The organism is Thiopseudomonas alkaliphila, from assembly GCF_001267175.1.
Classification (GTDB): Bacteria; Pseudomonadota; Gammaproteobacteria; order Pseudomonadales; family Pseudomonadaceae; genus Oblitimonas; species Oblitimonas alkaliphila.
On the sequence record NZ_CP012358.1, the window covers coordinates 2,158,834 to 2,216,504 of the forward strand.

52 protein-coding genes (2 of these 52 only partly in view) are annotated in these 57,671 nt (G+C 48.6%); 35 read left to right on the forward strand and 17 right to left on the reverse strand.

Features of this window, described 5'->3' with window-relative positions; genetic code table 11:
* The 8 genes from AKN87_RS10445 to folE form a co-directional block, all read left to right on the forward strand.
* Positions 1-248, forward strand: partial view of a riboflavin synthase gene (locus AKN87_RS10445; protein WP_053101062.1) — the final stretch only. Its footprint begins 412 nt before the window's first position; only the last 248 of its 660 coding nucleotides appear in the window; its start codon lies beyond the left edge, outside the window; its stop codon occupies positions 246-248.
* 61 nt (positions 249-309) lie between these two features.
* The gene (gene ribBA / locus AKN87_RS10450; RefSeq protein WP_053103376.1) at positions 310-1,413 is read left to right on the forward strand and encodes a bifunctional 3,4-dihydroxy-2-butanone-4-phosphate synthase/GTP cyclohydrolase II; all 1,104 of its coding nucleotides are present in this window, start codon (positions 310-312) and stop codon (positions 1,411-1,413) included.
* A gap of 56 nt (positions 1,414-1,469) precedes the next feature.
* Entirely contained in the window at positions 1,470-1,946 is a 477-nt protein-coding gene (gene ribH, locus AKN87_RS10455; RefSeq protein WP_053101064.1) for a 6,7-dimethyl-8-ribityllumazine synthase, read from the forward strand.
* The gene (nusB, locus tag AKN87_RS10460; protein ID WP_053101065.1) at positions 1,943-2,437 is read left to right on the forward strand and encodes a transcription antitermination factor NusB; all 495 of its coding nucleotides are present in this window, start codon (positions 1,943-1,945) and stop codon (positions 2,435-2,437) included. Before ribH ends, nusB begins: the two co-directional genes overlap by 4 nt.
* A gap of 12 nt (positions 2,438-2,449) precedes the next feature.
* Positions 2,450-3,391, forward strand: coding sequence for a thiamine-phosphate kinase (gene thiL / locus AKN87_RS10465; RefSeq protein WP_053103377.1), 942 nt, complete (start codon positions 2,450-2,452; stop codon positions 3,389-3,391).
* Between the two features lie 8 nt (positions 3,392-3,399).
* Entirely contained in the window at positions 3,400-3,879 is a 480-nt protein-coding gene (locus AKN87_RS10470) for a phosphatidylglycerophosphatase A family protein (protein ID WP_053103378.1), read from the forward strand.
* A gap of 31 nt (positions 3,880-3,910) precedes the next feature.
* On the forward strand, positions 3,911-4,732 hold the full coding sequence (locus AKN87_RS10475; protein ID WP_053103379.1) for a M48 family metallopeptidase: 822 nt from the start codon (positions 3,911-3,913) through the stop codon (positions 4,730-4,732).
* Positions 4,733-4,875: 143 nt separating this feature from the next.
* The gene (gene folE, locus AKN87_RS10480; protein WP_053101069.1) at positions 4,876-5,430 is read left to right on the forward strand and encodes a GTP cyclohydrolase I FolE; all 555 of its coding nucleotides are present in this window, start codon (positions 4,876-4,878) and stop codon (positions 5,428-5,430) included.
* Positions 5,431-5,532: 102 nt separating this feature from the next.
* Here the strand turns inward: folE and hrpB are convergent, their stop codons facing one another.
* Positions 5,533-8,049 (reverse strand): ATP-dependent helicase HrpB, encoded by a 2,517-nt coding sequence (gene hrpB, locus AKN87_RS10485; RefSeq protein ID WP_053103380.1) that lies wholly within the window; start codon positions 8,047-8,049, stop codon positions 5,533-5,535.
* 139 nt (positions 8,050-8,188) lie between these two features.
* Here hrpB and AKN87_RS10490 point away from each other — a divergent pair, with 139 nt between their 5' ends.
* The gene (locus AKN87_RS10490; protein WP_053103381.1) at positions 8,189-8,887 is read left to right on the forward strand and encodes a restriction endonuclease; all 699 of its coding nucleotides are present in this window, start codon (positions 8,189-8,191) and stop codon (positions 8,885-8,887) included.
* A gap of 46 nt (positions 8,888-8,933) precedes the next feature.
* Here the strand turns inward: AKN87_RS10490 and AKN87_RS10495 are convergent, their stop codons facing one another.
* From AKN87_RS10495 to dctP, 3 genes are read right to left on the reverse strand one after another with little or no spacing between them, the layout of a single operon-like run.
* Positions 8,934-10,199 (reverse strand): TRAP transporter large permease, encoded by a 1,266-nt coding sequence (locus AKN87_RS10495; protein WP_053103382.1) that lies wholly within the window; start codon positions 10,197-10,199, stop codon positions 8,934-8,936.
* Positions 10,196-10,711 (reverse strand): TRAP transporter small permease, encoded by a 516-nt coding sequence (locus AKN87_RS10500; RefSeq protein ID WP_053103383.1) that lies wholly within the window; start codon positions 10,709-10,711, stop codon positions 10,196-10,198. Before AKN87_RS10500 ends, AKN87_RS10495 begins: the two co-directional genes overlap by 4 nt.
* Positions 10,701-11,717: a TRAP transporter substrate-binding protein DctP gene (dctP, locus tag AKN87_RS10505; protein WP_053103384.1), complete on the reverse strand. Its 1,017-nt coding sequence runs from the start codon at positions 11,715-11,717 to the stop codon at positions 10,701-10,703. Before dctP ends, AKN87_RS10500 begins: the two co-directional genes overlap by 11 nt.
* A 395-nt stretch (positions 11,718-12,112) precedes the next feature.
* On the opposite strand from dctP, the gene AKN87_RS10510 reads away from it, so the two are divergent.
* From AKN87_RS10510 to AKN87_RS10540, 7 genes are all read left to right on the forward strand, one after another.
* Positions 12,113-13,039 (forward strand): ketoacyl-ACP synthase III, encoded by a 927-nt coding sequence (locus tag AKN87_RS10510; RefSeq protein ID WP_053103682.1) that lies wholly within the window; start codon positions 12,113-12,115, stop codon positions 13,037-13,039.
* Positions 13,040-13,271: 232 nt separating this feature from the next.
* Positions 13,272-13,994 carry a GntR family transcriptional regulator gene (locus AKN87_RS10515; RefSeq protein WP_053101075.1) on the forward strand — a complete coding sequence of 241 codons (723 nt, stop codon included), beginning with the start codon at positions 13,272-13,274 and terminating at the stop codon, positions 13,992-13,994.
* The gene (gene prpB / locus AKN87_RS10520; protein WP_053101076.1) at positions 13,991-14,881 is read left to right on the forward strand and encodes a methylisocitrate lyase; all 891 of its coding nucleotides are present in this window, start codon (positions 13,991-13,993) and stop codon (positions 14,879-14,881) included. Before AKN87_RS10515 ends, prpB begins: the two co-directional genes overlap by 4 nt.
* Positions 14,882-14,983: 102 nt before the next feature.
* Entirely contained in the window at positions 14,984-16,117 is a 1,134-nt protein-coding gene (gene prpC, locus AKN87_RS10525; protein WP_053103385.1) for a bifunctional 2-methylcitrate synthase/citrate synthase, read from the forward strand.
* A 69-nt stretch (positions 16,118-16,186) separates the two neighbouring features.
* Complete coding sequence (gene acnD / locus AKN87_RS10530) at positions 16,187-18,781, forward strand: Fe/S-dependent 2-methylisocitrate dehydratase AcnD (RefSeq protein WP_053103386.1); 2,595 nt, start codon at positions 16,187-16,189, stop codon at positions 18,779-18,781.
* Between the two features lie 127 nt (positions 18,782-18,908).
* A complete protein-coding gene (gene prpF, locus AKN87_RS10535; RefSeq protein ID WP_053103387.1) occupies positions 18,909-20,096 on the forward strand; it encodes a 2-methylaconitate cis-trans isomerase PrpF in 1,188 nt (395 codons plus the stop codon).
* A 137-nt stretch (positions 20,097-20,233) separates the two neighbouring features.
* The gene (locus AKN87_RS10540) at positions 20,234-21,037 is read left to right on the forward strand and encodes a class I SAM-dependent methyltransferase (RefSeq protein WP_053103388.1); all 804 of its coding nucleotides are present in this window, start codon (positions 20,234-20,236) and stop codon (positions 21,035-21,037) included.
* A 25-nt stretch (positions 21,038-21,062) separates the two neighbouring features.
* Here AKN87_RS10540 and AKN87_RS10545 read toward each other — a convergent pair whose 3' ends face one another.
* The 5 genes from AKN87_RS10545 to bktB form a co-directional block, all read right to left on the reverse strand.
* The gene (locus tag AKN87_RS10545) at positions 21,063-23,327 is read right to left on the reverse strand and encodes an ABC transporter permease (RefSeq protein ID WP_053103389.1); all 2,265 of its coding nucleotides are present in this window, start codon (positions 23,325-23,327) and stop codon (positions 21,063-21,065) included.
* On the reverse strand, positions 23,324-24,358 hold the full coding sequence (locus tag AKN87_RS10550) for an HlyD family secretion protein (protein ID WP_053103390.1): 1,035 nt from the start codon (positions 24,356-24,358) through the stop codon (positions 23,324-23,326). Before AKN87_RS10550 ends, AKN87_RS10545 begins: the two co-directional genes overlap by 4 nt.
* Complete coding sequence (locus AKN87_RS10555; RefSeq protein WP_080995554.1) at positions 24,355-25,803, reverse strand: TolC family protein; 1,449 nt, start codon at positions 25,801-25,803, stop codon at positions 24,355-24,357. The genes AKN87_RS10550 and AKN87_RS10555 overlap by 4 nt, the downstream gene beginning before the upstream one ends.
* A gap of 238 nt (positions 25,804-26,041) precedes the next feature.
* Positions 26,042-27,616: a fatty acyl-CoA synthetase gene (locus tag AKN87_RS10560; protein WP_053103392.1), complete on the reverse strand. Its 1,575-nt coding sequence runs from the start codon at positions 27,614-27,616 to the stop codon at positions 26,042-26,044.
* A 93-nt stretch (positions 27,617-27,709) separates the two neighbouring features.
* Complete coding sequence (gene bktB, locus AKN87_RS10565) at positions 27,710-28,912, reverse strand: beta-ketothiolase BktB (protein ID WP_053103393.1); 1,203 nt, start codon at positions 28,910-28,912, stop codon at positions 27,710-27,712.
* Positions 28,913-29,063: 151 nt separating this feature from the next.
* Here bktB and AKN87_RS10570 point away from each other — a divergent pair, with 151 nt between their 5' ends.
* Positions 29,064-30,080 carry an AraC family transcriptional regulator gene (locus tag AKN87_RS10570; protein WP_053103394.1) on the forward strand — a complete coding sequence of 339 codons (1,017 nt, stop codon included), beginning with the start codon at positions 29,064-29,066 and terminating at the stop codon, positions 30,078-30,080.
* On the opposite strand, the gene AKN87_RS10575 is transcribed toward AKN87_RS10570, so the two are convergent.
* Entirely contained in the window at positions 30,077-30,988 is a 912-nt protein-coding gene (locus AKN87_RS10575) for an acyl-CoA dehydrogenase middle domain-containing protein (protein ID WP_053103395.1), read from the reverse strand. The genes AKN87_RS10570 and AKN87_RS10575 overlap by 4 nt on opposite strands.
* Positions 30,989-31,316: 328 nt before the next feature.
* Between AKN87_RS10575 and AKN87_RS10580 the strand changes: the two genes are divergently transcribed.
* From AKN87_RS10580 to AKN87_RS10630, 11 genes are all read left to right on the forward strand, one after another.
* Entirely contained in the window at positions 31,317-32,066 is a 750-nt protein-coding gene (locus AKN87_RS10580; protein WP_080995555.1) for a tRNA-uridine aminocarboxypropyltransferase, read from the forward strand.
* 146 nt (positions 32,067-32,212) lie between these two features.
* Positions 32,213-32,863, forward strand: a complete 651-nt coding sequence (erdR, locus tag AKN87_RS10585; protein ID WP_053101088.1) for a response regulator transcription factor ErdR — start codon at positions 32,213-32,215, stop codon at positions 32,861-32,863.
* Between the two features lie 95 nt (positions 32,864-32,958).
* Positions 32,959-33,336, forward strand: coding sequence for a diacylglycerol kinase (locus AKN87_RS10590; RefSeq protein WP_053103396.1), 378 nt, complete (start codon positions 32,959-32,961; stop codon positions 33,334-33,336).
* Between the two features lie 167 nt (positions 33,337-33,503).
* Positions 33,504-34,778 carry a bifunctional O-acetylhomoserine aminocarboxypropyltransferase/cysteine synthase gene (locus tag AKN87_RS10595; protein WP_053103397.1) on the forward strand — a complete coding sequence of 425 codons (1,275 nt, stop codon included), beginning with the start codon at positions 33,504-33,506 and terminating at the stop codon, positions 34,776-34,778.
* 111 nt (positions 34,779-34,889) lie between these two features.
* Positions 34,890-35,720: a universal stress protein gene (locus tag AKN87_RS10600; RefSeq protein WP_053103398.1), complete on the forward strand. Its 831-nt coding sequence runs from the start codon at positions 34,890-34,892 to the stop codon at positions 35,718-35,720.
* A 28-nt stretch (positions 35,721-35,748) separates the two neighbouring features.
* Entirely contained in the window at positions 35,749-36,966 is a 1,218-nt protein-coding gene (locus AKN87_RS10605; RefSeq protein WP_053103399.1) for an RtcB family protein, read from the forward strand.
* 114 nt (positions 36,967-37,080) lie between these two features.
* The gene (locus tag AKN87_RS10610) at positions 37,081-38,631 is read left to right on the forward strand and encodes a 2-isopropylmalate synthase (RefSeq protein WP_053103400.1); all 1,551 of its coding nucleotides are present in this window, start codon (positions 37,081-37,083) and stop codon (positions 38,629-38,631) included.
* Complete coding sequence (locus AKN87_RS10615) at positions 38,628-39,458, forward strand: hypothetical protein (protein WP_053103401.1); 831 nt, start codon at positions 38,628-38,630, stop codon at positions 39,456-39,458. The genes AKN87_RS10610 and AKN87_RS10615 overlap by 4 nt, the downstream gene beginning before the upstream one ends.
* Before the next feature lie 10 nt (positions 39,459-39,468).
* On the forward strand, positions 39,469-39,918 hold the full coding sequence (rimI, locus tag AKN87_RS10620) for a ribosomal protein S18-alanine N-acetyltransferase (RefSeq protein WP_053101095.1): 450 nt from the start codon (positions 39,469-39,471) through the stop codon (positions 39,916-39,918).
* A gap of 96 nt (positions 39,919-40,014) precedes the next feature.
* Positions 40,015-40,653 carry a carbonate dehydratase gene (gene can, locus AKN87_RS10625; RefSeq protein ID WP_053101096.1) on the forward strand — a complete coding sequence of 213 codons (639 nt, stop codon included), beginning with the start codon at positions 40,015-40,017 and terminating at the stop codon, positions 40,651-40,653.
* Positions 40,654-40,753: 100 nt separating this feature from the next.
* Positions 40,754-41,068 (forward strand): hypothetical protein, encoded by a 315-nt coding sequence (locus AKN87_RS10630; RefSeq protein WP_053101097.1) that lies wholly within the window; start codon positions 40,754-40,756, stop codon positions 41,066-41,068.
* A 58-nt stretch (positions 41,069-41,126) separates the two neighbouring features.
* On the opposite strand, the gene AKN87_RS10635 is transcribed toward AKN87_RS10630, so the two are convergent.
* The 3 genes from AKN87_RS10635 to AKN87_RS10645 are packed head-to-tail and all read right to left on the reverse strand — an operon-like array spanning position 41,127 to position 44,656.
* Positions 41,127-42,455: a 2-oxo acid dehydrogenase subunit E2 gene (locus tag AKN87_RS10635; protein ID WP_053103402.1), complete on the reverse strand. Its 1,329-nt coding sequence runs from the start codon at positions 42,453-42,455 to the stop codon at positions 41,127-41,129.
* A 42-nt stretch (positions 42,456-42,497) separates the two neighbouring features.
* Positions 42,498-43,475 (reverse strand): alpha-ketoacid dehydrogenase subunit beta, encoded by a 978-nt coding sequence (locus tag AKN87_RS10640; RefSeq protein WP_053103403.1) that lies wholly within the window; start codon positions 43,473-43,475, stop codon positions 42,498-42,500.
* Entirely contained in the window at positions 43,475-44,656 is a 1,182-nt protein-coding gene (locus AKN87_RS10645; RefSeq protein WP_053103404.1) for a thiamine pyrophosphate-dependent dehydrogenase E1 component subunit alpha, read from the reverse strand. Before AKN87_RS10645 ends, AKN87_RS10640 begins: the two co-directional genes overlap by 1 nt.
* Positions 44,657-44,889: 233 nt before the next feature.
* Here AKN87_RS10645 and AKN87_RS10650 point away from each other — a divergent pair, with 233 nt between their 5' ends.
* Positions 44,890-45,426 (forward strand): YaeQ family protein, encoded by a 537-nt coding sequence (locus AKN87_RS10650; RefSeq protein ID WP_053103405.1) that lies wholly within the window; start codon positions 44,890-44,892, stop codon positions 45,424-45,426.
* 6 nt (positions 45,427-45,432) lie between these two features.
* Positions 45,433-47,148, forward strand: a complete 1,716-nt coding sequence (gene recJ, locus AKN87_RS10655; RefSeq protein WP_053103406.1) for a single-stranded-DNA-specific exonuclease RecJ — start codon at positions 45,433-45,435, stop codon at positions 47,146-47,148.
* Positions 47,149-47,173: 25 nt separating this feature from the next.
* On the opposite strand, the gene AKN87_RS10660 is transcribed toward recJ, so the two are convergent.
* The 3 genes from AKN87_RS10660 to polA all read right to left on the reverse strand — a co-directional run bounded on the left by AKN87_RS10660 (position 47,174) and on the right by polA (position 51,362).
* Complete coding sequence (locus AKN87_RS10660) at positions 47,174-47,785, reverse strand: DUF4136 domain-containing protein (RefSeq protein ID WP_053103407.1); 612 nt, start codon at positions 47,783-47,785, stop codon at positions 47,174-47,176.
* Positions 47,782-48,546, reverse strand: a complete 765-nt coding sequence (locus tag AKN87_RS10665; protein ID WP_053103408.1) for a methyltransferase domain-containing protein — start codon at positions 48,544-48,546, stop codon at positions 47,782-47,784. Before AKN87_RS10665 ends, AKN87_RS10660 begins: the two co-directional genes overlap by 4 nt.
* Before the next feature lie 89 nt (positions 48,547-48,635).
* Positions 48,636-51,362, reverse strand: coding sequence for a DNA polymerase I (gene polA, locus AKN87_RS10670; protein ID WP_053103409.1), 2,727 nt, complete (start codon positions 51,360-51,362; stop codon positions 48,636-48,638).
* Positions 51,363-51,507: 145 nt separating this feature from the next.
* Here polA and fabG point away from each other — a divergent pair, with 145 nt between their 5' ends.
* On the forward strand, positions 51,508-52,263 hold the full coding sequence (fabG, locus tag AKN87_RS10675) for a 3-oxoacyl-ACP reductase FabG (RefSeq protein WP_053103410.1): 756 nt from the start codon (positions 51,508-51,510) through the stop codon (positions 52,261-52,263).
* Between the two features lie 44 nt (positions 52,264-52,307).
* Here the strand turns inward: fabG and AKN87_RS10680 are convergent, their stop codons facing one another.
* The gene (locus AKN87_RS10680) at positions 52,308-53,114 is read right to left on the reverse strand and encodes a phosphatase PAP2 family protein (RefSeq protein WP_053101107.1); all 807 of its coding nucleotides are present in this window, start codon (positions 53,112-53,114) and stop codon (positions 52,308-52,310) included.
* A gap of 135 nt (positions 53,115-53,249) precedes the next feature.
* On the opposite strand from AKN87_RS10680, the gene hslO reads away from it, so the two are divergent.
* The 4 genes from hslO to hexR form a co-directional block, all read left to right on the forward strand.
* Positions 53,250-54,143: an Hsp33 family molecular chaperone HslO gene (hslO, locus tag AKN87_RS10685; RefSeq protein WP_053103411.1), complete on the forward strand. Its 894-nt coding sequence runs from the start codon at positions 53,250-53,252 to the stop codon at positions 54,141-54,143.
* A 105-nt stretch (positions 54,144-54,248) separates the two neighbouring features.
* Complete coding sequence (locus tag AKN87_RS10690) at positions 54,249-55,790, forward strand: phosphoenolpyruvate carboxykinase (protein WP_053103412.1); 1,542 nt, start codon at positions 54,249-54,251, stop codon at positions 55,788-55,790.
* 171 nt (positions 55,791-55,961) lie between these two features.
* Complete coding sequence (gene zwf / locus AKN87_RS10695) at positions 55,962-57,425, forward strand: glucose-6-phosphate dehydrogenase (protein WP_053101110.1); 1,464 nt, start codon at positions 55,962-55,964, stop codon at positions 57,423-57,425.
* Positions 57,426-57,514: 89 nt separating this feature from the next.
* Positions 57,515-57,671 carry the 5' end (the start) of a transcriptional regulator HexR gene (hexR, locus tag AKN87_RS10700; RefSeq protein WP_053101111.1) on the forward strand. The gene runs 695 nt beyond the window's last position, so 157 of the gene's 852 nt are visible here — the first part of the coding sequence; the start codon lies at positions 57,515-57,517; its stop codon lies off the right edge, out of view.

Below are 57,671 nucleotides of genomic sequence, written 5' to 3' on the forward strand. Positions count from 1 at the left end.
CGATTACTGTCGATGGTGTGAGCTTAACGGTGAATGCAGTCGATGGCGCTGAATTTGAGCTGACGATAGTGCCCCATACCTTGCAAGAAACCATTATGGGCGAATACCGCAGTGGCAGCTTGGTTAATCTAGAGATTGACCTGATTGCTCGCTACCTTGAGCGGTTATTATTGGGTGATAAAGCTGCAGAGCCTGCAGGCTCTAGTACTTTATCCCAAGCTTTTTTGGCTGAGCATGGATTTTTGTAGCGCACCTAGGCAGTTTAGGTTCACTAAGTGTTAATTTTATTTGAGTAATTGAGAGCATTTCATGGCGTTACATAAACCAGAAGAAATTATTGAAGATATTCGTCAAGGCAAAATGGTGATCTTGATGGATGACGAAGACCGTGAAAATGAAGGCGATATTATTATTGCCTCGGAATTTGTCACCGCAGAACACATTAACTTTATGATCAAGCATGCCCGCGGCTTAGTGTGTATGCCTATGACCCGCGAGCGCTGTGAAACCCTAGAGTTGCCGTTAATGGCGCAACGTAATGGTTCAGGTTTTGGTACTAACTTTACCGTCTCGATTGAAGCGGCTGAAGGCGTCTCGACGGGGATTTCTGCAGAAGACCGCGCCCGCACAGTACAAGCGGCAGTCGCTAAAGATGCAGTGGCAGCCGATATTGTTAGCCCTGGCCATATTTTTCCATTGATGGCGCACCCAGGTGGCGTGCTAGCGCGAGCAGGTCATACTGAAGCGGCTTGTGATTTAGCGCGCTTAGCAGGTTGTGAGCCGAGTGGGGTGATTTGCGAGATTATCAATGATGATGGCAGCATGGCACGCCGTCCTGAGTTAGAAGTGTTTGCCGAGCAGCATGGCTTAAAAATTGGCACCATTGCAGATTTAATTCATTATCGCTTGATTCATGAGCGCACGGTTTCGCGCGTTTCTGAACAGCCATTAGACAGTGAGTTGGGTCAGTTTAATATGGTGACCTACCGTGACTCGGTGGATGGTGATGTGCATTTAGCCATTACCTTAGGTGAGTTTGAAGCTGATGAACCCGTTTTGGTTCGTGTGCACAATATGGATCCATTACGCGATTTACTGTTGCTCAAACAAAGTGAGCGTTGGAGCTTACGTGCTGCCATGGCGGAAGTCGCCAAGGCAGGTAAAGGAGTTGTGCTGCTGTTAGGCAACGCCGTGACCGGTTCAGAACTACTGAATCAAATTGAATTACAACTCAATCCAGAAGAAACCCGTAAGCCCAAAGCCCCAGGTACTTACAGCATTGTAGGCGCCGGCTCGCAGATTTTGCGTGACCTAGGTGTACGTAAAATGCGCTTAATGAGTAAGCCGATGCGCTTTAATGCTATATCCGGTTTCGACTTAGAAGTTGTAGAATACATTTCCCCACAAGCCTAGCTTGGGTGGCGAGCGATTAATTGCTCGCCATCGCTCTTTATTTTTAGGACGGTTTCATGACAATTAAATCCATCGAAGGCACCTTTATCGCACCGGCTGGCAAGTACGCACTGGTAGTTGGTCGTTTCAATAGCTTTGTAGTTGAAAGCTTAGTGAGTGGTGCGATTGATGCCTTAGTACGTCACGGCGTACAAGAAGACGATATTACGATTATTCGTGCGCCGGGTGCTTTTGAGTTGCCTTTAGTGGCACAAAAAGTAGCGCAGCGTGATGAGTTTGACGCCATTATTGCTTTAGGTGCGGTGATTCGTGGTGGTACGCCACACTTTGAGTATGTGGCCGGCGAGTGCACCAAAGGTTTAGCACAGGTGTCCATGAGCTATGATGTGCCAGTATCTTTTGGTGTGTTAACCGTAGACTCGATTGAGCAAGCCATTGAGCGCTCAGGCACTAAAGCCGGTAACAAAGGTGCAGAAGCTGCACTGTCTGCCTTGGAAATGGTTAGCCTGCTGGCGCAGTTGGAGGCCAAGTGAGCTTAAATCATGACGATTGTGGTGATGAGTTACCACCGTTAGCAAAAGGTAAAATTGCCAAACGCCGCGTGGCTCGTACCTTAGCTATGCAAGCACTGTATCAGTGGAGCGTAGCTGAGCAATCGATGGCAGCGATTGAGGCACAATTTCGCGTAGATAATAATTTTGATGGGGTTGATGGGCCTTACTTTCACGATATTTTGCACGGCGTGGCTAGTCAAAAAGCGGACTTGACCGATAAGTTAGTGCCTTATCTTGATCGTGCGGTAGAGGAGCTAGACCCTGTTGAGTTAGCTATTTTGCGTTTAGCCGCTTGGGAGTTAAGCAACCGAGTGGATGTGCCTTACAAAGTGGTAATCAATGAAGCGGTTGAGTTAGCCAAAGTATTTGGGGCAACTGATGGACACAAGTTTGTAAATGGGGTGCTTGATAAATTAGCACCGCATTTACGCGGTCCTGAAGTGCGTGCTGAACGTTTAGGCAAACAGTAACTGAGCTATCAGATGGATGAATTTAAACTGATTCATCACTACTTCGCTACTGCGGGCTGTGCTCGCGGTGGCGAATCTATTGCCTTAGGGATAGGCGATGACTGCGCCTTGCTGCAGCCTAGCCCTAACCATCAATTAGCCGTTTCAACCGACAGTTTGGTTGAAACGGTACACTTTCCTGCGCAGGCCGATCCCGCGCTATTAGCACAGCGAGCTTTAGCGGTGAACCTGAGCGATTTGGCGGCAATGGGCGCTGAACCGCTAGGTTTTACTCTAGCCTTAACCTTACCCAGCGCTGATCAACAGTGGCTAACGGCTTTTGCTGAGGGACTTAATCAAGCCGCCTTACAGCATGCTATTAGTTTGATCGGTGGCGATACCACCCGCGGACCTTTAAGCCTCACTCTGACGGTGTTGGGGCAGGTACCGGTCGGGCAGGCGTTAGTACGTAGTGGCGCCCAAGTAGGGGATCTGCTGTGTGTCAGCGGCGTGTTAGGCGCGGCAAACTTAGCTTTGCCCTGGGTATTACAGCCCTCGACCGCTGAGTCGGCGCAGACTTCGCAGTTGTTAACTGCTTACTGGCAACCCCAGCCACAATTAGCATTGGGCCGAGCGCTGCGACAGCGGGCTACGGCTGCGCTAGATATTTCTGATGGCTTGCTAGCGGATGCAGGGCATCTGGCTAAAGCTTCTGGGGTCGGTCTAGTGATTGATGCCCATTTAGTGCCCTGTGTAATGGATCTTCCATTAGCGCAGGCATTACCGGCCGCCTTAACCGGTGGCGACGACTATCATTTGGTGTTCACCTTGCCGCCGCAGCACTTAACGATTATTCAAAGCGCCTTTCCCAATGTTCGAGCGATTGGTCAGGTGGTCGCCGGAGCAGGAGTGGAGTTGATCAATTTTGCGGCTGCAACGGATGTTAAGGTGCAGCCAGGGTACACACATTTTTAGGAGTTCCTATGTCCAGTGCCAACCCAAGAGTCTGGCGTAACCTATGGCATTTTCTAGCCTTTGGCTTCGGCTCAGGTTTAGCGCCTAAGGCTCAAGGTACTTGGGGTACAGTGGTAGGTTTACTCTTTGTGCCAGTGCTGTCTCAGCTGTCTTTGACTTGGTTAGCCATTTTTTTGCTGGCCGCAACGCTCTTTGGGTGTTGGCTGTGCGATAAGGTGGCTAAGGACTTAGGCGTGCATGACCACAATGGCATTGTTTGGGATGAGTTTGTTGGTATTTGGCTAACTTTTTTTGCTGTGCCCCTGACTTGGTATTGGCTAGTGCTGGGTTTTATATTATTTCGTGTGTTTGATATAGCCAAACCTTGGCCAGTGAGTTGGGCGGATCAAAAGGTTGGTGGCGGGGTCGGAATTATGCTGGACGATATTCTTGCTGGAATAATGGCAGCAGGCGTTCTACAGCTGGTGTTATTTATTGTGGCGGCGTAGCACGCCAAGTAATCTAAAGGGAGTGAGCCCAATGAAGTTAGGATTTAAAGCACTAGGATTAGTGTTAACGATGAGCCTAGTTGGCTGCCAAACCGTCAATACCACCAGTGGCGACAGTGTCGGTGTGCAGCGTAAACAGTATATGTTTAGCTTGTTGAGTACCGAGCAGATTAATCAAAGTTCAGCTTTGCAGTATCAAGAAATGATACAAACAGCAGCCAGTAAGGGCATGGTTGAGCGTAATACTGCTAATGCGCGGCGTTTAGAGGTGATTGGCCAGCGCTTAATTAAGCAGGCACCTTATTACCGCGCTGATGCAGCAAGCTGGCCGTGGGAAGTTAACCTGATTAAATCGCCTGAGCTAAATGCTAGCTGCATGCCTGGCGGTAAAATTATTTTCTTTAGCGGTATTATAGAAAAACTGCAGCTCACGGATGATGAAATCGCGGCAATTATGGGCCATGAAATTGCCCATGCTTTACGTGAGCATAGCCGTGAGGCGATGTCTAAAGCCTATGCCTTAGAAGTGGGTAAGTTAGGTTTAGTTACCTTGTTGGGTTTGGGCGAGCAGGGTATGCAGTTGACCAATGCCGCAGTGGAATATGGTTTAACTTTACCTAATAGCCGCAGCGCTGAAACCGAGGCTGATCTACTTGGGATTGAGTTGGCCGCGAGAGCCGGTTATAACCCGCAAGCGGCGGTGACGCTTTGGCAAAAAATGGCCCAGGCCAGTAGTGGTGCGCCTCCTGAGTTCTTAAGTACGCACCCTGCTTCCGCATCACGGATTAACACCTTGCAAGCTGTAGTACCTAAAGTGCTGCCGATTTATCAGCAGGCAAAAAACCGTTATTAATCTGGCTAGCTGGCGCTGAGACGGCCAGTTTGCCGCTTAATTAACAATTAGACGGCTAAATCTGGTACCTTAAGCGCCTTTTTAACGCACCACACTCTTTTAAATGACGAGTGCCATTAACTTAAACAGCCATTGGAGCAGTCATGTGCGACGCTATTGCTAACAACTACCGCGAGATTCTTCAGCAATTAGGAGAAGACCCTGAGCGTGAAGGATTACTAGATACCCCCCAACGTGCCGCGAAAGCGATGCAGTATCTATGCAACGGCTATGGTAAAACCTTAGACGAGGTAGTTAATGGTGCGCTGTTTGAGTCAGATAGCGATGAAATGGTAATTGTCCGTAACATTGAGCTGTACTCTTTATGCGAGCACCATATTCTGCCGTTTATTGGTAAGGCGCATGTGGCCTATATTCCTACCGGTAAAGTGATTGGCTTATCCAAGGTTGCACGGATTGTGGATATGTTTGCTCGGCGGTTACAGATTCAAGAAAACCTCACTCGACAAATTGCCGATGCGATTCAAGATGTTACCCAAGCGGCGGGTGTTGCTGTGGTGATTGAAGCGCAGCATATGTGCATGATGATGCGTGGGGTGGAAAAGCAAAACTCAGTGATGACTTCCTCAGCAATGTTAGGTGCGTTCCGTAATTCCGGTACCACCCGCCAAGAGTTTTTGCAGTTGATCCGTGACTAACCTCTTGGGTTAACCTGTGCGCTACTCACTGAAAGGTGTTAGGACGTCCTAGCACCTTTTTTATTGCCGCTGATTAATGGGCTGTCTTACGGCAACTGGCAACTAGTTGCGCGGTTTAGCCCGTGCCGTTGGCTCAGCGAGTAAAGGATTATCCGGCCAGTAATGCTTAGGGTAGCGACCTTTTAAATCTTTTTTTACCTCGTGGTAGGTGTTTTGCCAAAAGCTGGCTAAGTCCATCGTTACCTGTACCGGGCGTTGGGCCGGTGACAACAAGTGTAATTTAAGTGGCTGTAACCCTTTTGCTAATTTCGGCGTTTGCGCTAAACCAAATAACTCTTGTAAGCGTACGGCAAGTACTGGGGGGCGCTCGAGGTAATCAATCCGTTTATTAGAGCCAGAGGGTACTTGAATGTGAGAGGGACAGAGCTGATTGAGTTGCTGTTGTTGCTCCCAGGAAAGAAGCGAGTGCAGGGCATGGCCCAGCTCGATTTTGGCTAGTTGCGCTTGACGCTGAACACCTTGCACAAAAGGCAGCAGCCAATGTTCCAGTGAATTGATTAGCGCGGCTTGGCTTACATCGGGCCATTTTTCTTCGCTAGTTAGTTGCCCTTGTTGCTGTAAATCATGCAGCAACTGAACCCGCGCCAACCATTGTTGGTGTTCCGGTATCCAGGGTAAACAGCTGAGTTGTTGCTGGCGTATATAACTGATTAAGGTTTGTGCAATTAACGACTGATCAATGGCGGCATGGGCTTGCGTACTTAACGTCAGTGCTCCGACCTTAACCCGCTGTTGAGCAATAAAACCACCGGCATCAGCTTGCCATGCACATTCACTCACGGTGTCCACCAGTGAGGCTAGACAGCCAGCAAATAATGCCGCGGATAAAGGTAGGGCACGTTGAATAATATCGTGGCTGCGACCTTGCACCGAACCCAGCTCAGCAATAACTAGCCACTCTGACTGTTGCAACGAGTCGGGCTGATAAAATTGCGCGGCGCGGCCATTGGCTAGCTTGTAGCTTTGTTGGTTGGTGCGCTGGGCAATTCGCTCGGGAAAAGCCAGGGCTAGGGCTGCGGCCAAGGCCAGATCAGGGCTTGGCATCTCGCCCACCCTAAGCGGCTGCTTGGGTAATAACTGCTGATAGCGTTTAGCTTGTTGCTTAATGCGCTGGGCACGTCCTTGCTGAGAGCGTTCAATTTGGTAATCGCCTTGTAACGCCTCAATACGCAGGGATAAATCAGCGCCTTGTTCTGGCAAAATATCACGCTCGCCTAATAGGGCCGCTAATAAACAGGCGGTCTCTGTGGCGTTAAACGCTTGTCCGTAGAGTAATAAACAGGCAATTCGTGGCTCAACCGGAAGCTGCAGCATCGCCTGACCTTGTGCGGTTAAACGTCTTTGCTGATCAATCGCACCTAGTTGCTGTAATCCTATTAAGGCCTGCTGGTAGGCGCTGGGTTTAGGCGGATCGAGCCAAAATAACTCATCAGGCTCTGCCCCCCATTGTACTAACTGCAGTGCTAACGAGGATAAATCCGCTTGGCTGATAGCGGGTGTGGAAAAAGCAGGTAATTGTTGATGCTGCTGCTCTGACCATAATCGATAACAGCGCCCAGGTTCGATACGGCCGGCTCGGCCTGCACGCTGTGCGGCAGAGGCTTGGCTAATGCGCTGGGTGGTTAGGCGCTGGGTCTGAGTGGTTAAATCAAATAAGGGCACTCGCTCTAACCCGCTATCAATCACCTCGGTAATGCCTTCAATAGTAATACTAGACTCGGCAATATTAGTGGCTAAGACTATTTTTCGTAGCCCAGCAGGAGGTGGCTGGATTGCTCGTTGTTGCTGCTCAAGGGATAACTCGCCATACAGGGGAGTGATCAAGGTATCTGCCTGTTGCGCTTGGTTAAGGGCCTGCAACAGTTGTTGAATTGCCTGTTGTCCCGGTAAAAATACCAGCAGATTGCCGCTTGATTTCCTCCAGCAGTGTAGTGTGGTTTGTAGCAGACTCGGCAGCAAAGGCTCATTTAACTTGCGCGGCTCCCCCCAATGAATAGTGACTGGAAACTGGCGACCTTGGCTTTCAATAAAGGGCGCTTGGGGAAACTGTTGGCGTAAGCGCTGGCTGGGCAAAGTCGCCGACATAATTAACAGGCGCAGTGGAGTATCTCGCAGTAATTCACGGCCATTGAGCATTAAGGCAAGGGCCAGATCGCTGTCTAGGCTGCGCTCATGAAACTCATCAAAGATGACTAGTCCCACACCTTCTAGGCTAGGATCTTGTTGCAACATGCGTAGAAAAACGCCTTCGGTCACGACTTCAATTTGGCTGGCAGCACTTACTTTAGTTGCCATACGCATGCGGTATCCCACACGTTGACCAACGGCTTGTCCTAGTTGCGCGGCTAAGCGTTCAGCTGCATTGCGTACCGCTAAGCGTCTTGGCTCAAGGAGGATGATTTTTTGGTCGGCTAGCCAAGGTTGATCTAGCAGGTATAACGGCACCTGAGTCGTTTTACCTGCGCCGGGTGCTGCTTGCAAAATAACTTCGGTATGTTCACGCAGCGCTTGGAGTAGGGGTTGATAAACCGTATAAATCGGCAAGTCAGTAGCAAACACGAGGGAATTCCATTGAAAGGCAAGTGCGCACTGTAGCAGATTTTATTTGATCGCTGTTAGCCGCAGTCTGACTGGAAAAAAAGCCCTTTTACTGTATACTTATACACCTTTGTTACCCAGCTTAATTTAAGGTTGTTACGTGCGGAACCAGAAAAAAACGCCCTACGGTGTGCGCAAACGTCGCTCGTGGTGGTGGCTGCCCTATTCCTTGGGTCAGTGGCACTTTATTGTTGGCAGTACTTTATTAATCGGCGCACTGGGTTTGTATCAACATTATCTGGGTTACCTGATATTTATTGATGGCTGGCAACCGTTATATCCCTTGTACTTTGTTGATTTTCAGCAGCTCAAAGCCGAGTTGGGATTTAATTTAGCTTATTTAAGCCAGTTGTATGTTTTGCCACAGCTGGCATTAGGCTTATTGCTGGGGCCGTTTAAGCGCTTTAAGCGTACCCAGGTCGCCCGTAAAGTGGCGAGTGCTCGTTCGGCAAAAAAAGCCTTGCAGGGCTTAAGTTGGCAGGAATTTGAAGTACTCACCGCCGAAATTTTCCGCGAACAAGGCTACAGCGTTGAAAACACCGTGGAAGGAGCTGACGGTGGTGTGGATGTTATTGCGAAAAAGAAAGGCGAAATCTATGTGATCCAGTGTAAGCATTGGAATAGCCGAGTAGGGGTCGCTATTATTCGCGAAATGGCCGGTATTGTAGCTGCCAGTGGCGCGGCTAAAGGTTATGTTGTGGCCTCAGGTGGTTTTACCTTAGATGCGATTGATTTTGCCCGTAGCGCCGGCGTTGAGCTAATGGCTGCCGAAGATATTCTGCACGCCTTGGGGCGTTAACAGGCCTGCTACAAGTAATAGCTGTAGCAGGCTCTACATAGCATGGTTAAATAATCCCCACTGCAATAACAGGGAATAAATAGACCAAGACTAAGGCTAAAAACATCACAAAGAAGAAGGGAATGACCCCTTTAGAGACTTCGGCCAATGAGCCTTTGCCAACGGCTTGGATTACAAAAAGATTCATGCCAACCGGCGGAGTGATAAGAGCAAACTCAATCAAGATCGCAAATAAAATACCAAACCAGATGCGGTCAATCCCCATGGCATTCAGTGCAGGTAACAGGATTGGCATCATCAGCATCAGTAGCGAAACGGACTCTAAGAACAATCCCATGATCAACACAATGACACCGACGACCAATAAAAAGCCAGTGGGAGTGGAGAAGGTGTGGACAATGGCCGCAGTAATAACTTGGGGAATATCATAGAGTGCAACCGCGTGGCTAAAGAGTTTAGCGCCAACAATAATCAAAAATAAGGTTACCGTGGTGCGTAGGCTGTCCATACAGGCCAGTTTAAAGTCGCTCCAGGAAAGGCGCTTCATCAGCAGTACTATGGCTAAGGCCGCCACCGTACCAACACCTGCAGCTTCGGTGGGAGTGAAAGCACCCGAGTAAATGCCGCTGATAATCAGTAATGCCAGTGCCATTGAAGGCAGTGCACGTAGACTCAAGCGTAGGCGCTGCTGGCGCGAGGCTTTAGCTACGGGGACGGTATGCTGATCAAACAGTGCATGGATAAAGCAGTAAGCGACAAATAGAGCAGTCAGTAACAGTCCTGGAAGTAAACCGGCTAAGAAGAGATCTACGATCGAGTCTTCAGTAATTGAGCTGTAAATAATTAGCGGAATCGAAGGCGGGATTAAGATGCCTAAGGTACCGCCAGCGGCTAATAAGCCAAATACAAAGCGGCGCTGGTAACCGCGCGAGGTCATTTCATGGATCGCCACGTTGCCAATGGTGGCAGAGGTGGCCACAGATGAACCGCAAATAGCGGAAAACAGTGCGCAGGATAAAATGGTGGCAATTCCTAAGCCGCCTTTCCAGTGCCCAACCCAACTTTGCATGGCAGCAAATAAATCGCGGCCAATGCCACCTTTAAGCAAAATATTCGACATTAATAAAAATAAAGGTACCGATAACAAAATAAAGTTATCTACCCCGCTAATCAGCTGAATCGGCACTGCGGCTAAGGGAATGTCGATATACCACAGCATAGCCATGGCGACTGCGGTAAAACTAAAAGCAATCGGCACTCCGACTAACAGCAGCACCCACAACAAGGCAAGAATAATTAAACTACTGGTCATGGACGCGGCTCCGCGGTGATCGGCTGCTTAAGTAGTTGCAGCATGTGTAACAGGGCTTGTACTAACAATAAAGAAAAGCCAATAGGTAACGACAGTTCGACCAACCAACTGGGTAACACTAATAAGCTAGCGGATGCTCGCTGCTGGGCTAAGCTTTCTAGCAGTGATTCAACTGACAATAAAATAATAAGTACCGAGCAAGCACACATTACAAGTAAGCCTAACCATTCGCTGATTTGCTGGCCAAGCCGACCAAAGCGTTCAGCGACTAACTCAATGCGCAGCATAGCGCGGCTTTGCAGCACATAGGCCATGCCTAAATAGGTGGCCCAGACTTGCGCCAATAAGCTCAACTCTTCCACCCAGATTGACGGTGAACCCAGCAAATAACGAGAAATAACTTCATATAGGATTGCAAACGCAACCAGCACAAACAGCGCAGCACCTAGCTTGGCGGCGGCTTGACTGAGGATGGTAACCAGTGCTGGAGAAGAGGGTTGATTAGTTGGCATGCTGCGCCTCACGGATCTGTTGGTTAACTTGGTCGACGGCGGTTAACAGCTGTTGGCCGAGTTCCCCCGTGCGCTGTAAAAAAGCTTCGCGTACTGGCGCGGCAGCAATGCGCCAGCTGTCGCGCTCGGCATCGCTCAGTTCAATTACTCGGGTATTGGGTTGCGCGGCAACAAACTCTTCAGCTTCGCGTTCTAGGCGTGGAATATCATGCCGTAGTTGGTTTTCGGCATATTGCGCGGCTTGGCGTAAAATAGCTTGTTGCTGTTCGGTTAAAGTCTGCCAGCGCTGCTCATTAATTAGTGAAACAAACTCAACATCTGCATGGCGAGTGAGGGTAATAGATGGCATCAGCTGATACAGCTTGCGTGATTTGATGGCTAGAATCCCGCTCAATCCGGCATCGACTGTTCCCCGCTGATAAGCTAGATATTGTTCGGCACCCGACAGCAGTGTGGGCCCCGCACCGACTGCGCTAATAAACTCGCCCACAGTTTTACCAAACACACGCACCTTGCGCCCGGCTAAATCTTTAGGGGTGCGTACTTCATGGTGCGACATAATGACCGTGCTGCCATAGGGTTGCCACCACATCACGCGAGTTCCAGTCTGGCGCATTGCCTCATCTAAGGGCGCGCGTACTGGGCTGTTGGGGGCAATTGCGGCAAGCACTGCCTGTTGATTATCAAATAAAAACGGCAGATAAAATAGGTCTACCGCTGGTAGGGTGCCGGCAAACTGGGTGAGTGAAACAATACCCATATCCACTGCTCCCACGGCAATCGCCTTGGGCATTTCTTTATCGCTATACAGCTGCGAAGCCGGATAGATTTTAATTTTAAGTTGGCCTTGGCTTAAGCGCTGCACTTCATCGGCAAAGAGGTGCAGGTTTTCACCTAGGGCATGTTTGTCGGGTAGCTGTGAGGCAAGACGTAATTCAGTTACCGCCCAGCAGTTTAAAGCAACACTGCATAGCAGTAGCGCGGTTAATTGTCGTAGAAAAAACATAGCTCAATGGAGTGTTCACAAAGGTAGGAAGGGTAATTTTCCTACCTAAGCTAAGCAAATATCAAACTTCAGCCAATATCCGCAAGAACTCCAATGCTTTAGCCTTAACGCTAGGCTTAGCTTGTGTTTTTAATGGTTTTTTAGTCAATTGTTGCTCAGCTTGTTGCCTCTTTAAGGACCGATTTTACTTGATAGTGAGCGAACCTAGCCCTTGGCACAATGGTATTTATTGTGCCTTCTAGGTAGGCTGCAACGTCTGAATTTTTGTGCGGGCTACGCCAGTGCTCAAGTCATCGAGTACTCGCTAGCCTAATTTTTTGTTGTTAGGTGACTGATTAGTCTGCTTATGGTTGATGGTTCAGGCAGATGTGGTGACCAATCTCTGGAAAAATAACATGATCGGTATTAAAAGCATTGCAAGTTATATCCCACCGGGGCGCATTGATAATGTGGCACAGGCCGCTGAATTTGAGCGGGATGCAGCCTTTGTTGATGCCAAGTTAGGCACCCGCACGTTGTCAGTGAAAAGCGATGCTGAAGAGACTTCCGATTTATGTGTGCAGGCAGTACAGAACTTATTAGCGAAAAATCCAGCGCTTAAACCAGAAGTGATTGAGGCCTTGATTGTGGTTACCCAAAACGGTGATGCCGAAGGTTTACCGCATACCTCGGCTATTGCCCAAGACAAACTGGGTTTACCTAAGCAGATTGCATGCTTTGATGTGGGTCTTGGCTGTTCTGGTTATGTCTATGGTTTAGCCATTGCCCAAGGCTTTATGCAGGCAGCGGGGCTGCGTAATGCGGTATTGGTGACCGCTGATCCTTATTCAAAAATCATGGATCGCAGTGATCGCTTAACGACCTTATTGTTTGGCGATGCCGCTACCGCCACCTGGCTTGGTCAACAGCCACAGTGGGTATTAACAGCCAGCAGTTATGGCACTGATGGTGCTGGGGCTGAGTACTTGGTCACCAAAGACGGTCATTTTCATATGAATGGCCGCCAAGTTTTTAACTTTGCTAGCTTAAAAATTATCCCCCATATGCAAGAAGTCTTAGCTAAAGCAGGACTGGATTTTGCCGAGGTAGATGCCATTTGCTTACATCAAGGCAGCGCAGCGATTGTCGATGCGATTGCCAAGCGCCTAGGTGAGCATGGCGACAAAGTGCTCAAGGATATGTTTGGTGCAGGTAATACGGTGTCTTCCTCCATTCCGCTGTTACTTGAGCACTATGTGCTAGATAGTGACTATCAACAGGTACTCATGAGTGGATTTGGTGTGGGCTTATCCTGGGCGTCGGGGTTATTAAGTCGTGTCTAACGGCTAGCGCCGCAGTGCACTAAAGGCGGTGTTTAAAAGCGCTGACTGATCAGGCTAAGGTCTGGTTGGGCAGTGCTTTTTTTGTGGCAAAAATAGCTCTGGCCCCGTTTTCTAGACACTTAACAGCTAAGACCTTGGTTGAATAATTGTTAACACTTAAGCTTTTGTGTTGACAGTTATGGCGATTAAATCTAGCTTTACAGCTATTAATTTAGTTAAGTGTTGACAATATATGGGTGTAATTACTGACTTGATGGTCACTGAAGAAGCCGACTCAGCGACTTTATCGGAACAAGTGTTTCGTACTTTGCAGGCCGCCATTGTGGCCGGTGAGCTACGGCCGGGCTGTAAAATTTCCGAGCCAGAGTTAGCGCGGACCTATGGCATCAGTCGCGGGCCGTTACGTGAGGCTTTGCACCGTTTAGAGGGGCAGCGTTTATTAGTGCGAGTTCCCCATGTGGGGGCTCGGGTCGTATCGCTGACGCCCGATGAGCTAATTGAACTCTATGAAGTGCGGGAGTCGCTCGAGGGCATGGCCTGTCGTTTAGCCGCTGAGCGGATGAGCGAAGCAGAGATTGCTGAGTTACGCCAAGTATTGGCAACCCATGAGCAAGATGAATCGTTTCAAGCAGGTGTGGGCTATTACCAGCAAGAGGGCGACTTTGATTTTCATTACAAAATCATCCAAGGCAGTGGCAATAAAACCCTTGCTAAATTGCTATGCGATGAGTTGTATCAATTGGTGCGGATGTACCGTATTCGCTTTTCTACTACGCCCAATCGTCCCACTCAAGCCTTTACTGAGCATCACCGAATTCTAGAAGCCATTGCTAATCGTGATGGTGAGCTAGCAGAACTGCTGATGCGGCGGCATATCGCTGCATCACGTCGCAATATTGAGCGCCATTATGCCGGCGCCCAGGCATTAACTAACCCCAATCGAGGTGAGTCATGAGTCAGAAAACTCCAGGACAGCGTTTCCGTGATGCGGTTGCCGCTGAGCACCCGCTACAAGTAGTCGGTGCTATCAATGCTAACCATGCACTATTAGCCCAGCGTGCAGGCTTTAAAGCGATTTATTTATCCGGCGGCGGAGTCGCTGCAGGTTCTTTAGGCTTACCCGATTTAGGTATTAGCGGCTTAGATGACGTACTCACTGATGTGCGTCGTATTACCGATGTGTGTGATCTGCCGTTATTGGTCGATGTGGATACCGGTTTTGGGTCATCGGCGTTTAACGTGGCGCGTACCGTGAAATCGATGATTAAGTTTGGCGCAGCGGCGATGCATATTGAAGACCAAGTCGGTGCTAAGCGCTGTGGTCACCGCCCCAATAAAGAAATTGTCTCGCAACAAGAAATGGTTGACCGCATTAAAGCCGCGGTTGATGCCCGCACCGATGACAGCTTTGTCATTATGGCGCGTACTGATGCGCTTGCAGTGGAAGGCTTAAACTCAGCGCTAGATCGTGCAGCGGCGTGTATTGAAGCAGGGGCCGATATGGTATTTCCCGAAGCCATTACAGAGCTAGACATGTATAAGACCTTTGCCGATCGGATTAAGGCACCTATTTTAGCCAACATTACCGAGTTTGGTGCCACCCCGCTGTACACCACCGATGAGTTGGCGGCAGTGGATGTATCCTTGGTGCTATACCCCTTATCCGCGTTCCGTGCAATGAACAAAGCAGCGGAAAATGTCTACAACGCCATTCGTCAAGATGGCACTCAGAAAAATGTGATCGACACCATGCAAACGCGAATGGAGCTGTACGATCGCATTAACTATCACCAGTTTGAGCAGTATTTAGATAACTTATTTGCTCAGCAAAAAAATAAATAATGACCTAGCAAATACCGTTATAACTAGCGCTAAAGCAGTAACAAGCGTTCTAAAAATACAAAAATAACAACAGTTGTCATCGCTAATAAGAGGAATACAACAATGGCGGATGCAAAGAACAAAGTACTGAGTGGAGCAGGCTTACGTGGCCAAATCGCAGGACAAACCGCTTTATCTACCGTGGGTAAAGAGGGGGCTGGCTTAACTTATCGTGGCTATGATGTGCGTGAATTGGCCCGTTGCGGCAAATTTGAGGAAGTGGCGTATTTACTCCTGTACGGCGAGCTGCCAACGGCTGCTCAGTTACAGGCATATATTGAGCGGTTGCAGGCGTTAAGTGATATTCCCGATACCTTAAAAGAGGTATTAGAGCGAATTCCAGCTGATGTGCACCCGATGGATGTGATGCGGATTGGGGTGTCGATGCTAGGCACCTTAGAGCCAGAAGAATCCTTTGCTCAACAACATGATGTGACTGACCGTTTGCTCGCCACGTTACCCGCCATGCTGATTTATTGGTATCGCTTTAGCCATGAAGGGGTGCGCATTGATTGCGTCACCCAAGAGAAAGACTTAGGGGGCCACTTCTTAGCCCTATTGCATGGTAAATCACCGAGTGAGTTACATCGTGAAGTGATGAACGTGTCGTTGATTTTATACGCAGAGCACGAGTTTAACGCCTCAACTTTTACTGGTCGGGTGTGTGCTTCTACGTTATCGGATCTGTATTCCTGCGTTACCGGTGCCATTGGTTCGCTACGTGGCCCGCTGCATGGCGGTGCTAACGAGGCGGCGATGGATTTAATTGATCGCTTTAATTCGCCTGAAGAAGCGTTAGAAGAATTAAGGCAGATGGTCGAGCGTAAGGAATTGATCATGGGCTTTGGCCATGCGATTTATCGTGACTCAGATCCGCGTAATGAAGTGATTAAGGCGTATGCCAAGCAGCTAGCAGATGAAGTAGGGGACACGGTGATTTACCCGGTCTCTGAGGCAATTGAGAAGTTTATGTGGGATGAAAAACGCTTATTTCCTAATGCGGACTTCTTCCATGCATCGGCCTATCGCTTTATGGGGATTCCAACCAAGCTGTTTACCCCCATTTTTGTTTGCTCCCGCTTAACCGGTTGGGCCGCGCATATTTTTGAGCAGCGTGCCAATAACCGCATTATTCGCCCCAGTGCCGAATATATCGGTGAGGAACAGCGCGCTGTAACACCTATTAGCGAGCGTTAATGCTAAAACCAGTGCTGCTGTCAGCGGCACTGGATCAACCGCTCCGTTGACCTGATGGATTGATTTGAGATGAATACCCAATACCGTAAAAATTTGCCTGGCACCGCGCTGGATTATTATGACGCGCGTGAGGCGGTAAACGCCATTGAACCAGGCGCCTATGAAAAGTTGCCATACACCTCGCGGGTCTTGGCAGAAAACTTAGTGCACCGCTGCGAGCCAGAGCAGTTAACGGACTCGCTCAAGCAATTAATTCAACGTAAACGTGATCTGGACTTTCCTTGGTATCCAGCGCGGGTGGTCTGTCATGATATTTTAGGTCAAACCGCGCTGGTTGATTTAGCCGGTTTACGTGACGCTATTGCTGAGCAAGGCGGTGACCCCTCGCAAGTGAATCCGGTGGTTCCTACCCAGTTAATTGTTGACCACTCACTGGCAGTGGAATGCGGTGGCTATGATCCTGACGCCTTTGCTAAAAACCGAGCAATCGAAGATCGTCGTAACGAAGACCGTTTTCACTTTATTGAGTGGACTAAAACTGCCTTTAAAAATGTTGATGTGATTCCGGCTGGTAACGGCATCATGCACCAAATCAACCTAGAAAAAATGTCGCCAGTGATTCAGGTGCGTAACGGTGTAGCGTTCCCTGATACCTGTGTCGGTACGGATAGTCATACCCCGCACGTGGACGCACTTGGGGTAATTGCTATTGGTGTGGGCGGTTTAGAAGCAGAAACCGTCATGCTTGGTTTACCTTCGATGATGCGCTTACCGGATATTGTCGGGGTGGAGTTGGTAGGTGAGCGTCAGCCGGGGATTACCGCCACCGATATTGTATTGGCATTAACGGAGTTCTTGCGTAAAGAGCGGGTCGTTGGTGCTTATCTTGAGTTCTTTGGTGAGGGCGCGGATAAACTCAGTATTGGTGACCGTGCAACTATTTCCAACATGACGCCAGAATATGGCGCAACCGCGGCAATGTTCTACATTGACCAGCAAACCATTGACTACCTCAAGCTGACTGGGCGCGAGGCGCAGCAGGTTGAGTTAGTTGAAAGTTACGCCAAGTTAACCGGTTTGTGGGCAGACAGCCTAAAAACAGCCGAGTACGAGCGGGTACTGAAATTTGATATCTCGACCGTTGGCCGCAATATGGCAGGCCCATCAAACCCGCATGCACGTGTTTCCACCAGCGACTTAGCGGCTAAAGGCATTGCCGGTGAGTGGGTTGAGGAAGAAGGTTTAATGCCCGATGGCGCAGTGATTATTGCAGCGATTACCAGCTGTACTAATACCAGTAACCCGCGCAACGTAGTGGCGGCTGGACTGATTGCCCGTAAAGCCAACGAGCTAGGTTTAACCCGCAAGCCATGGGTAAAAACCTCCTTTGCGCCAGGCTCTAAAGTGGCTGAGCTGTACCTTAATGAAGCCAATTTACTTGGTGAGCTAGAGCAGTTAGGTTTTGGGATTGTCGGCTTTGCTTGTACTACCTGTAACGGGATGAGCGGTGCTTTAGACCCAGTGATTCAGCAAGAAATTATTGACCGCGATTTATACGCCACCGCAGTATTATCCGGCAACCGTAACTTTGATGGGCGTATTCATCCTTATGCCAAGCAAGCCTTCTTAGCATCACCACCGTTAGTGGTAGCCTACGCCATTGCCGGAACGATTCGCTTTGATATTGAAAAGGATGCCTTAGGGTATGACGCTGAAGGCAACCCAATTACCCTGAAAGATATCTGGCCATCGGACGCAGAAATTGATGCGATCGTAGCCGAGAGCGTAAAACCTGAGCAGTTCCGCGAAGTGTATATCCCGATGTTTGATTTGGGCGAAATTGAGCAAGCTCCGAGCCCGCTCTATGATTGGCGGCCGATGAGCACCTATATTCGTCGCCCACCTTATTGGGAAGGCGCCTTAGCTGGCGAACGCACCCTCAAAGGAATGCGGCCGTTAGCGTTGTTGGGGGATAACATTACCACTGACCACTTATCGCCCTCTAACGCTATTTTAGCCAGCAGCGCGGCGGGTGAGTATTTGGCAAAGATGGGTGTGCCAGAAGAAGACTTTAACTCCTACGCTACTCACCGTGGTGACCACTTAACCGCACAGCGCGCCACCTTTGCTAACCCGAAATTGTTTAATGAAATGGTGAAAGATGCAAATGGTGCAGTTAAACAAGGTTCGCTGGCGCGGATTGAGCCAGAAGGACAGGTTACGCGCATGTGGGAAGCGATTGAAACCTACATGGAGCGCAAACAACCGCTGATCATTGTGGCCGGTGCTGACTATGGTCAAGGTTCATCCCGTGACTGGGCAGCTAAAGGTGTGCGCCTAGCAGGTGTCGAAGTGATTGCTGCCGAAGGCTTTGAGCGTATTCACCGCACTAACTTAATTGGCATGGGTGTATTGCCGTTGCAGTTTGCAGCAGGTACTACGCGCAAAACTTTAGGCTTAGATGGCACTGAAACCTATGATGTGGAAGGCGAGCTACAGCCGGGTAATACCATGACCTTGGTGATTAATCGTCAAAATGGCGAGCAGTTGCGGGTACCGATGCTGAGCCGCTTAGATACCGCCGCCGAGGTTGAGGTTTATCAAGCAGGCGGAGTGTTACAGCGTTTTGCCCAGGAGTTCTTAGCATCCAACGTCGGTGCCTAACCAGTGCACCTATTAAGGTAATTTACAACCCGCTAAGCGACGCTGTTTAGCGGGTTGTTATTTTTAAGCCACAGTATTCGTCGGCAGCAGGTATTGATTGGCCAAGTAAATAGGCGGGAGAGCAGAGATGAGTCAGGTTCCACAAATTAAAATTCCAGCCACTTATATGCGTGGCGGTACCAGTAAAGGGGTATTTTTTAAAGTTGAGGACTTACCCGAGCGCGCTCAGCAGCCAGGAGCTGCCCGAGATGCATTATTATTGCGGGTCATTGGTAGTCCAGACCCTTATGGCAAACAAACTGATGGCATGGGCGGTGCGACCTCCAGCACCAGTAAAACCGTATTGCTCGCCAAGAGCACCCAGCCTGAGCACGATGTAGATTATTTATTTGGGCAGGTTTCGATTGATCAGCCCTTTGTCGATTGGAGTGGCAACTGCGGCAACCTCACAGCAGCGGTAGGTTCGTTTGCGATCAGTAATGGCTTAGTTGCAGCAGATAAAATTCCACACAATGGCATATGCACGGTGCGTATTTGGCAGGTGAATATTCAAAAGACTATTATCGCCCACGTGCCTATCACTAACGGTGAAGTGCAAGAAACCGGTGATTTTGAATTAGACGGGGTGACCTTTCCCGCCGCCGAAGTCCAGATTGAGTTTTTAGACCCCGCCGAGGGTGACGCGGATGATGCGGCGATGTTCCCGACAGGTAACTTAGTCGATCAGTTGGAGGTGCCAGGCTTAGGTCGTTTGTCAGTTACCCTAATTAACGCTGGGATTCCAACCATCTTCGTTAATGCGGCGGATATTGGTTACCACGGCACTGAGCTGCAATCAGCAATTAATAGCGACACCGAAGCTCTGGCTAAATTTGAACTGATTCGCGCCCATGGCGCACTAAAAATGGGTTTGATTAAGGATCTCGCCGAGGCGGAAACGCGTCAGCACACGCCAAAAGTGGCCTTTGTTGCTCCACCTGCTGCCTATACTGCTTCCAGTGGCAAGCAGATTAAGCAGCAAGATATCGATGTGTTGGTCCGCGCATTATCCATGGGGCAGTTGCACCATGCGATGATGGGTACGGCAGCCGTGGCAATCGGCACGGCTGCAGCCATTCCCGGTACGTTAGTTAATTTGGCAGCTGGAGGCGGTGAGCGCCAAGCCGTACGTTTTGGGCATCCTTCAGGTACCTTACGCGTAGGCGCTGAAGCAATTGAGGAACAAGGGCAATGGCAGGTGAAAAAAGCTATTATGAGCCGTAGTGCTCGGGTGTTAATGGAGGGCTGGGTGCGAGTGCCGGGCGATTCATTTTAACTAAACACACAATATTAAAGCGCTCGATTAGAGCGCTTTTTTGTTTGTCGCGGGCTTTATCGCTACACTGAGGCGCCTGATTAGGTGCATGGCACCAGATCAGACTTATTAATCGCTACTAATAATAGGTGCGCTGGTTGTTTAAAGATTTACTATTTGAAGAAGGGTTTACCAAGATTGACGCTGAACTCGATGTGATCTTTGTTCCCACCGATGAGCTAGTAGTAGAGGCCATGTTAAAAATGGCTGATGTGCAGCAGCACGATGTGCTGTATGACTTGGGCTGTGGTGATGGGCGCATTGCAGTGGCGGCAGCCATGGAGCGTGGTGCTAGAGCGGTAGGCATTGATATGGATCCGCGGCGCATCGCCGAAGCTAACCAACTGGCGGCCACCGTTGGCGTGGAAGATCGGGTTAGTTTTATTCAAGGTGATCTATTAACCGCAGATTTTAGTCAAGCCAGCGTGCTGACCCTGTATCTACTGCCTACGCTCAATCTACAACTTCGAGCGCGAATTTTACAAGAGCTCAAGCCCGGTACTCGCGTGATTGGCCATGCATTTAATATGGGTGATTGGCAGGCGGATGCGCGGCAAGCCATGGGTGGAGTGTATCTTTACAAATGGTATGTGCCAGCTCCCTTGGCCGGAACCTGGGAGTGGCTCAGTGCCAGTGGGCAATTGTATCGGGTACAACTAGCACAGCAGTTTCAAAAGCTTACAGGGCAAGCTTGGGTTGGCAGCGAGTTGGCGGGTTTAGCGCCTGCAGAGTTGTTAGAGGCTAAGCTGTTAGGTGATCGAGTGCGTTTGAGTATTTTGCCCGCTGGCGAAAGTCAGCCACTTGTTTTTGATTCGCTCTATCAGCAGGGTTATTTACTACCGGCAGTCAATAGCCCGCAAGTTTCTTTAGGCATACGCCTAACTGAGGCTGAAGAGTCCTAGTTAGGCGTGTAGCTGCTAGGGAATGTTAGCTGTATTGAGCGTGGCGTTTTAACCAAGTAAAACGCCACGCCGCTAAACTGCCGAGAATTAGCACTAAGGCCAGTAAGGTATTAAAAGCGGGGGCCATTTCGCTAAGGCTCGCGCCAGCTGAGTTAATTTGGGTAAAGCCTACTACCATCGTGGTTGAAGGAAAGGGCATTAAGCTCCAAATAATCCAGTCGGGAATCATATACTGCGGAAACGAAGCACCAGTGACTAAAAACAGCAAAATCGAAATTCCAGCATAGATTTGCATCACTCGGCTCATTCGATCAATCACGCTGCCCAGTAACATGCCTAGCGCTGCGGTAGCAGCAGCGAAAGGTGGGATAAAAATCAACAAAGTGCTGAGGTTACCGCCGCGCGGGTAGTCTTGCAGCCAGAAGGTATAGCCAAACATTAGCAGTGAGGTGAAGCAACCAATCAAGCTTAAGGCAAACCAGGTACCCAGAAACTCACTCAGCTGTAGGCCGCGAATTTGATGCTCGCGGCGAAAACCAATCAACATCGCGCTACCAAACAGTAAAGTTTGCTGAACAATCAAGGTGGCAATGGCTGGCACTACAAAACTACCGTAGCCTTCGGTGGTATCAAACATGGGCCATTGCTCAATATTCACTTCAGGCCGCGAAAACTGCGTACGTTCTAATCGTGTACTGGGGGTTGCCATAGCGGCTTCTAGCGAGGAGCTAACGGCATTACCTACTTCAGCGGCACGGACTAAGTAAGCAGCCGTTAAATAGATGCCTAGTCCTCCATGGCCGTGCAATGCTTTACGCATAAAGTTGTGATCTAAAATAATCACCCCATCCACTTGTCGGTTACGCAGCAAAGTTAAGGCTTGTTGAGGAGAGGCTGGACGCTGAGTAATGTTAATGCTACGAGTGGCTTGTAAGTTACGGATTAAACTGCGCGATAGGCTCGAGTCGTCTAGATCAACCACGGCAATGGGTAATTTAATCGAGACCTGTGACTTATAAGCAGCTGGATAATAAAAGCTATACAGCACCACCGCCAAAGCGATGGTAGAAAAAATGGGTTTGGTTTTAACGACGCTGCTGAGGGTGCTAAAAAACGCTTCGCGTCCCCCAGAAAACGCCAAGTCAGGCATTGGGCTGAGTTTTAGTTCTTTTTTATTGGCCTTAGCCAAGCCTTTAGCAATCAGCAGTCCACCGACAATATACAGGCTTAAAACAACGAGGTGCAGCCCACTAACCGCAGCATCACTGGCTAAGCTGACTTGTTCAATTTGTAACCGATAGTAATGGGTATAGGGCTGAATGTTAGCCCAAAACTGAGCCCAGCCACTGGCATTTAACACAGGTAAGGTGCCATCTGAGTAAGTGACGGCACCACTGGCATAGATCGTGGATAAAGAAAACGCACTGTGAATATCGCGTGTGATGGCCACTAAAGCTGCGCCAATGGCAGCAGTAGCCATGCATAGCCAGATAATGCCCAGTACTAATAGTCCGGCCGAGCCATTAATCGGCCAGCCCCGCCCGGCTACCATCCAGAGCCAAAACACTAGATGCCAAGCGGTAAAAATTAACACATAAGGCAGTAATTGACCGATTAGACTTAGTAAATTAGGACGTGCGGGGGCTTTTAAGTGACGAGCAATAGTGGCCACAATCGCACAGCTAAGTAACAGGTTAAGAATTGCTGGCAAGACTAAGGGTGTTAAAAAGCGCTCAAAACTTTGCTGGGCATTGCCCACAGTAGTCACCTGCACTTGTGGCAAACTCAATTCAATATTTTCCAGTCCACCCATGCCGCGGCGTACGCGGCCTTCTTGTTTGAGCGCCACCTCAATCGCTTGGCTTAGGGCTGACGAGGCTTGAGAGCCAATGGTACGCAATTGTGCGTTGTAGTGAATGACGATCGAACGTAGGTCAGGGTAGACCGTGGCTGATGAGGCTTGACTAGGAATTTCAACAATCGCATAGATTTTATTTTGCCGCACTAAAGTTAAGGCTTGTTGCATATCCTCAGGCATCGCGGCTAACTGAATTTTCGGGTTAGCCTTGATGTTGCTAATAATGCGTCGGCTAAGGGAGGAGTGATCGGCGTCGACAATGGCAATCGGCGTGTGCTGCACCACGCCGACTGATAAAAGATGGCTAACCATAATCAGCATGATGCAGGGTAGCAGCAGCACCACGATTAATTGATAAGGCGAGCGAGTAATACGCTGTAACTCATCGAGTAGGCTGGGGAACAGCCCGCGCGCAGGCGCTGCTAGATTCATGGTTGTGGCCAAGCAAACAAGACGCTCATGCCAGGACGCAGTCCTTCCACCTGCTGCGTGGCGGTTAAGCGTACCTCAAAACTGCGTACATCATAGCCGCTGGATTGGCGGGTGGCGCGCCAGGTGGCAAAGTTGGCTTGGGGATTAATAAAGCTCACCTTGAAGGTAACTGTTTGATGGTCAAGCGCCGGTACGCTACCGGTTAATTCATCGCCCATTTTCAATGAGTGAAATTGATTTTCGCGCAGATTCACCGTGACCCATAAATCATCTAAATCAATCAGGCTGTAAATCGGTAAGCCAGCTGGTACCAGTTCACCGACGTTGGCGAAGCGTTTGGCAATTTCACCGTTAATTGGTGCGGTGAGCTGAATTTCATCTTGCATCGAGCGGGTAACAAAGACCCCAGCTTCGGCAATCTTGACTTGAGAGTCGGCCACTTGCAGGTCTTCCTCGCGCTCCCCATTCAGTGCCCGCTGATACTGTGCTTTGGTCAGCGCTTCGTGTTGGCTGGCAGAGTCGCGGGCGGCGCGAGCTTCATCACGGCGTTGGGCCGCAATAACGCCTTCGGCATAGAGGTTTTCGGCACGGCGGGCAGAGACTTTGGCTAAATCAGCTTGAGCTTTAGCTGCACGCCATGAGGCTTCAAGGGCGGCTAAATCTTCTTCTCTTGCGCCTGTGTGCGAGCGTTGTTGAATGGCTTGGGCACTGGCTAAATGCGCCAAGGCTTCTTGCTCTTTAGCTTCTACTTCAGGGCTACTCATGCGCACTAACAGTTGCCCAGTTTGCACTGTTTGGCCTTCTTTCACCTCTAGCGCTAGCACTCGGCTGGTGACTTTGCTGGAAATATTAATACTGTCGGTATCGATCATGCCTTCCAATTGTGCCGGAATGGGGCGATTAGCAAGCCACAGCCCAATCACCAACAGCGTCAAAATAATTAGCAAAATGAGTACCGTTAGTAATGGACGGCGCTTAGCTGGCGCAGCAGTGGCTTGCGCATTGGAAGTTAGGGACTGAGAGTCGTTCACGGCATCACCTTAGCATCAGCACGAAGAATATAGTCATTGAAGCGCGCGCCTTGACCACTAGCGGTCAGTAGCGCAGAGAGGGCAGTATCATATTGAAAAGCGGCGACGGCTCGCTGTAGTTGCGCACGACTGAGGGCATTGCGTGCGTCAATGATCGCCGTCGCGGTGGCTTCACCTTCACGAAACGCCACCTGTTGTACCCGCAGATTCTCTTCGGCGGCATTTAGACTGCTTTGTAAGGTGAAAAACTCACTACGAGCGGTGTTCATTGAGTTATAGGCCCGAATCACCGCTGACCGAACCTCGCTTTGCGCCTGTTGTTTGGAGTGTTCGGCTGCAGCCAAACGTAAGTTAGCGGCGGTAACGGCACGGTTGCGGTTAGTACTGGCATTGAGCGTGTAGCTGAGGCCTACGCCTACTACCCAGTCGGGCTGTGTGAGTAGCTGATCATTGCGATCAAGGGCATAGGAACCCATGGCAAAGAGTTTGGGTAAGCGCTCAGACTTTGCTAAAGCCACCTGTTGTTCGGCAATTTTATAGCCAGCATCTGCCTGTTGCAGTAATGGCTGTTGCTGTAAGGCAACCTGCACATAGTGCTCAACGGATTCTAGGTTATGTAAGTTAACGAATAACGGTGTTTGTGTGGCAATCGGGGTGGGCTGCTCGAGCAGTGAAGACAGCTCATCACTCGCGGTAAGTAAGTCATGATAGGCCCGCTGATTGGCAATTAACGCAGTATCACGGGCAACGATCACTTCAAGCGTGCGGGAATGGGGGATCATGCCTTCACGTTCAAGAATCTGTGCCTCTTTTAAATGTTGTTCAAAGCCAGCTAGATGGGCTTGGGTGACATTAAAGTGCTGCTGCGCGAGGACCTGAGCAAAATAAGTCGTGACTAAATTAAACCGTTGCTTATCTTGTACGCCAAGTTCTTGAGCTTGCACGAGTTCTGCGGCAGACTTAGCCACTTTTTGCGCCGCTACAATTGCACCACCGGCATATAAGGGCTGAATCACATTAACCGTGGCACTAAACACATTGTCACGTTTACGAATTCTGGCGTCATGGGGCAGGCTATTAGCCAAATGCTCTACAGCCTTTTCTGCATCGGTACCGAGCGCGGTGTTGAGTTGCAGTAGATCACTTTTAACCCCATTTAACGGCACCTCTAAGGACTTTTGGTAGCGCAGCGCTTGGGATTCGAGCGTGACTACCGGCTGCCAAAGGTTGGCATTGGCTTCGGCCTCGGCTTGGGCGGCTTGGGTTGAGTAAGCGGCACTTTTTAGCGCGTTAGAGGCTTGACTGAGCTGCTGCTGGGCTTGCTCAAAGCTCATCGCCACGGGAGCTAAGGTTTGCGCATCAGCTGCTGGGCTATTGACCAGCAGTAAGCCGCCCGCCATTAGGCTTAGCCCCAAGGTGCGGATAGAAAAAGTAAATACAGTCATAACAAATTAGGCAGCGGCCTTTGCAGTCAAGTGTGCGAGTAATGAGTGCTCAGCCAGTGAGCAGCCTCGTTGGCAGCTGCTAGTTTAACGGTAATTGTAGGCTTAAACAGCATTAAAACCGGTGACTGGGCAGACAGATGTGGTTTAAGCGTGAGTACTGTCTAGCTGTTTATTGAGTGCAAAGACGCCAGCCATGGGCTGCTCACTCGATCCTGAGTGCTCAGCCCAAGCTGTTAGATTAGCTGTAGTGGTTGCGTAGCTCTCGTTTAAGCAGTTTGCCGGCACTATTTTTGGGCAGTTGTTCGACAAAGTGGATGTGTTTAGGCACCTTAAAGTGTGCTAGATATTGCTTGGCATGGCGTAGCAGTTCAGCAGCGTCAGCCTGCTGTTCTGACTTAACGACGACTACGGCGGTGACTGCTTCAATCCAGCGTTCATCGGGCACACCAATCACGGCCACTTCTGCCACCATGGGGTGGCTATAAAGTACTTCTTCCACATCACGGCTAGCAATCAATACCCCACCACTATTCACTACATCATTAATTCGATCAACGATATAGAGATAGCCCTGTTCATCTTGATATCCTAGATCGCCTGAATGGAACCAGCCTTGGCGAAAGGCCTTACTGGTGGCTTCTGGATTGTCCCAATAGCCTTGCATCAGTTGAGCTGATTGATGAACGATTTCACCTTGTTCATTGGCCGCGCAAGGCTCACCAGTTTGTGGATTTATCACCCGTGTACGTACGGAAAGTAAAGGATGTCCAGCAGAAGTGGGGCGCTCGGCGTGTTCTTCGGGGCGTAACACGCTGGCTAAAGGAGCAATTTCACTTTGCCCATAGCAGTTGTATAAACCAGCCTTTGGTAGCCGTTCACTTAATTCCTGAACAATTGCCGCAGGCATAATTGAGGCGCCGTAATACAGCTTGGTTAATTGTTGCAGTTGGCGCTCATCAAAGGCTGGGTGGCGCAGTAAGTTAATCCATACCGTAGGCGGGGCAAAAAACGCATTCAGCTGCTCTGCTTTAATCAGTGGCAGCAGTTTATCGGCTGACACCGCATCCATAATCCAGCTGCTACCACCTATTAGTAAGGTGGGCATGGTAAATACATGCATTTGCGCCGAGTGATACAAGGGCAGCGCAGCTAGGGCAAAATCATTAGCGACTATGTCTAAATGCTGCCAGCAACTGCGGTATTCGGTGAGTAATGAGCTATGAGTATGCATTGCCCCCTTAGGATCTGAGGTGGTGCCAGAGGTGTAGAGAATTTGTACTACATCGTGCTCATCAAGGATCAAATCCAGCGGGCTGCTATCAGTATCGGCTAGGGCCCAGTGTAATACTTGATGAGGTTTAGTGTTGGAGTGATCACGCAGCGTGCCTTGTATTTCTAAACTATCAGGCACTTGAATGGCTGCTACGTGCTGATGTAAGTCAAGATCCATAAATAGGGCGCGGGCACCGGACTGATTTAACAGGAAGGTTAGCTCGCGTTCGACTAAGGAGAAATTCAACGGCACATGGATTAGGCCGGCTTTAGTGCAGGCTAACCATAAAATTAAATAAGCATCGGAGTTTTTACCGTAGGCAGCTACCCGGTCACCTTTGGTGAGCCCTAGTGCTAGTAGTTGCCGAGCCACACGATTACTGGCTTGATCCAGTTGGCTAAAACTCCAGTGTCGGTCTTGGAAACTAATTGCAGTTTTTTGCCCATAGCGTTCGCTAATTCGTGTCAGTGCTGCGCCAATGGTGTTGCAGCGGGCTTGTTGTAGATCAGTGTTTAAAGTTGCACTTGAGCAAGCATTCATAGCGAATCCCTCATTGTTATTGTTGTGAGTGGAATACAACTGATTGCAGCAATAAAACTGCTCGGCAAGGAGTTGCCGAGCAGTGGTGTTACCTTAGGCTTGTGGACGCTCAATAATTAAAGCAATCCCTTGGCCACCACCAATGCACATAGTGACCATGCCGTAGCGGCCATTAATTCGCTCCAGCTCATACAGCACTTTGACGGTTAAGATAGCGCCAGTGGCGCCTACAGGGTGCCCCATAGCAATCGCACCGCCATTGGGGTTAGTTTTCTCATTGGCTAATCCAAGGTCTTTAGCTACTGCTAGAGCTTGGGCAGCAAAGGCTTCGTTAGATTCGATCAGGTCTAAGTCAGCAATGGTTAAGTTGGCTTTAGCCAGCGCTTCTTTAACCGCAGGAATTGGGCCTAATCCCATTACATTCGGCGCTACCCCAGCGAAGGCGTAGCTCACCACGCGGCCTAAAACCTTAAGCTGTTGCTCAGCTGCAGTTTTAGCGTTAGTCATAACCACTGCTGCAGCCCCATCGTTCAGTCCTGAAGCATTACCTGCAGTGACCACGCCACCTTTTTTAAATACTGGCTTCAGGCTGGCCAGCGACTCAAGGGTCGTATCACCACGCACATGCTCATCATGGTCAAGCGCAATGGTTTTACGGCCTTGTTCTACAGAAACCGGAACAATTTGCTCACTGAAAACCCCCTCGGCTTGGGCTTTGGCTGCACGTTGCTGACTCTGCACTGCGAAGGCGTCGAGCTGTTCACGGGTTAAACCGTATTGCTCGGCGATATTTTCTGCGGTGACACCCATGTGGCCGCTATCAAAGGGGTCACTAAGGGTACCTAAAGTGAGGTCTAATACGGGGGCATGGCCCATGCGTAAGCCATCGCGCACTTTAGGGAGTAGGTAGCCGCCTTGGCTCATGCTTTCGGCACCGCCGGCTAATACCATGTGGCTGTCGCCGAGTTTAATCAGCTGTGCAGCACTGATAATAGACTGCACCGAAGAGCCGCATAAACGGTTAACGTTAAACGCGGCACTAGAGTCTTTGAGGCCACAGTTTAAAGCCACATTGCGTGCTAAATAAGCATCAGCTGGACCGGTAGGAATAATGTGACCAAACACGGCGTGATCAATAGTGCTAGGGTCAACTTGTGCGCGCTCAATCGCTGCTTTGGCCGCAATAGTACCTAGCTCGGCGGGCGTTAAGCTGCTCAGGCTGCCAGAAAAACGGCCAATTGGGGTGCGCGCAGCACCGACAAAAACGACATCATCATTAGCAAAGGGTTGGCTCATGCAAAGAATCCTTGAAGTGGGGCTGCCCCACGTAAAGCACGGCAGCTAAGTCAATACTAGGGTTAGTTATACGGCTTAAGCAGGCTTGACCGGAATGACCTTTAGGGTCAGATTATTTGCCTTTAACGGCCATTACTGGTGAGTAAATCTAATGCAAAAGCGCTACATTACGCCTCATTATTTAGCGGTATGCCTGCAAACCGCACAGCAGAACGGATTAAATCGAGAGTGGATGTTAGCAGAGGCGCGGATCAATCTCAGTGCCGAGGCGCAAGAGCTGCCGAGTATTACCGCCCGCGAGCTGCATGATTTATTTTTTGCCTTGTGGCAAGGCACCCAAGATGAATTTATGGGGCTTGCACCAACCTCCTGTGGCTTGGGGACTTTTGCTTTAATGATGGAGTACGCCAGTCAAGCGCAAACCTTAGGGGCTTGGTTGAAAAAAAGTGCTTACTTTTATCAGGTAGTGCAGCCACAGTTAAGTACGCATCTGTTATTGCCAAATGTTGAACAAAATACGGTGAGCTTTTGTGTGACTTTGAAGCAAACCGATCAAGATCCTCAGCATCTCCTACAAGAATTTTTACTCTTACTTTGGCAGCGAGTAGCGTGCTGGCTGGTGGGAAAACATATTCCGGTATTGAGTACCCAGTTTGCCTATGCTGAACCGCCGCACGCCACTGCTTATCAGCAGATGTATTTAGGCGAGTTTGAGTTTAATAGTCAGCGTTCTGGCTTTAGTTTTCATGAGCAATGTTTACTTTGGCCGATTGTGCGTTCGGCATCAGAAATAGAATTATTTATTAGCCAAGTGCCTGAATTGATTTTTCAAAGCCCAACCACTGATACTCGGTTAGCCACGCAAGTCAGAACGCTGCTGCAAGATTATCCTTTAACCGCGCTACCTGAGTTGCCGGAGCTGGCGCAGCAATTGTGTTTGTCACCGCGCACCTTAAGGCGGCGGTTAGCCCAAGAGGGCATTACGCTGCGTGAACTGAAGCAGCAGTTACGTCAAAGTATGGCGTTGCACTTGCTCAGTGAGGAGCATTTAAGCATGGCAGATATCGCCGAGCGCTTAGGCTTTTCTGAACAAGCAGCTTTTTGTCGTGCCTTTAAGCGCTGGACCGGGGTAGCGCCTAGTCAGTGGCAGAGCAGTTATCCGGATTAATGGATTTTCAGTTTACTAAGCGCTTGCTCTAGGCGCACTGCTCGCGCCTTGCGGCCTAAACTCATCACTACTTTATCGCGTTTCCATTCAGCCAGTAACGGGCTTTGGTGCTTTAGCATAGCAGCGCTTAGCTCAAACTCTAAATCATCAAACTGCATAAAGGCTGACTCCAGCACAACATGCGCCATATGATCTTGGACGCCGAGGGCGAGTCCCTCTTTTAACGAAGCAATAATCCCTAGAAAACTAATGATTAGCGTATCGGGCCAATGTTCTATGATCGCTGCTTGGTAAAGCCAAGCTACGGTGGCCGCGAGCACATGGGCATCTTCTAGGGTACGAAAAACTTTACTGTAATCAGTCCAGCCGTCTCCGGGCAGCACTTGGCCTTGGGCTTGTGCAAACTTGACTTGGCCATGGGGTAAATCGGGCATAAAGGCGAGTGGCGGATTGGGTATAAACTCAAGGGCCGTAGGGGTTTGTTCAGCACATTGGATAAGTACAGCTTTAATTAGCGGACGCTCACTGGCGGCTGGTGTGCTGTTAGGTTGCTGAGCAATAACCAGTAACCATTGCGCCCACTCACCGGCAGTGACAAAGCGTTTATGGCCGCTTAAACCTTGGGGTTGCCACTGGGTTTGTAGTTGGCTGGGGCTATTGCCATTGGTTTCTGACAAGCAAAAAGCGCCTAACCCTAAAGGAGCCTTCGGAATCAACGCCCGTAGCGCAGCTTGATAACCGGCTAAAAAAGCATGGCTAAAGCTTGGACTAGTACGCCCTCCAATAATGGCTAAAGAAAATGGATCGGTGCTGGTTGTTGCTTGCTGTAACTCGCGATACCACGTGGGTAAATCAGCACTGGAGGAGGTATGAGCAATAGGAGATGATAAGAGCTGTGACCAAGCCATAGATGATCCTTGGAAATTACACTTAAAAATAAAGGGTTAAGTAAAGGCTAAGTTCGTCAATTAGCATTAAATGTTAGGCAGTTCACTATAAAGCTTTTGCCTGTTTATTGATGCTTATCAGCTGGAGTAGAGATAACGGCAGGGGCTGAGTGAACTGGCTAGAAAAGGCTGAATAGGCGCTGAAATGGGCAGCTAATGATTAGTTTTTGCGCTAATCCAACAGAAAATATCGGCTATTGTAGCAACAGCACAATGCTTAGCCTGAGATTGAACAGGGTGAGCATCAGAGCATGGTTTATCATGACTAATTTTTAGAGTGATTTAAGCCATGCCCCATGCAGTTGCCCAGCTTCGCGCGCAGCGTTTAGCACAAAGCCAACGCCCCTTTAAAGCGCGGGGCATTAAGTTAGTGCGTTGTGAACGCTGTCGAGTTGCCAGACAGTTTTGTATCTGTGCTTGGCAACCTCAAGCTAGCAGTGAAGTAGGGGTGTGCTTGTTGATGCATGATATTGAGCCACTTAAGCCGAGTAATACGGGCTGGCTTATTGCCGATGTGGTGCAGCATACTTTTGCCTTTACTTGGTCGCGTACTCAAGTTGAGCCCAAGTTATTGGCGTTACTGGCAGATCCAAAGTGGCAACCGTTGGTGGTATTTCCTGAGGAGTATGCAGCACCTGAACAGCAGGTGGTGCATCAACTAAGGCCCTTAGCTGCGGGCAAAAAACCGCTTTTTATTATTTTGGATGCGACCTGGATGCAGGCGCGTAAAATGTTTAGAAAATCGGCTTACTTAGCCGGCTTGCCAGTGCTTAGCTTACAGCCTGAGCAGTTATCGAACTATTTACTGCGGCGCTCAACCCGTGACGATCATTTATGTACTGCCGAAGTTGCCGTGTTGTGTTTGGAGTTGGCGCAAGAACTAACTGCTGCAGAACAGTTGCATCGTTGGCTAGAGCGTTTTACCGAGCATTACTTAGCAGCTAAAACACCGCCCCCAGCGGCGCAGTTAGGGCATTATCAGGCGGGCAGTAAAATCTTAGCTAAAGAAAGCGTAAAGCGTGATAAATGTTCGGTGTAGACTGTTGAGCAAGTTGTTATACTTAGGTACAAGTACTAGGTATGGTTAGCGTAGATTGCCGTTAGGTAATACTGGAAATGGAAGCTTAGTTTTCCGGCTAATCGGTGCATAATGCGCTCCACTCATGACAGATTAGGATAATTTAAATGGCTGCTTTTGACATACTCATTGCTGATGATCACCCCTTATTTCGTAGCGCCTTGCAACAAGCGTTAACCATTGGTTTAGGTGGTGATGTGCGTTTAGTTGAGGCGGCGAGCATCGCAGAACTTGAAGCCCGTTTAGCTGAAAAATCTGACTGGGATTTAGTGCTGCTTGATTTAAATATGCCAGGTGCCCATGGCTTTTCTGGTTTAGTGTTACTGCGTGGACAGTATCCGCAATTACCAGTGGTGATGGTTTCGGCGCAAGAAGAAGCGGCGATTATGGCCCGTGCCCGCGAGTTTGGTGCCAGTGGCTTTATTCCTAAATCCAGCCCGTTAGAAGAAATTCAACAGGCGGTTAAAACGGTTTTAGACGGTGATGTGTGGTGGCCGGCACAAACCGCAGCTAACCCGATGTTAACCGCAGAACAAAAAGCAGCGAGCGAAGGCTTAGCCAGCTTGACGCCGCAACAGTTTCGGGTGCTAACCATGGTGTGTGATGGTTTACTGAATAAGCAAATTGCTTACGAGTTGAATGTTTCAGAAGCCACCGTTAAAGCTCATGTCACCGCTATTTTCCGCAAACTCAATGTGCGCACCCGCACTCAAGCTGCTCTTCTGCTGCAGCAGATGGAGTCTATTCCAAACGCTTAAGTGACTTCGCGATTAATAATTGAATAGTTAAAGCCTCTTTGGGTGTGGTACTCGAAGAGGCTTTTTTTTACGGTAATTTTCACTGTGGAGCGATCATGGAGCACAACACATCACCCTTTAAAGGAAAAACAGGGATTAAGCGTATTTCGAACGCAGCCGGCTACTCATTAGCAGGGTTAACGGCGGCTTATCGAGGAGAAGCTGCATTTCGTCAATTAGTCTGGGCCAATCTTGTACTCATTCCATTGAGTTTTTGCTTTGATCTGGAGCCAGTTGAGCATGCCTTGTTGGTTGCCGTGTGCCTGTTGTCCTTGATTGTAGAATTATTTAATTCGGCGATTGAGGCTGTGGTGGATCGTATTTCGTTAGAGCGGCATCCGTTGTCAAAAAATGCCAAAGATATGGGTAGCGCCGCGCAAATGATTGCCATGTTAATGATTGCCGTGGTGTGGGGAATTATCTTAATTGGCTGAGGATGTTAGTAGCGCCGCGTGCGTTAGCTATAGTCATATAAGCAAAGCTCATAACCAAGATGAATGTAGTTCATGGAAAGGGTTATAACCATGGGTGCTATGTCTTGACCCCACGTCTTTGGCTGGGCATGCTGGAAACATATTTAAACTAAGGAAAAGTCACAATCATGAAACCTGAAACAATCGCAATTCACGCTGGTTATAGTTCTGATCCAACGACCCGTTCAGCGGCTGTGCCGATTTACCAAACTACCTCTTACACCTTTGATGATACGCAGCATGGCGCTGACTTATTTGACCTTAAGGTGCCAGGTAATATTTACACTCGCATCATGAACCCGACCAATGATGTACTAGAGCAGCGGGTAGCCGCTTTAGAGGGTGGGGTTGCAGCCTTGACTTTTGCTTCGGGGATGGCAGCAATTACAGCAGCGATTCAGACCTTAGCGGAAGCGGGCGACAATATTGTATCGGTGGGTAAGTTATATGGCGGTACCTATAACTTGTTTGCTCATACTTTACCGCGCCAAGGACTAGAAGTTCGTTTTGGACCCCATGATGATATTGCTGCGCTAGAGCAGTTAATTGATGAAAAAACTAAAGCAGTTTTTTGTGAGTCTATCGGTAACCCGGCTGGCAACATTGTGGACTTAAAAGCCTTAGCCGATGCAGCACATCGCCATGGCGTGCCATTGATTGTGGATAACACCGTAGCGACTCCTGCGTTGTGCCGTCCTTTTGAACATGGCGCAGATATCGTGGTGCACTCACTGACTAAATATATGGGTGGTCATGGTACAACGGTAGCAGGAGCAGTGGTTGATTCTGGGAAATTCCCTTGGTCTGAGCATAAAGAGCGCTTCCCGCTATTAAATACGCCAGATGTGTCTTATCACGGCGTGGTCTATACCGAAGCTTTTGGTCCTGCAGCCTTCATTGGTCGTTGCCGTGTAGTGCCATTACGCAACATGGGCGCGGCGTTATCGCCTTTTAATGCCTTTATGATTTTGCAGGGTTTAGAAACCCTCGCACTGCGCATGGAGCGCCATTGCGATAACGCACAACACGTTGCTGAGTTTTTAGCTGCACACCCGCAAGTGGCTTGGGTGCAATACGCGGGTTTACCAAGCCATCCTGAGCATGACTTGGCTAAAACCTATATGGGCGGTAAACCGGCAGCAATTCTGTGCTTTGGTATTAAAGGTGGGCAAGCCGCTGGCGCTAAATTCATTGATGCCTTAAAAATGATTTATCGCCTAGTCAATATCGGTGATGCTAAAACGTTGGCCTGCCATCCTGCAACCACTACGCACCGTCAGTTAAATGAAGAGGAAATGCAAAAAGCTGGGGTAAGTGCGGATTTGATTCGTCTTTCAATTGGCATTGAACACATTGATGACATTCTGGCTGATTTAAGCCAAGCGTTAGAGGCAGCTAAGTAAAGTTTGGCCTAGAATCTAGTGCAATAAAAAGCGCGCTCTAGGGCGCGCTTTTTATTGGGCTTAATAATTGAAGCAGCCGTAGTACACTGGGCGCAGTAAATGGAGACCTACATGCTTAAACAGATAATGATTGCCCACGACTTATCCCCTGCGGCTGAGGTTGCCTTAGCCCGTGCAGCTCAGCTAGCCCAGCAGCATCAGGCACGTTTAATCGTTACCCACTGCCTAAGTGCGCCAAGCAACAGTGCCGCTAGCCATGATCTAGCTGCAATTAAGCAGCAGATTACTCAGCGCTTACAAGCACAGTTAACTCAGCTGGCGAGCCATCCAGCTACCGTTGAATGGGTCGTTAAAGCCGGTCAGCCGAGCATTAAGTTAGCTGAGTTGGTGCGAGCCTATAGTGTGGATTTATTAGTGGTCGGGCAGCATCACCAAGCATCTCCAGAAGGATTTTCGGGCACGACCTTGGAGCACTTGTTGCAGAAAATAAAAGTTCCTGTGTTATTAGCTGTGGAGCCAGTAAGTGATAATTATCAGCGTAGTTTGATTGCGATGGATTTTTCGCAAACCGCTAGTCGAGCACTGCAGCAATTGATCAAGTTGATTTCTGCTGATACGCAGGTGACGGCCTTGCATATTTGTGAAATGGCCGAGCAGCAGCTTACAGCCGAGGCGCGCAGTGAGTTGGAGTGGCAACAGCAATTATTTGCTCAGGTGATTAAAGATGAATGCGTTGGGTTAGCTTTAGCTCCCACGCGCATTGAGCAGCGAGTGGTTCAGGGCGAGTTGTTTAATTGTTTAGAGCAGGCGTTGCAGCAGATTAAACCACAGCTATTAGCCCTTGGCCGACACGGACGAGGGGAGATGGCTGATGCCTTATTAGGCAGTTTGACGCATTCATTATTGGCTGCTCCACCCTGTGATCTATTGGTCGTAAGCTAAGCTTAAGACCAGCTGTTGAAGGAAAAATATGAGTTACCAGACGTTGCAAATGCCCCGTGCGGCTCCAATAAAAATGTGGACTCAGGGAGTGCCGGTTGAGCAGGCTGCCAAACAGCAGTTGATTAATGCGGCGCGGATGCCGTTTATTTTTAAGCATTTAGCCGTAATGCCTGATGTGCATGTGGGTAAAGGCTCTACCATTGGCAGCGTGATACCAACTAAAGGCGCCATTATTCCGGCAGCCGTAGGGGTGGATATTGGCTGTGGCATGCTGGCAGTGCGTACTTCATTAATGGCTGATGATTTGCCGGATAATTTATTTGCTTTGCGCAGTGCTATTGAACGTGCAGTTCCCCATGGGCGCACTCTAGGTAAGGGCAAGCGTGATGTGGGGGCTTGGCAAAAAACTCCAGCCCAAGTCGATGCGGCATGGAAAATGCTCCAGCCTGATTTTCAGATATTGGTGGAGAAATACCCGCGCTTAGCTAAAACCAATAACCATCATCACTTAGGCACCCTAGGCACGGGTAACCACTTTGTTGAGCTGTGTCTAGATGAGCTAAATCGAGTTTGGGTGATGTTGCACAGTGGTTCCCGTGGGGTAGGCAATGCCATTGGTACGCACTTTATTCAATTGGCAAAGCAGGATATGCAGCAGCATTTGGGCCATCTACCGGATCAAGATTTAGCTTATTTCAGTGAGGGCAGCCGCTACTATGAGGATTATTTAGCAGCGGTGGAGTGGGCCCAACACTATGCACAGGTTAATCGGGAAGTGATGATGAATCATACCCTAGCTGCTATGGCCAAGGTATTAAAGCAGCCCTTTAGCAGTGTGCAAGAGGCGGTGAATTGTCATCATAATTATGTGCAGCAAGAAACCCATTTTGGCGAGCAAATTTTAGTCACGCGCAAGGGTGCTGTCTCGGCGCAACAAGGCCAGCTTGGGATTATTCCAGGCTCCATGGGGGCTAAAAGCTTTATTGTACGTGGGCTGGGGAATGCAGAAAGTTTTTGCTCTTGCAGCCATGGAGCGGGTCGAGTGATGAGTCGCACCCAAGCCAAAAAACTCGTCAGTTTAGCGCAACATCAGCAAGCCACCGCCCATGTTGAGTGCCGTAAAGACTTAGGTGTATTAGATGAAACACCAGCGGCCTATAAAGATATTGATGCGGTGATGGCCGCTCAAGCAGACTTGGTGGAAATTGTGCATACTTTACGGCAAATAGTCTGTGTTAAAGGCTAAAGTTTTTATTTGGCGCTCTGGTTAAACTGAGCGCATGCTAGTTGATTAATACTCGGTAAAAATTATTTTTAAAACATCCGTGATGCCGCTAAGAGCGGTGCTGAAGAGGCCATTATGAGCAACAACGATCGCGTTATTATTTTTGATACGACCTTACGTGACGGCGAACAGAGCCCTGGCGCCTCCATGACGAAAGAAGAAAAAATTCGTATTGCTAAAGCCCTTGAGCGCCTGCGAGTCGATGTGATTGAGGCTGGATTTGCGATTGCCAGTCCTGGAGACTTTGACTCAGTTAAAACCATCGCAGAAACCATTAAAGACAGTACCGTTTGTAGCCTTGCACGGGCGATTGATGCGGACATTGAGCGCGCCGGTGAAGCCTTAGCTAATGCAAACTCAGGTCGAATCCATACCTTTATTGCCACCAGCCCGATTCACATGCAATACAAGTTGCGGATGCAGCCAGAGCAGGTGATTGAGCAAGCGGTGCGCGCCATTACTAAAGCCCGTAGTTTATGTGCCGATGTTGAATTTTCTTGTGAAGATGCTAGTCGCTCAGAAATTGATTTCCTGTGCCGTGTGGTTGAGGCAGCGATTGATGCCGGTGCTACCACCATTAACCTGCCAGACACCGTCGGTTATGCGATTCCTGAACACTATGCAGCCTTAGTCCGTGAGCTACGCAACCGTGTACCTAATGCTGATAAAGCAATTTTCTCGGTGCACTGCCATAACGATTTAGGTTTAGCGGTGGCTAACTCATTGGCAGCGATTGATGCCGGAGCGCGTCAGATTGAGTGTACGATTAACGGTTTAGGTGAGCGTGCTGGTAATGCGGCGCTAGAAGAAATCGTCATGGCGATTAAAACCCGTCAAGATGTGCTGGGTGTCCACACTCGGATTGATACACCGCATATTCTCAGCACCTCGCGCATGGTTTCTGGGATTACCGGTTTTCCAGTACAGCCAAACAAGGCCATTGTTGGGGCTAATGCGTTTGCCCATGAGTCGGGGATTCACCAAGATGGCGTGCTTAAGCACCGTGAAACCTACGAAATTATGACGGCGCAAGACGTGGGCTGGAACACCAATAAAATGGTACTGGGTAAGCATTCGGGGCGTAATGCGTTCCGTAGCCGTTTAGATGAGCTGGGCATTGTGTTACCGAGCGAGTCAGATTTGAATGCAGCATTCGCCCGCTTTAAAGACTTAGCTGATAAAAAGCATGAAGTGTTTGATGAGGATATTCAGGCGCTAGTCTCTGATGCAATTAGCGAAGAGGCAACTGAGTACTACAAATTAGTGAGCATGGAAGTGGCCAGTAAAACCGGTGAAGTGCCTGTAGCGCATCTTGTACTGAGTATTGATGGACAAGAGCATCATGTCGAGTCTGATGGTTCGGGACCAGTTGATGCCACCTTTAAAGCCATTGAGTCGGTGGCGCAGTCGGGGGCGACTTTACAATTGTTCTCGGTGAATGCGATCACTCAAGGAACTGACTCACAAGGAGAGGTGACCGTGCGTTTAGAGCTAGGTGGTCGCGTGATTAATGGTAACGGTGCAGATACTGATATTGTCATGGCATCTGCTAGAGCCTATCTCAATGCTTTGAACTTGTTACGTGAAGGCCAAGCCAAGGCGCATCCACAAGCGGCTTTAGTGTGATTGATTCTGCACTGTTTGCGCAACAAGAAGCACGGCGCCGAGCAATGCTTGGCGCTATGCAAATTGAGGTGTGGTTGCCGCGGCAAACCTTACCTTTTGCAGCTGCCTCGAATCCGCAGTTATTAGCTTTTACTGCTGAGCCACAGCTCAAGCAAGATCAAAGTACAGCGGACGCGCCAGAGGTTAAGATAAACGTAGAGCCAGCACGTGAAAGTGCTGCGCTTGGGCAGCTGTTGCAACAACTTAAGGCTGGCGCTGCGCCGGAAACTAGCGCCAGTGCTGGGTTAATGCAAGCGGAGGAAGTGGCTGAGTCTGAGCCAGCATCTAGTCTAGAGCCTACGGCTATTCCCCACTTTAATTTGCAGTTGTTGCGCGCTGATAATTGCTTGTTTTTAGTGGATTTGCGGGTGGCTGAAGGTTATCAGCAATCTGATCCAGATTATCGCTTGCTGCGTGATTTGTTACGTGCTGCAGGCATTACTCAGGCACCAACCGTCGAGCGGGCAGGCGCACCAATTCAGTGGCCGATGCTACAAGCGGGTTTGTTAGCTGCTGATCAGGGCGCAGAAACCGCTTTGCAAACGGTGCAGTATTTGCTACAGCTCGAGTTACATAAACAACCCGCGCAGTGTGTTTGGCTCATTGGTCGCTCGGCGATGCGCTTTGCCGCTGGACTAGATGAGACAGCCTATTACAGCGCACAGCAGCACCCTGTATTGGGTTCGGTGTGGGCGATACCTAGCCTTGAGCTACTTATTGAGCAGCCCGAGCGTAAGGCTGAGGTATGGCGCAGTATGCAAGCGAACTGGCAGCTGTGGCGCAACTAAGGAATGATCTATGGATGAATTAAGCTATCGACCGATGCAACCACAGGACCTTGCAAAAGTGGTGGCACTTGAGCAACAGGCATTTAGTCATCCTTGGAGTTTGTCGCTCTATCAAGATGCACTCACTAGTTATCACTGCTGGGTCTTAGAGCAGCAACAACAGCATGTTGGGCATGGGGTTATTCAAGTGATTTTAGATGAAGCTCACTTGCTTAACATTGCTGTGGATAAACGTCTGCAAGGTCAAGGCTTAGGCAGTCAGTTGCTGGCGTTTTTAATGCAGCAGGCAGAGCAATTAGGTGCTACGCAATGCTTTTTAGAGCTACGCGCATCGAATCAAGCGGCTTATCATGTGTATGAGTCTTATGGCTTTAATGAAATTGCTCGACGTAAAAATTACTATCCTGCCGAGCAGGGAATGGAAGATGCACTGATCATGGCGTGTTTATTAGGCGACTAGCAGTTGCCGCACGCTAAAATGAAAATTATTCACTGTGACCAGATGGCCATTAGTTGAGTCAAATAAACGATTTAACCAACAAAAAACGAGGAAACTATGCCTGAATTACAGCAGTTATTTGATAATAACGTCGAGTGGTCTGAATCAATTAAACAGGAAGATCCCACGTTTTTTGAGAAGCTAGCCAAGCAGCAAGCACCTGAGTACTTATGGATTGGTTGCTCTGATGCACGGGTGCCAGCCAACGAGATTGTTGGTATGTTGCCTGGTGATTTATTTGTCCACCGTAACGTGGGTAACGTCGTGATCCATACCGACTTAAACTGTTTATCGGTATTACAGTACGCAGTGGATGTGTTAAAAGTGAAGCATATTTTAGTCACGGGCCATTATGGCTGTGGCGGTGTACGTGCGGCAATGCAAGATAAGCAGTTGGGTTTAATTGATGGTTGGCTGCGTACCATTCGTGATCTGTACTATGAGAACTATGATGATCTAGCCGCTATTAAAAATGAAGAAGAACGAGTGGATCGTCTATGCGAGCTGAACGTGATTCAGCAAGTGTCTAACGTTTGTCATACGGCAATTATTCAAAATGCTTGGCACCGTGGACAAAAACTATCGGTTTATGGCTGTATCTACGGAATTAAAGACGGTTTATGGAAAAATTTAAATGTAACGGTGAAAGGCATTGATCAAATTCCAGCGCAGTATCGTTTACGTCCACTAGACTAACCTAGTTTCAGCTCACTCTAGAAAGAGTTCCTTGCCCAAGGAGCAATGCGTTAGAATGGCTCGCACTATCTTCTAACGCATTGTGAATTGGAGACCGCTCATGCAAGAGCCAGAAGTAAATTTCCTGCCTTATATCACCACCGCTATTGTGACCATTATCATTTCCGTCGGTACGTTGTGGTATTACGGCTATCTGCATTTTGCAAAGCCACAAGATGCGCTGTTATTGGCTGATTACACCATGATTAAAACTGTGCCTGGCGAAGACTATAAAATATCGGCGAATGCTGCCGAGCAAACTGCTGCCTGTATTGACGGTGTTTTAGTCTTGCGTGATAACACTAATCCTGCATTAACGGGTGTCTTGGTCGACAATAAAAAGCGTGCTATCCACTGCCTAAAAACGTTTGAATAATTAATTGAATAGGTAGTTAGCGACCTAGTTCCTATGGATTTAGGTCGCTGATTGAGTGCTATAGGTGGATGATTAAATGTTTAGGGTTTTCTAACAGTTTTTTCCAATAGGCTACAAAGCGCGCTAAGGTTGCCCCATCAATAATGCGGTGATCTGCAGAGCCACTCAAGGTTAACAGTAAGCGTTTTTCTACTTGATCCTCTGCATTAAAACGCGGCAGATATTGAGTTTTTCCTAGAGCGAAAATAGCCACTTCAGGTTTGCTAATAATAGGTGTAGCAACGGTGCCGCCAATCGTTCCAATATTAGATAAGGTAATGGTGCCGCCTTGTAACTGTTCGCTGGTCAGCTTACCGGCTTTAGCTTGCTCGGTTAGTTGCGCCAATTCTTGAGTAATTTCAACAATGCTTTTTAGCTGCACATTTTTAATATTAGGCACTAATAAACCTTGCGGCGTATCAACTGCCAGTCCGATATTGATTGCATCAAAATAAGTGATCTCCGTGGCTGGCTCATTGAGCTGGGCATTTAGAATTGGAAACTGCTTCAAACTTACAGCTAAGGTTTTAATAAAAAACGGCAGCAGGGTTAAGCGTAATTCTTGGGCAGAAAAATCAGGTTTCAGCGCTTGTCGTAACTGTTCAAGCTCCGTTAAGTCAAACTCTTCAGCATAGGTAAAATGTGGAATAGTGCGCATGCTGTCAGCCATGTGTTTCGCCATTGCCGCTTTAATACCACGCAAAGGTTCAGTTCGTTGACCGCTAGTGCTAGTGATGGGTGCAGGTTTAGTCGCAGTGATATCTGCCGTAGTTTCAGGCGCTTGGGTTAAAAATGCCTGTAGATCTTCTTTGAGTACGCGGCCATTTTTCCCGCTACCTGTTACTTGTTGTAAATCAATCGCTTGCTCGCGTGCCATCTTGCGTACCGCAGGCGTAGCCAATGCACGGGCTTGGGTTTCTTGGGCGCTGGGTTCGCCAAGGCTTTGCGAAATAGCTATTGGTTGTTGCGTAGCGGACGAGCTTTTTAGATGAGAGGCCTCTGCCATGTCCTTGATTACGCTGTGCGTTGCTTGGGATTCTGCTAAAGCAGTTGCAGTTGCAGTTGCAGTTGCAGTTGCAGTTGCAGTTGCAGCTGTGCTGTTTTCTTCGCCCTCAATTGTTAGCGCAAATAAGGGTTGTCCCACTACTGCAATTTCGCCTTCGGCATAATAGTGTTTTGCGATTATGCCGTCATGCATCGCCGGAATTTCTACGGTGACTTTATCGGTCATAACATCGGCAACGGTTTGGTCTTCTTTAACCGCTTCGCCTTCTTGCACGTACCAGGTTAAAACTTCACACTCGACAATACCTTCGCCAATGTCGGGTAAAATAAAATCTACATTCATGGGGTTCTCCTTACAGCAGCGCTGCAAATTAAATCGCGGGAATCAATAGTTCATGCTGCTGCGGATCGCATCGAGGGTTCTAAATTCGTTAGGCAGATATTCTTTCTCCAGCATATAAGGGAAGGGCGTATCCCAACCAGTTACCCGCATAATCGGGGACTCTAACGAGAGAAAACATTCTTGTTGTATGGTGGCTGCAATTTCAGCACCAAAACCGCTGGTCAATGGGGCCTCATGATTAATTACTAAACGCCCAGTTTTTTTAACCGAAGTTGCTACCGTGTCCACGTCCCATGGCAACAGCGAGCGTAAATCAATCACCTCGCAAGCAATCCCTTCCGCTGCAGCTAGCTGCGCCGCTTTTTCGATAATCTCCATTTGTGCCCCCCAAGCTAGTAGGGTGATATCAGTTCCTTGCTGCACAACCTCTGCTTTAGCTAACGGCAGCTCATAGTAACCTTCTGGCACTTCGCCAACCGCAGCGCGATAGAGGCGCTTGGGCTCAAAGAAAATCACCGGGTCAGGGCAATTAATTGACGCCAGTAATAACCCTTTAGCCTGTTCAGGGTTGCGGGGAATCACCACACGTATTCCAGGAATATGGGTAAAGAAACTTTCCGGCGATTGGGAGTGATAATGCCCGCCGCTGATGCCGCCACCATAGGGAGTGCGTACGGTTAAGCCACCGACATTAAACTGATTGCCTGAGCGATAACGAAACTTGGCGGTTTCATTTACGATTTGGTCAAACGCCGGAAAGATATAATCGGCAAACTGAATTTCAGCCACCGGCTTATGGCCAAAAGCGGCTAAGCCGTTGGCAAAGCCTAAAATACCTTGTTCGGTAAGTGGTGTATTAAAGCAGCGTTCGCGCCCATACTTTGCTTGTAAGCCTTGGGTAGCACGAAACACCCCGCCAAAACTACCCACATCTTCACCAAAGCAAATCACGCTAGGATCTTGCTGCATAGCGATATCGAGCGCTTGGTTAATCGCTTGCAGGAGATTGATTTTACTCATTATTTTAGACCTCCAGCAGTGAGGGGAAAGTGTTCAGGATAGCGTTTAATATGGGCCTCAAGCTGTTGCTGCTGTTGTTTTAAATGTTCTGGCAACTGCTGATAAACATCGCTAAATAAGCTATCTAAGCTTGGTTTGTCGAGTTGCTCAGCGCGCTTCATCGCTGCAACCACTAAGCCTGAGTATTTCTCTTTGCGCGCAAGGTCTTGCTCATCAGTCCACCAGCCTTGTTTAATGAGCCAATGTTTAAAGCGGGGTTCCTTATCTTGTTTACGCCATGGTTCCTCTTCATCTTGGCTGCGGTAAGCGGATGGATCGTCGGAACTGGAGTGAGCGCCTAAACGATAAGTCATAGCCTCAATTAATATGGGTTGTGAACCTTCAATTGCCAATGTTCTAGCAAGACGCGTGGCTTCGTAAACTGCCAGTACATCATTACCATCCACGCGTAGGGTTTTAATCCCATAACCTGCGCCACGTGCTGCAATGCCATCACCGGCATATTGTTCGTGAGCAGGGGTGGAGATGGCATAACCATTATTACGGCAAAAGAATATTACCGGCACTTTCAGCACCGCGGCCATATTAAGTCCGGCATGAAAATCACCTTCCGAGGCGGCCCCCTCGCCAAAGTAGCAAATCACGCAGTTAGCTTGCTGGGTGACTTTGAAACCGTAAGCGTAGCCTGTGGCTTGTGGAATCTGTGTGGCTAAGGGAGATGAAATAGTCAGGTAGTTGAGTTCACGCGAGCCATAATGAATAGGCATTTGCCGGCCTTTGCCAAGGTCTAGCTCGGTGGCAAAAATTTGCTGCATAAATTGATCAAGGGTAAAGCCGCGATAAGCCAAAGCACCTTGCTCACGGTATTGGGCCATAATCACGTCATTGCTATCGAGTGCGGCGCAGCTGCCAATATCAGTGGCTTCTTCACCGGTTTCGGTCATATAAAAACTGATGCGCCCTTGGCGTTGGGCAGCAATCATGCGTTGATCTAACGCGCGAATCAGCAAATAGGTATCATATATTTTTAGCGCGGTGGCTTGATCCAAATGGATGGAGTAATTCGGATCGTACAAACTACCGTCAGTTTGTAGCAGGCTGAACATCGGCATATTGTCGTGTTCAGGTTGAGTAAAGTGCAGTTGATGGGTCAATACACTTTTTTTGCGTAAGTCTTGCATAGCGGGTCCCTTCTTATTGTTATGTGGAGGGAGCGAGGCATTGATTGTGTCAGTGCCCTAAGGCCCATAGTAGAGATCATCGTTTATGGGCAGTTCAGTCAGCGGTAAGCTGTTACTCACGCTAGCATGTTTGTGCAGAGGGGTAAGTTATCTAAAAGTTTTAGCTGGCGAGCTGGCGCAGCATTTACTGCCAATAGCGAGTAGAATGCAGCGTTTTGCAAGCAGAGTGATGTATGGCGTTACAACCGACCACCTTAAAAGTTGAGATCAATCTGTCTGACTTAGATCGCAATGTGTATAGCAATCAGCGTTTTACTTTGGCGCAACATCCCTCAGAAACAGCAGAACGGGTATGTGCCCGTTTATTAGCCACAGCACTGTGGTTTAGTGAGACGCTTAAATTTGGTCGAGGTTTAGGGTTTCCCGATGAGCCTGCGTTGCTTGAGGAAAGCTTAGACGGGCAGCTTTTGCATTGGATTGATGTGGGGCAGCCTGATTTAGAGCGGATTACTGCAAGCAGCCGTAAAGCTCAGCAGGTGAGTATTTTGGCGTACGGTGGTTTAAAGAGTTGGCCCGACAAAGTGGTGGCTAAGCTGGGTAAATTGGCTAATGTGAAAATTGCTCACCTAGCAACCGAACCTTTAGCTGCACTGGCTGAAACCTTAACTCGCAGTGTGCAATGGTCGGTGCTGATCAGTGAAGGTGTGCTTTATATCACCACCCAGGATCAGCAATTCAGCATCCAACTGCAATGGTTGAAAGGAGATTAAAGCCCTATGTTAATCCAGCAACGTCCGCTGCCAGCCCAACTGCCTTATTTAGGTGAGCTGCCTGAATTACTCCAGCGCTTATATGCTGCCCGTGGGGTGCAGTCTGAGCGAGAGCTAGAAAAAAGTTTAGCTCACTTATTGCCCTATCAGCAGTTAAAAGGTATTGATCAAGCAGTTGAATTGTTGTGCCAAGGCTTAGATAAGCAGGCGAGGATATTAATTATTGGGGATTTTGATGCTGATGGGGCAACGGCTAGTGCAGTAGGGGTGTTGGGATTAAAACAGTTGGGTTTTAACTCAGTTGATTATTTAGTGCCGAACCGCTTTGAGTATGGTTATGGGTTAACCCCTGAAATTGTTGAGGTTGCCCTAGAAAAGCAACCGGATATTTTAATCACGGTTGATAATGGTATCTCAAGCATTGATGGCGTGGCTGCGGCTAAGCGTGCTGGGTTAACAGTGATTGTCACCGATCACCACTTACCTGGTCACGAGCTGCCAGCAGCCGATGCTATCGTCAATCCCAATCAGCCAGGGTGTGAGTTTCCCAGTAAAGCCATGGCGGGTGTGGGTGTGATGTTTTATCTACTGATGGCATTGAGGGCTACATTACGCAATAACGGCTGGTTTACACTGCATGGTGTTACTCAGCCCAACCTAGGTAATTTGCTGGATTTAGTGGCGCTTGGCAGTGTGGCGGATGTGGTGCCATTGGATGCCAATAACCGCATTTTTGTCCATCAGGGACTGGCGCGGATTCGGGCAGGTCGCGCTCGTCCAGGATTGCAGGCGCTGTTACAAGTTGCGCGTAAAGAAGCTCATAAAGTTTCTTCGGTTGATTTGGGCTTTATTCTCGGTCCAAGATTAAATGCTGCAGGCAGGCTCGATGATATTAGCTTAGGCATTGAGTGCTTACTGTGTGAGGATCATGCCTTAGCGTTAGATATGGCGCAGCAGTTGGATCAGCTCAACCATGATCGAAAAGCCATTGAGCGCGGCATGCAGCAAGAAGCATTGGTGCAGCTGCAAGCCATCGAGCTGAATGATTTGCCATTCGGTTTATGTGTGTTTGAAGCAGAGTGGCATCAAGGCGTCATTGGCATTTTGGCTTCACGTTTAAAAGAAAAATACCATCGCCCTGTGATTGCTTTTGCTGATGCGGGTGAGGGGCAGCTCAAGGGGTCAGCGCGCTCGATTCCGGGATTTCATATTCGTGATGCGTTAGATGCTATCGCCGCGGCTAATCCTAATTTAATTAGTAAGTTCGGTGGCCACGCGATGGCTGCCGGTTTGTCGATTGCTGCTTCTCAATATGAGGCATTTGCCCAAGCCTTTGATTGCGAAGTGCGCCGTCAACTTTCAGAAGATGATTTGACAGGGCGCTTACTCTCTGACGGTCCGTTAGCAGCCAACGAGTTTGATTTGGAGTTAGCTAAGCAGTTAAAGCATGCCGGGCCTTGGGGGCAGCATTTTCCAGAGCCGTTATTTCACGGGAACTTTATTTTAGAGGGTCAGCGTTTGGTGGGCGAGAAACACTTAAAGCTGATGTTGCGAACCGAGTGCGGCAGCAAACAAGTGGATGGTATTGCATTTAATATTGACCTTGAGCAGTGGCCAAACCCCACCATACGCCAGGTTCTAGTGGCGTATAGCTTGGATGTGAATGAGTTTCGTGGGCAGGAGTCGGTTCAGCTGATTGTACGGCATATCCAAGCGGCTTAAGGCCGCTGGATAGCCTCAATGCCCATTACTGATAGCCTTTAAGTGCTTGATTTAAGGCCTCAATAATTTGTTGGCGGGTTGGTTGCTCACTCTCAACTTCGCCCGTGCCCTGCCAAACACCTTTACCGCTCTGGTTGTCGACTAGACGTAAATTAAAGGTAGTGACTGTACGTCGATAACTTTCTGAGTTAAGCGGAAAGTCGGCCCCGATTCCCACACCACTGTAACCATGGCGAGAATAATGGCGGTTACGATGGACGCCACCGCCATAGTACACCGATGGATTGATTTGCCGCTGATAGAGGCGTTGTTGCTGACCAATAGTGAGTTGCACAGTGATCTCGGCACTTGCATCTTGTGCGGGGCGTAGGCCTTGTTGATCTAAGCGCTCTAAAACTAGCAACTCTAATTCACTGTGGGACTGATGGGGCAAACTACCATGAATCGAAGGGGTAGCCCATTGCCATGTTTGGTATTGCGTTTGGCGCTCTGGCGCTGGATAAGCGCTGTAGTCTACTGCATGAGCGGCTTGTGGTGGCGCCGGATCTAATCCCATGGATTCTGCTTGGTATGGGTTATGTGTCGCGCAGGCAGCTAAGCCAAGGCAACTGATAGCAAAAACAAGTGAGCGCATCATGGGTTCTCCATGTGAGGTTGGCACAGCCAATGTAAATAACGTCCTAAAGGGCCAAGGCTAGGATGGCGACGATAAGACAGTTCGGTACTGATCATCTCATCTAGGGCAATTTTTTGCTGAAATTTAGGCAGCATATAATCATGGAAGACGCGTACCCCGCTTTGAGTTTTGATCTGCCAGTACGGTGTTAGCTGCTGCTGTACTTCCCGTGGGTCTAAAGGTTGTTGTGGAGTTAAGCCACCGGCATCACCTTGAAATTGCATTTTACTCAGCTTGCGCAAATTACCTTTAATTAGATTGCGAAAAATCAACGCATCTTTATTGTAAAAGGCTAAGGATAGCCAACCGTGCTGGCGCGTAAATTGCTGCAGAACAGGAAGAATAGCCCAAGGTTCAGCCAGCCATTCTAGTACTGCATGGCAAATGACTAAGTCAAAGGTTTCGTCGGCTAATAACTCTGGCAGCTTTTGCCAAGGACTATGAATAAAGCGGGCCGTGCAATTAGCTTTGGCAAAGCGTTGTTTGGCTGCTTCGAGCATCGGCTGCGCAGGTTCGGTAAAGGTGATGGTATGACCTTGTTCAGCCAGCCATAAAGCAATATGACCTAAACCACCACCTATATCCAACACACGCAGGGGGCGTTCTGGCAGTTGTTCTAGTAGGTCTTGTTGAATTACCGCTAAACGAATCGCTCCTTTAGTGCCCCCGTAAATTTTTTCGGCAAAGCGTGTGGCCAGCTCATCAAAGTGATGATCGTGCATAATAAAAATTATCTTTTAATTTAGCGCTGCCAAGGCAGCGCTGGTCAATAATAAAATACGTGACTTAACTGAATGGAAAGCGATAAGGCTTAATGGGCTTGATCCCAGTTATCCCCCACACCTGCCTCAACAATTAAAGGTACATCCAGCTCAGCTGCGGCTTGCATACGTTCAATTAAGCCTTGGCTAATAGCATCTACCTGATCCTTTCGAACTTCTAAAATCAATTCATCATGTACCTGCATAATCATCTGGGCATCCCATTGCTTATCTTGCAGCCACTGCTGTACTTCAATCATTGCGCGCTTAATGATATCTGCAGCGCTGCCTTGCATTGGCGCATTAATCGCGGTGCGTTCGGCGGCGCGGCGCATAGCGGGGTTTTTGGCCTTAATTTCGGGTAGATATAAGCGACGCCCAAAAATGGTTTCGACATAGCCTTGCTCAGCGGCTTGCTGACGGGTGCGTTCCATATAATCTTGCACCCCAGGGTAACGGGTGAAATAACGCTCGATATATTCTTGTGCTTCGCTGCGTGAGCATTCAATTTGTTTGGCTAAACCAAAGGCACTCATGCCGTAAATTAGTCCGAAGTTAATCGCTTTCGCCCGGCGCCGTTGTTCATTACTAACCTGTTCTAAGCTGACGCCAAAGACTTCAGCGGCAGTGGCGCGGTGCACATCGCGGTCATGCCGGAAGGCATCTAATAAGCTGGCGTCTTGAGCGAGGTGCGCCATGATGCGCAACTCAATTTGCGAGTAGTCAGCGGCAATCAGTTTATAACCTGGCTTGGCAATAAATGCTTGGCGAATGCGGCGACCTTCAGGGGTGCGGATTGGAATATTTTGCAAGTTTGGATTACTAGACGACAGGCGTCCAGTGGCAGTAACTGCTTGATGATAGTTGGTGTGAATGCGCCCCGTGGCGGGATTAATTTGTTGTGGCAAACTATCGGTATAGGTACTTTTTAGTTTACTTAGGCTGCGGTACTCCATTAGCAGTATGGGGAGTTGATGACCATCTTCTGCTAATTGGGAAAGGACTGATTCTGCCGTGCTAGGCTGGCCCTTAGCGGTTTTGGCCAAGATAGGTAGGCCAAGCTTTTCATACAAAATAGTGCCTAACTGCTTAGGTGAAGCAAGATTAAATTCTTCACCAGCAATTTCAAAGGCTTGTCGCTCTAGTTCAGTCAGTTTTTCACCCAGCTCTAAACTTTGCTTACCTAGCAAGTGGGCGTCTACTAATGCTCCATGGCGCTCCATTTGCGCCAGTACCGGTACCAATGGCAGCTCTATCGTATCGAGTACTCTTTGTAAGCTTGGAATAGGGGCTAGCTGTTGCTGCAGAGCCTGATGTAAGCGCAGCGTCAGATCAGCATCTTCTGCAGCGTAGTGGCCGGCTTGGGCTAAATCAATTTGATCAAAAGTAAGTTGCTTAGCGCCTTTGCCAGCAATGTCTTCAAACTTGACCGTGGGCTGGCCTAGGTATTTAAGCGCTAAGCTGTCCATATCATGGCGAGTGGCGGTTGAGTTTAATACATAAGACTCAAGCATGGTGTCAGCGGCTAAGCCTTGCAGTTGAATGCCATAGTTAGCTAGCACGTTGATATCATATTTGGCGTTCTGGCAGATCTTACCAATGGCAGGATTTTCTAAAATAGGCTTAATTTTGCTCAGTACCTGTGCAAAATCCAGTTGTTCAGGTACGCCCATATAACTGTGGGCCAGAGGCACATAAGCTGCGATGCCTGGCGTGATTGCCACTGAAAAACCTACCAGCTGCGCTTGTTGTGCATCGACACTGGTGGTTTCGGTATCAAAAGCGAACACCTTGGCTTGTGCTAGCTGTTGTAGCCATGCATCAAACGTTTCCCAGGTTAGAAGGGTTTGGTAGTCGATAGCTAACTCAGGCTCGGCCGGCGGTAAATCGATGGCTTCGGCTTTATTACTTAAGGCATTGAGCCAACTTTTAAACTCAAGCTCGCGGTAAAGCTCGGCGAGAGTAGCATAATCTGGCTCACTGGCTTTGAGTTGATCGGCGCGGTAATCCAACTCAACATCCAGTTTAATAGTGGCTAATTCACGGGATAAGTAAGCCATTTCACGGTGTTCTTCCATTTTAGGTGCTAATGTTTTAGCGCCACGGAAAGACAGCGTAGCAATTTTATCGAGGTTGGCATAAATCGTATCCATGCCACCGTTTAAGCCGGTCAGTAAGCCAAGCGCTGTTTTTTCCCCGACGCCAGGTACGCCAGGAATATTGTCGGCTTTATCGCCCATCAAGGCTAAAAAGTCGATAATTAACTCAGGGCCAATACCGAACTTGGCTTTAACGCCTTCTATATCCATCACGGTATTGGTCATGGTGTTAACCAGTGTGATGTGCTCGTTGACGAGCTGCGCCATATCTTTATCGCCGGTGGAAATTACCACCGGAATTTGTAACTCAGAGGCTTGAATTGCCAGGGTGCCAATCACATCATCCGCTTCTACACCTTCAACGCATAATAAAGGCAAGCCCAAGGCTTTAACTGCTTGGTGGAGCGGAGCAATTTGGCTACGTAAGTCATCAGGCATGGGCGGACGTTGCGCTTTGTACTGCTCGAAGAGGGTGTCACGAAAGGTTGGGCCTTTCGCATCAAACACCACCACGAGGGTGCTATCGGGATAGTCTTTTTCTAGGCTGCGGAGCATATTGAGTACGCCCTTAATCGCCCCTGTTGGCTGGCCTTTGGAGGTGGTTAGTGGAGGTAAGGCGTGAAATGCTCGGTATAAATAAGACGAGCCATCAACTAAAACTAAAGGTGCAGTAGACATGCGCAAGGTCAACCCTTGGTCAAACGACCAGTTGTAATATCAATCAGAGAATATGGAGTAAATGCTAGAGCAAAAAGTGGTCAAATTGAATGGCCTTTTTTGCTAGCCTGTTAATTCATTAGTAACTCGATACAAGGAGAGCCTCATGTTTTCATTAACAGAACAAATTGCCATTGTAACAGGTGGCGCCAAAGGGATTGGTCAAGGGATTGCTGCGACCCTAGTTAAAGCGGGCGCTAAAGTAATTATTGCGGATATTGATCAAGAGCAGGGAGCCGCCACCGCCGAACAACTCGGCTGTGCGTTTAAAGCACTGGATGTGACTTCACAAGCCCAGTGTCAGCAAGTAGTGGCTGAAGTAGTTAAAGAATATGGCCGTTTGGATATTCTCTGCTCCAATACCGGTATTTTCCCCCAAGCAACGATTGCTGAAATGACCGAAGAAAACTGGGATCAGATGCAATCAGTTAACGTAAAAAGTATGTTTTTTATGGTGCAGGCGGCGTTACAGCCGATGCGTGCGCAAAATTATGGCCGGGTGGTGATTACCTCATCCATTACCGGCGCGATCACGGGCTACCCAGGCTGGTCTCATTATGGCGCCAGTAAAGCTGCACAGTTAGGATTTATGCGCAGTGCCGCACTAGAAGCGGCGCGTGAAGGCGTGACTATTAACGCAGTCATGCCGGGTAATATTTTAACCGAGGGCCTTAAAGCCCAAGGTGAAGAGTACTTAGCGCAAATGAGTCGCAGTGTGCCGACCCACACCTTAGGTGAGCCAGAAGATATTGGGCATGCGGTGTGCTTTTTAGCCTCTAAAGAAGCTAAATTTATCACCGGACAAACCATTATTGTCGATGGTGGGCAAATTTTGCCAGAATCTCCAGAAGCATTGTTGTAATGACACTCATACACCATGGCGGCTTGCCGCCATGGTGTATGAACTTAACGGCAGCTTTCAGCTTGCACGATGGCTAACAGTTTTAGCCCAGGCACATGCTGTGCAAGCCGTAAGATTGGCGTCGTCATCCAGTTTAACCCCTGAGTTAAGCTATGGGTCAACGGGGTACAGTAGCCCCAAGCTAGGCTTTGCAGAGCTAAAAAAAGGCCGCCGACTAAGTTATCACTGAGCCAATGTGCGCCAGCGACTAAGCGCGGTAGAATAAAAAAGATCCCTAAAGCAATGACTAACAGTCGCTGCTTACCTTGGGCAAAATAACTGGTAAAGAGCAACCACAACAATAAAACCGAGGCATGGTCACCAGGGAAACTACGACTGGAGCGGTCTTTGATTTCTAGATAGCGTTCCATCCAAGGAAAGGCTTGCGACAGTTGAAAACCATCACCAAAAAACACCGAAGGGCTAGCATGCTGTAGCCCCAGTTGGGTAATCACTTTAGTAAAAACTGTGCGCCAGATGAGCATGACAGTAAGCAAGCTGATAAAGGTCAGCAAGGCGATTTTAAGCTGGGCTTGTTTGAAAATAAAATCTTTATAAATTAAAGAAATTAACATCACGCTACCTGCAAGTAGGTCAGCTACGCGAGTACTTAAAAAAGCCCATAACAAATCCCAAGCGGCGAAATGGCCTAAACTTCCATTCAGTAGTCGATAGACGGGCTCATCCACCCACCTCCAGAGGCTGGCGGTGCTGGGTATTAGCCAGCTACTCAGTAACAGGATGCTGAATAACTGCAGTAGAATAAAGGACGTTTTACGCCAGCGTGCTTGAATAATTGATACAGAAGCCATAGATACAGAGAATTACATTGATTGGTTAAGAGTAGAAGTAAGCTATTGTTAGGTGACTATCATACAGTAATTAGTCACTGGTTTTAGCTGGCTGTTCCAGATTGCTTTTGCCCCTTAGTTTTATAGGTTGAGAGAATGCACGATAAAGATTTTACCCAGCGTTTTTTATTTGAAGACGCAGACGTCCGGGGCGAGCTAGCGCAACTGGATCAAACCTATCAGCAGGTATTGCAGCGCCATGCTTATCCTCCTGCAGTCGCTGTTCTATTAGGTGAGCTATTGGCTGCCGCGGCTTTATTGGTAGGTACCTTGAAGTTTGATGGTTTATTGACCCTACAGGCCCGCTCAGAGGGGCCGCTTTCTTTGCTTATGGTGGAGTGCTCAAGTGAACGTGAAATGCGTGCTATTGCCCGTTATGATCAGGCGCAATTAGGTGCTGAGCAAGGATTTAAGCAGTTGATGCCAAATGGCATTATGGCCATGACGATTGAACCCAAAGATGGCCAGCGTTATCAGGGCTTAGTGGCATTTGAAGGAGAAACGCTAGCTGACTCACTGAATGCTTATTTCGCTAATTCTGAGCAATTAGGTAGCCATTTTTGGTTAGCCGCGGATGGTCAGCAAGCACGGGGCTTTTTGTTGCAGCAATTGCCCGTTGACCGCGTACCAGAAGCGGATCAGCGGCAGCAGCACTGGGAGCATGTACTCACCTTAGCCCAGACCCTGACTAAAGATGAATTGTTTGCCTTAGATAATGCGACCATCTTGCATCGTCTTTACCATGAGGAAAATATTCTATTATTTGATCCGGCGACAGTGTGCTTTAACTGCAGCTGCTCACGAGAACGTTCAATTCATGCTCTGGTAAGTTTGGGGCGTGAGGACGTTGAAGCGTTGCTGAAAGAAAAACAAGATCTAATTGAGATTGATTGTCAGTTCTGCAACGAGCGCTATTTATTTGATGGTAAAGATGTGGCGCAAATCTTCGAACAAGCAGAACAGAGTGATCAGTCGCAGACCGTGCATTAATTAGTAAAAGCTGGCATAATTACGCACACAATTTTTCCATGTAGTGCCTAGCCTTTTGGCACTACAAAACTTTTGGAGGAGTCGGCACTTGCCGATGGGGACTACATGACGCAAGCAAAACCTGCTGTGTACACCAATATTAGTGCAGCTCAATTAGTAGAAGAAGCTGTATTACGTGGCGAAGGCACCTTAGCTGATACTGGTGCACTCGTTGTTAAAACTGGCCATCGTACAGGCCGCTCTCCTGCGGATCGTTTTATCGTACAAGAGGCAAGCACCGAAGCGCATATCGCTTGGGGCCCAATTAACCGTCCATTCTGTGCCGATAAGTTCGCTGCACTGTGGGATCGTGTTGAAGCCTTTAACAATGCACAAGATCACTTTGTTTCCCATGTACACGTAGGTTCTGCTGAAGCTCATTACCTACCAGTGAAAATGACTACGCAAACCGCGTGGCAGAACTTGTTTGGTCGTTGCTTATTTATTGAGCCAGAGACCTATAACCCAAGCAATAAAGATGAGTGGCAGATTCTTAACGTTGCCAACTTTGAATGTGTGCCAGAGCGTGATGGTACTAACTCAGATGGTTGCGTGATTATTAACTTTGCTGAGCGTAAAGTTTTAATTGCTGGTATGCGTTATGCCGGTGAAATGAAAAAAGCCATGTTCTCAGTGCAGAACTATCTGCTGCCAGCGGTAGATGTATTACCTATGCACTGTGCGGCTAATATCGGTGAAGAAGGCGATGTGAGCTTGTTCTTCGGTTTATCCGGTACCGGTAAAACCACACTGTCAGCCGATGAAAGCCGTTACCTGATTGGTGATGATGAGCACGGTTGGGGCGAGGGTGTAGTATTTAACATTGAAGGCGGCTGCTACGCCAAATGTATTGACCTGTCAGAAAAGAATGAGCCTGTTATCTGGAAAGCCATTAAATTTGGTGCAGTTCTAGAAAACGTTGTGCTAGATGAGCAACGCAGCCCAGACTACGAAGATGATAGCCTCACGCAAAACAGCCGTGCAGCTTACCCTTTGACTCACGTTGAAAAGCGTTCAGAGAAAAACTTTGGCGGTGAGCCAAATGCAGTTATCTTCTTAACCTGCGACCTAACAGGCGTATTGCCACCGGTATCTATCCTGAATAACGAGCAGGCGGCTTACCACTTCTTATCAGGCTATACCGCACTGGTAGGTTCAACTGAAATGGGTTCTGGTGAAGGTATTCGCTCTACTTTCTCTACTTGTTTTGGTGCGCCATTCTTCCCACGTCCAGCGGGTGAGTACGCCGAGTTACTGATCAAGCGGATTAATGCCTTTGGTTCTAAAGTGTACTTGGTGAACACTGGTTGGACCGGTGGTGGTTACGGCGTGGGTCAGCGCTTTAACATTCCAACCACCCGTGCAGTGATTGCTGCTATCCAAGGGGGTACATTAGTAGGTGCTGAAACTGAGCACTTGCCAATTATTAACTTGGATGTACCAACATCAGTTCCTGGCGTAGACAGCAACTTGCTCAATCCACGCAATACTTGGGCCGATAAAGCAGCCTATGATGCCGCTGCTAAAGAGCTAGCCGCTAAGTTTATTGATAACTTTGAAAAGTTTGACGTATCTGAGGCGATTAAAGCTGCAGGTCCTAAGCTGTAAGTTAGTTTTGCGTTACATAAAAAACCGCCTAATTCTGGGCGGTTTTTTATTGGTGGGCGATTTTCTTCAGCCTCAGGATCGTTTAGCGAACACTTTGCTGGGCGTCTAGGTCTGACTAGGTATTAGTGTTTAAGCCATATTGGCAGATGAATTTGCTCAAAGGAGAGGGTCATGAATCAGCAGCTGTTAATTTATGTCTTTGGTGGAACTGGGGATCTGGCGCTGAGTAAGCTCATTCCAGCGTTGTATGTCTTATTTAAAGATCGCTGCCTGCCAGAGCAGATGCAGATTATCGGAATTTCCCGAAAAAAAATGAGTGATGCTGAGTATCGACAGTTGACTGAAAAAAGCTGCCGCAGTTTTGAAGGGCAAGCCTTTGATGCGGCGAGCTGGCAGCAGTTTAATCGGCATCTAGCTTATCTTTCATTGGATGCGAGCCATGCTGCGGAGTATGCCAAGTTAAAAGCCCACCTTCTGCAACAGGCACCGAACGCAGCAGAGCGTACAGTGATCTATTATCTGGCTACGGCGCCGCAGTTATTTGCGTCTATTGCTAATCACATTGGCACGATCGGTTTAGCAGAAGCCAACGCACGAATTGTGATTGAAAAACCGTTAGGGCATTCCTTAGCTTCGGCATTAGCGATTAATCAGCAAATTGGTCAAAGCTTTGCGGAAGAAAATATTTATCGTATTGATCATTATCTAGGCAAAGAAACCGTACAAAATCTGATGGCATTACGCTTTGCCAATGCGTTGTTTGAGCCGGTATGGCGTGCAGCACATATTGATCATGTGCAAATTAGTGTGTTGGAGACGGTGGGGATTGGCAGCCGTGGTGAGTACTATGATCAAGCTGGCGCCATGCGTGACATGCTGCAAAATCATTTGCTGCAGTTATTGTGCTTAATTGCCATGGAAGCCCCTATGCGCTTTGATGCTGAAGCGGTGCGTAATGAGAAGGTTAAGGTACTCCAAGCACTTAAGCCGATCACCTCGGCCAGTGTGCAAGAGAAAACGGTGCGCGGGCAATATACAGCGGGCACGGTCAATGGTGAGTCGGTAGCAGCGTATTACTTTGAGAAGAATGTCAATAATGATAGTGATACCGAAACCTTTGTCGCATTGGAGGCTGAAATTGATAACTGGCGCTGGGCAGGCGTGCCCTTTTATTTGCGTACCGGTAAACGCTTAGCGCAAAAAACCTCAGAAATTGTGATTCAGTTTAAGCCAGTACCGCATTACTTATTTAATAACAATGCGGTCAATCGGTTAATTATTCGGCTGCAGCCAGAAGAGCGCATCACTTTAGAGTTAATGGCGAAAATCCCTGGCAAGGGCATGAATCTGCAGCCTGTAGCCTTGGATATTGATTTGGCCAATGCATTTAAAACTACCCGCCGTTGGGATGCTTATGAGCGCTTATTGTTAGATGTGATTGAAGCTGACTCGACACTATTTATGCGCCGCGATGAGGTAGAGGCTGCTTGGCAATGGGTGGATGGAATTTTACGCGCCTGGAAAGCCAACGCGAAGCAACCCAAAGCTTATGCGGCGGGCAGTGATGGACCAGAAGATGCGCGACAAATGTTAGCCCATCAAGGGCGGCAATGGTTTAAAGCACCAGCTAAATAAACTGTTGAACAATTAATAGCTGCGGAAAAAGTGTTTTTGTAGTATAACTACAGCCTCACTACATATTGATTTAAAGTTGAGTAGGTTGCGTGAATTTATTACAGCAGGTGGCAGAGTCCCGTGAGGTTCTGCGTAAGTCAGAACTTAAAGTCGCCGATTATGTACTCCAGCATCCCGCGGATGTGATGCATAGCTCGATGGCTGAGTTGGCGGCCGCCGTAGGTGTTAGTGAGCCCACCATTGTGC

What these genes read in the sequence shown, in the direction of transcription:
- ribBA (WP_053103376.1), top strand. Translation starts at nt 310, where the DNA reads ATGGCGTTACATAAACCAGAAGAAATTATTGAAGATATTCGTCAAGGC.
- ribH (WP_053101064.1), top strand. Translation starts at nt 1,470, where the DNA reads ATGACAATTAAATCCATCGAAGGCACCTTTATCGCACCGGCTGGCAAG.
- thiL (WP_053103377.1), top strand. Translation starts at nt 2,450, where the DNA reads ATGGATGAATTTAAACTGATTCATCACTACTTCGCTACTGCGGGCTGT.
- AKN87_RS10470 (WP_053103378.1), top strand. Translation starts at nt 3,400, where the DNA reads ATGTCCAGTGCCAACCCAAGAGTCTGGCGTAACCTATGGCATTTTCTA.
- AKN87_RS10475 (WP_053103379.1), top strand. Translation starts at nt 3,911, where the DNA reads ATGAAGTTAGGATTTAAAGCACTAGGATTAGTGTTAACGATGAGCCTA.
- folE (WP_053101069.1), top strand. Translation starts at nt 4,876, where the DNA reads ATGTGCGACGCTATTGCTAACAACTACCGCGAGATTCTTCAGCAATTA.
- AKN87_RS10495 (WP_053103382.1), bottom strand. Translation starts at nt 10,199, where the DNA reads ATGACCAGTAGTTTAATTATTCTTGCCTTGTTGTGGGTGCTGCTGTTA.
- AKN87_RS10500 (WP_053103383.1), bottom strand. Translation starts at nt 10,711, where the DNA reads ATGCCAACTAATCAACCCTCTTCTCCAGCACTGGTTACCATCCTCAGT.
- dctP (WP_053103384.1), bottom strand. Translation starts at nt 11,717, where the DNA reads ATGTTTTTTCTACGACAATTAACCGCGCTACTGCTATGCAGTGTTGCT.
- AKN87_RS10510 (WP_053103682.1), top strand. Translation starts at nt 12,113, where the DNA reads ATGATCGGTATTAAAAGCATTGCAAGTTATATCCCACCGGGGCGCATT.
- AKN87_RS10515 (WP_053101075.1), top strand. Translation starts at nt 13,272, where the DNA reads ATGGGTGTAATTACTGACTTGATGGTCACTGAAGAAGCCGACTCAGCG.
- prpB (WP_053101076.1), top strand. Translation starts at nt 13,991, where the DNA reads ATGAGTCAGAAAACTCCAGGACAGCGTTTCCGTGATGCGGTTGCCGCT.
- prpC (WP_053103385.1), top strand. Translation starts at nt 14,984, where the DNA reads ATGGCGGATGCAAAGAACAAAGTACTGAGTGGAGCAGGCTTACGTGGC.
- acnD (WP_053103386.1), top strand. Translation starts at nt 16,187, where the DNA reads ATGAATACCCAATACCGTAAAAATTTGCCTGGCACCGCGCTGGATTAT.
- prpF (WP_053103387.1), top strand. Translation starts at nt 18,909, where the DNA reads ATGAGTCAGGTTCCACAAATTAAAATTCCAGCCACTTATATGCGTGGC.
- AKN87_RS10545 (WP_053103389.1), bottom strand. Translation starts at nt 23,327, where the DNA reads ATGAATCTAGCAGCGCCTGCGCGCGGGCTGTTCCCCAGCCTACTCGAT.
- AKN87_RS10555 (WP_080995554.1), bottom strand. Translation starts at nt 25,803, where the DNA reads ATGACTGTATTTACTTTTTCTATCCGCACCTTGGGGCTAAGCCTAATG.
- AKN87_RS10560 (WP_053103392.1), bottom strand. Translation starts at nt 27,616, where the DNA reads ATGAATGCTTGCTCAAGTGCAACTTTAAACACTGATCTACAACAAGCC.
- bktB (WP_053103393.1), bottom strand. Translation starts at nt 28,912, where the DNA reads ATGAGCCAACCCTTTGCTAATGATGATGTCGTTTTTGTCGGTGCTGCG.
- AKN87_RS10570 (WP_053103394.1), top strand. Translation starts at nt 29,064, where the DNA reads ATGCAAAAGCGCTACATTACGCCTCATTATTTAGCGGTATGCCTGCAA.
- AKN87_RS10575 (WP_053103395.1), bottom strand. Translation starts at nt 30,988, where the DNA reads ATGGCTTGGTCACAGCTCTTATCATCTCCTATTGCTCATACCTCCTCC.
- AKN87_RS10580 (WP_080995555.1), top strand. Translation starts at nt 31,317, where the DNA reads ATGCCCCATGCAGTTGCCCAGCTTCGCGCGCAGCGTTTAGCACAAAGC.
- erdR (WP_053101088.1), top strand. Translation starts at nt 32,213, where the DNA reads ATGGCTGCTTTTGACATACTCATTGCTGATGATCACCCCTTATTTCGT.
- AKN87_RS10590 (WP_053103396.1), top strand. Translation starts at nt 32,959, where the DNA reads ATGGAGCACAACACATCACCCTTTAAAGGAAAAACAGGGATTAAGCGT.
- AKN87_RS10595 (WP_053103397.1), top strand. Translation starts at nt 33,504, where the DNA reads ATGAAACCTGAAACAATCGCAATTCACGCTGGTTATAGTTCTGATCCA.
- AKN87_RS10600 (WP_053103398.1), top strand. Translation starts at nt 34,890, where the DNA reads ATGCTTAAACAGATAATGATTGCCCACGACTTATCCCCTGCGGCTGAG.
- AKN87_RS10605 (WP_053103399.1), top strand. Translation starts at nt 35,749, where the DNA reads ATGAGTTACCAGACGTTGCAAATGCCCCGTGCGGCTCCAATAAAAATG.
- AKN87_RS10610 (WP_053103400.1), top strand. Translation starts at nt 37,081, where the DNA reads ATGAGCAACAACGATCGCGTTATTATTTTTGATACGACCTTACGTGAC.
- rimI (WP_053101095.1), top strand. Translation starts at nt 39,469, where the DNA reads ATGGATGAATTAAGCTATCGACCGATGCAACCACAGGACCTTGCAAAA.
- can (WP_053101096.1), top strand. Translation starts at nt 40,015, where the DNA reads ATGCCTGAATTACAGCAGTTATTTGATAATAACGTCGAGTGGTCTGAA.
- AKN87_RS10630 (WP_053101097.1), top strand. Translation starts at nt 40,754, where the DNA reads ATGCAAGAGCCAGAAGTAAATTTCCTGCCTTATATCACCACCGCTATT.
- AKN87_RS10635 (WP_053103402.1), bottom strand. Translation starts at nt 42,455, where the DNA reads ATGAATGTAGATTTTATTTTACCCGACATTGGCGAAGGTATTGTCGAG.
- AKN87_RS10640 (WP_053103403.1), bottom strand. Translation starts at nt 43,475, where the DNA reads ATGAGTAAAATCAATCTCCTGCAAGCGATTAACCAAGCGCTCGATATC.
- AKN87_RS10645 (WP_053103404.1), bottom strand. Translation starts at nt 44,656, where the DNA reads ATGCAAGACTTACGCAAAAAAAGTGTATTGACCCATCAACTGCACTTT.
- AKN87_RS10650 (WP_053103405.1), top strand. Translation starts at nt 44,890, where the DNA reads ATGGCGTTACAACCGACCACCTTAAAAGTTGAGATCAATCTGTCTGAC.
- recJ (WP_053103406.1), top strand. Translation starts at nt 45,433, where the DNA reads ATGTTAATCCAGCAACGTCCGCTGCCAGCCCAACTGCCTTATTTAGGT.
- AKN87_RS10660 (WP_053103407.1), bottom strand. Translation starts at nt 47,785, where the DNA reads ATGATGCGCTCACTTGTTTTTGCTATCAGTTGCCTTGGCTTAGCTGCC.
- AKN87_RS10665 (WP_053103408.1), bottom strand. Translation starts at nt 48,546, where the DNA reads ATGCACGATCATCACTTTGATGAGCTGGCCACACGCTTTGCCGAAAAA.
- polA (WP_053103409.1), bottom strand. Translation starts at nt 51,362, where the DNA reads ATGTCTACTGCACCTTTAGTTTTAGTTGATGGCTCGTCTTATTTATAC.
- fabG (WP_053103410.1), top strand. Translation starts at nt 51,508, where the DNA reads ATGTTTTCATTAACAGAACAAATTGCCATTGTAACAGGTGGCGCCAAA.
- AKN87_RS10680 (WP_053101107.1), bottom strand. Translation starts at nt 53,114, where the DNA reads ATGGCTTCTGTATCAATTATTCAAGCACGCTGGCGTAAAACGTCCTTT.
- hslO (WP_053103411.1), top strand. Translation starts at nt 53,250, where the DNA reads ATGCACGATAAAGATTTTACCCAGCGTTTTTTATTTGAAGACGCAGAC.
- AKN87_RS10690 (WP_053103412.1), top strand. Translation starts at nt 54,249, where the DNA reads ATGACGCAAGCAAAACCTGCTGTGTACACCAATATTAGTGCAGCTCAA.
- zwf (WP_053101110.1), top strand. Translation starts at nt 55,962, where the DNA reads ATGAATCAGCAGCTGTTAATTTATGTCTTTGGTGGAACTGGGGATCTG.